This is a genomic window from Pseudomonas sivasensis, assembly GCF_021391435.1.
In the GTDB taxonomy this organism is placed as follows: Bacteria; Pseudomonadota; Gammaproteobacteria; order Pseudomonadales; family Pseudomonadaceae; genus Aquipseudomonas; species Aquipseudomonas sivasensis.
Genome location: NZ_CP090029.1, coordinates 2560068 through 2617738, shown reverse-complemented (window position 1 = coordinate 2617738; position 57671 = coordinate 2560068). Strand labels below are relative to the sequence as shown.

Below are 57671 nucleotides of genomic sequence, written 5' to 3'. Positions count from 1 at the left end.
GTACCGCACCGGCGACCTGGCCAGCTACCGCCCCGACGGCGTGATCGAATACCGTGGCCGTATCGACCACCAGGTAAAAATCCGTGGCCTGCGCATTGAACTGGGGGAAATCGAAACCCGCCTGATGGAATTGGACTGCGTGCGCGAAGCGGTGGTGATCGCGGCTGACGGGCAGTTAGTCGCCTACGCCGTGCCCACTCAAGCCCGTGACGCCGCTGAATTGCGCAGCGACATCAAACACCGCCTGAGCGAACACTTGCCCGACTACATGGTGCCGGCCCAGTTGATCTTCCTCGACCAACTGCCCCTGAGCCCCAACGGCAAACTGGACCGCAAGGCTCTGCCGAAACCCGATGCAAACCTGCTGCAAAAAGCCTACGTGGCGCCGCAGAGCCCGCTGGAACAGCAGATCGCCGCCATCTGGCAAGACGTGCTCAAGCGTGAAGCCGTCGGCCTGCACGATGACTTCTTTGAGCTGGGCGGACATTCACTGTTGGCTACCCAGGTCGTCTCCCGTGTGCGTCATGCCCTGAACACCGATGTGCCCCTGCGCAGCCTGTTCGAGTGCAGCACCTTGCAGGCGTTCGTCGCCACCTTGGCCCAAGAACCGGTCCGCCACGAGCCGCCCTTGGTCCGGGTCGCGCGCGACCAGCCGCTGCGCCTGTCTTACGCTCAGGAACGCCAGTGGTTCCTCTGGCAACTGGACCCTCAAAGCACCGCGTATCACATCCCGGCGGCCCTGCGCCTGCGCGGCCATCTGGACACCCAGGCACTGCAGCACAGCTTTGAGCACCTGATCGAGCGCCATGAAAGCCTGCGCACCTCGTTCACCCAGGACGGCGAGCGTACCGTCCAACGGATCGCCGCCCACGCTCCGCTGGCGATCACCGTCGAGTCACGGCTGGGCGCAGACGAGCAGGCGATCCAGGCGTGTGTTGAACACGAAATCCAGCAGTTGTTCGACTTGCAGCATGGCCCGCTGCTGCGGGTCAAACTGCTGAAACTGGCGGATGACGATCACGTCCTGATCCTCACCCAGCACCATATTGTCTCCGATGGCTGGTCGATCAACGTGATGATCCAGGAGCTGATTGCCCTGTACGCCGGTTTCAGCCAGCAGCAACCCGTCAGCCTGCCTGACCTGCCCGTCCAATACGCCGACTATGGCGTGTGGCAGCGCCAGTGGATGGAGGCCGGAGAGCGCGAGCGCCAACTGGCCTACTGGACCGAACAGTTGGGCGGCGAGCAGACGGTATTGGAACTGCCCGCCGACCACACCCGGCCGTCGGAGCAAAGCTACCGCGGCGCCCAATTGGAACTGGCGCTGGGCCACGAGCTGAATCAGTCGCTCAAGCAATTGGCCCAGCAGCAAGGCGTGACGTTGTTCATGCTGTTGCTGGCCTCGTTCCAAACCCTGTTGCATCGCTACAGCGGGCAAACCGACATCCGTGTCGGTGTGCCGATTGCCAACCGCAACCGCGTGGAAACCGAAGGGCTGATCGGATTTTTCGTCAACACCCAGGTGCTGCGCGCAGAGCTCAACGGCCAGGCGCGGTTTGTCGACGTGCTGCAACAGGTCAAACACCACGCCTTGCAAGCCCAGGCTCACCAGGACCTGCCCTTCGAGCAACTGGTGGAAGCCCTGCAACCGGAGCGCAGCCTCAGCCACAGCCCGCTGTTCCAGGTGATGTACAACCATGCCAGCGTGCAGCCGCAAAACAGCGTCAGCCTGCCCGGCCTGAGCCTTGAAGTCCTGGAAGGCACGCTACCCAGCACCCAGTTTGACCTCTCGCTGGACACCACCGAGTCCGCCGACGATCTGCTGGCCACCCTCACCTATGCGATCGACCTGTTTGAAGCCTCAACCGTCCAGCGCCTGGCCGGGCATTGGCAAAACCTGTTGCAGGCCATCGTCCGTAACCCGCAGCAACGCCTGGGTGAAATGGACATCCTTGGGCATGAAGAACGGCACCTGATGCTCCATGACTGGAGCAGTGCCACCCTCGATTACCCAAGTGAACAACGGGTTCATCAGCTGTTTGAAGCCCAGGTGGCGAAGCAACCATCAGCCCCGGCCTTGCTCTTCGAAGACCGCCAGTTGAGTTACGCCGAACTCAACGCCCAAGCCAATCGCCTGGCTCGCCATCTGGTGAGCCTGGGCGTCGGGCCCGACGTGCTGGTGGGGATTGCCGTGGAGCGCGGCCTGGACATGATCATCGGCTTGCTGGCGGTGCTCAAGGCCGGTGGCGCCTACGTGCCCCTGGACCCTGAATACCCGCAGGATCGGTTGCTGTGCATGATCGAAGACAGCGGCACGCAACTGATGCTGACCCAGAGCCACTTGCGCGAACGCCTGACGATTCCTGCCGAGGTGGCGCACCTGTGCCTGGACCAGAACCAAGCCTGGGTCGATCTGGACGACAGCAACCTGGTCAATCGTGCCCATGCCGATAACCTTGCGTATGTGATGTTCACCTCCGGCTCCACTGGCCGGCCAAAAGGCGTGGGCATCAACCAGTCCTCGCTGACTCGCCATGCCTACGTGTCGTTGGGGTTCTTCAATCTCAATGGCGGCGACCGCATCCTGCAGTTTTCCACCTTCAACTTCGACGGTTTCGTCGAGCAGCTTTACCCGGCCCTGATCTGCGGCGCGTCGGTGGTGCTGCGCGGCACCGAAATCTGGGACACCGAGACCTTCTACCACGCACTGATCAAGCACCAGATCAGCGTGGTCGACCTCACCACGGCCTACTGGAACCTGCTGGCCAAGGATTTTGCCGCGGCTGGCCCACGGGATTACGGGCGCCTCAAGCAAGTGCACGCCGGTGGTGAAGCCATGCCGCCAGAAGGCCTCGCCGCGTGGAGCCAGGCCGGCCTTGGTCACGTCAAATTACTCAACACCTACGGCCCGACTGAAGCCACGGTGACGGTCACGGCCCTTGATTGCACCGACTATGTAACCGGCGCACGCCCCACGCCCTTGACCATGCCCATCGGCAAGGTCCTGGCCGGACGCAGCATCTACCTGCTGGACGACAGCGGTGCCCCGGCGCCGATTGGCGTGGTGGGCGAACTGGTGATCGGCGGCGAGTTGCTGGCGCGGGGTTATTTCAATCGCCCGGACCTGACGGCCGAGCGCTTCATGCCCGACCCGTTCAGCCAAAGTGGCGGCCGCTTGTACCGCACCGGCGACCTTGCGCGCTACACCCCCGACGGGGTGATCGAGTACGTCGGCCGGATCGACCATCAGGTGAAGATTCGTGGGTTCCGTATCGAGTTGGGCGAAATCGAAGCCCGACTGCTGGAGCACGACATGGTGCGAGACGCCATCGTCCTCGCCCAACCGGCAGCCAGCGGTTTGCAGTTGGTCGGTTATGTGGTGCCCCAGGCCACGGCCGTGCCGCACGCAGAGCTGCGTCAGTCGATCAAAGCCGCGCTGGCAGCCGTGCTGCCGGACTACATGGTCCCGGGCTTCCTGATGTTCCTTGATGTATTGCCCCTGAGCCCGAACGGCAAGCTGGACCGTAAAGCGCTGCCCAAGCCGGATGCCAGCCAACAGCAAAACCACTATGTGGCGCCGCGAACGGCCCTGGAAATCCAGGTCGCCGGAATCTGGCAAAGCGTGCTCAACCTTGAGCAGGTGGGCCTCACGGATGACTTCTTCGCACTGGGCGGCCATTCGTTGCTGGCAACCCAGATCATCTCCAGGGTGCGTCAGGCCCTGGGGCTGGATGTGGCCCTGCGCAGCCTGTTCGAACGCAGCGTGCTGGGGGATTTCGTCGCCGGCCTGGACGGTCGCGCGCGGCAGCATGAGCTGCCATTGGTGCCCGTCGAACGCACTCAATCGCTGCCCCTGTCCTACGCACAGGAGCGCCAGTGGTTCCTCTGGCAATTGGACCCGCACAGCGCCGCGTACCACCTGCCGGCCGCCCTGCGCCTCAAGGGCGCGCTGGATGTCGCGGCGCTGGAGCACGCGTTCAATCAACTGATCGCGCGTCACGAAGCACTGCGCACCACCTTCGTGGTGGACAACGAACAACCCCGCCAAATCATCGCCGACCAGGCACCGCTGGCGTTGGTGGTCGAGACGCTGAACGGCACGCCGGACGACGCCACGATCAAGGCCTTTGTGGAGCACGAAACCCGGCAACTGTTCGACCTGCAAAACGGCCCGCTGCTGCGGGTCAGGCTGCTGCGCCTGGCGGACGATGAACATGTACTGGTACTGACCCAGCACCACATCGTTTCCGATGGCTGGTCGGTGCAGTTGATGGTGGAGGAACTGATCAGCCTGTACGGCGCCGCCCAGTCTGGACAGCCTCACGCACTGGCACCGTTGCCCATCCAGTACGCCGACTATGCCGCCTGGCAACGGCAATGGATGCAAGCCTGCGAGCGCGAACGTCAACTGGCGTACTGGACCGGCCAGTTGGCCGGTGAACACAGCGTATTGGAGTTGCCGACGGATCACCCGCGCCCGGCGGAACAAAGCTACCGAGGTGCCCACCTGTCAATCACCCTGGCGCCTGGCCTGGGCGATGCCGTGCACGCCTTTGCCCATCGCGTTGGCGTGACGCCGTTCATGCTGTTGCTGGCGTCTTTTCAGACCCTGTTGCACCGCTACAGCGGCCAAAACGATATCCGCGTCGGTGTGCCGATTGCTAACCGCAACCGGGTCGAAACCGAGGGGCTGATTGGCTTCTTCGTGAACACCCAAGTCATGAAAGCCGAGTTCAGCTCGCACCTGCGGGTCGAGGCTCTGCTGCAACAGGTCAAGCAACATGCACTGGATGCCCAGGCGCATCAGGACCTGCCATTCGAACAATTGGTGGAGGCCTTGCAACCGGAACGCAGCCTCAGCCACAACCCGCTCTTCCAAGTGATGTTCAACCACCAGAGTGCCGACAAACCCAGCGCCACCGAACGTCCGTCACTGCCTTCGGCGTTGCAGGTCGAGGGATTGGACTGGGAAGGCAGCACCTCGCAATTTGACCTGACCCTCAGCACCAGCGAATCGGCCGAAGGCTTGAGCGCGACCCTGACCTACGCCACCGACCTGTTCAACGCCACCACCATCGAGCGCCTTGGGCGGCATTGGCAACAGCTGCTGCACAGCCTGATTGCCGACCCACAACAGCGAGTTGCAGATTTGGCGATGCTCGACCACGCCGAGCAGCAGCACATTGTCAGCGCGTGGAACGCCACCGCCACCCACTACCCGCTGCACCACAGCGTCCAGCAACTGATCGAAGCCCAAGTGGCGGCCACACCCAATGCCACGGCGCTGGTGTTCGGCGATCAACAGCTGAGCTATCACCAGCTCAACCAGCGCGCCAACCAGCTCGCCCACAAGCTGATGGAACTGGGCGTCGGCCCCGATGCACTGGTCGGTATCGCCACCGAGCGTAGCCTGGAGATGGTCATCGGCCTGCTCGCCGTGCTCAAGGCCGGCGCCGCCTATGTGCCGCTGGACCCGGAATACCCGCAGGACCGCCTCAGCTACATGATCGAGGACAGCGGCATTGGCCTGCTGTTGACCCAGCAGCACCTGCTCACGCAGTTGCCGATTCCGGCTGCGCTGCCGGTGCTGGCCCTCGATCAACTGGACGTCAGCGCTTATGCCGACACCAACCCGGAGGTCGCCGTTGACGGTGAAAACCTGGCCTACGTCATCTACACCTCAGGTTCCACCGGCAAGCCCAAAGGCGCCGGCAACCGGCATTCGGCCCTGACCAACCGGCTGTGCTGGATGCAACAGGCCTATGGGTTGACCGCCGACGACACGGTGCTGCAAAAGACCCCGTTCAGCTTCGACGTGTCAGTGTGGGAGTTCTTCTGGCCGCTGATGACCGGCGCACGCTTGGCCGTTGCCGGGCCTGGCGATCATCGCGACCCGGCCATCCTGATCAGCCTGATTCAGCGTTACCAGGTCACGACCCTGCACTTCGTGCCGTCGATGCTGCAGGTGTTCCTGCTGGACGAACAGGTCGCCCAGTGCACCCGCCTGACACGCATCATCTGCAGCGGCGAAGCCCTGCCGGTGGACGCTCAACAACAGGTGTTCGCCAAACTGCCGAACGCCGGGTTGTTCAACCTCTACGGCCCCACCGAAGCCGCCATCGACGTAACCCACTGGACCTGCCGCGAAGAAGGCAAGGCCAGCGTGCCGATTGGCCAGCCGATCGCCAACCTCACCACCTACATCCTCGATGCCGAGCTGCAACCGGTGCCCGCCGGTGTCATCGGCGAGTTGTACCTGGGCGGCGAAGGCCTGGCGCGGGGTTACCACCGCCGCCCTGCCCTCACCGCCGAGCGCTTCATGACCAGCCCGTTCGGTGATGGCCAACGCCTGTACCGCACCGGCGACCTGGCCAGCTACCGGCCTGACGGCGTGATCGAATACCGTGGCCGCATCGACCACCAGGTAAAAATCCGTGGCCTGCGCATTGAGCTGGGGGAAATCGAAACCCGCCTGATGGAATTGGACTGCGTGCGTGAAGCGGTGGTGATCGCGGCTGACGGGCAACTGGTGGCCTACGCCGTGCCCACTCAGGCCCGTGACGAAGCTGACCTGCGCAGCGACATCAAACACCGTCTGAGCGAACACTTGCCCGACTACATGGTGCCGGCCCAGTTGATCTTCCTCGACCAACTGCCCCTGAGCCCCAACGGCAAACTGGACCGCAAGGCTCTGCCGAAACCCGATGCAAACCTGCTGCAAAAAGCCTACGTGGCGCCGCAGAGCCCGCTGGAACAGCAGATTGCCGCCATCTGGCAAGACGTGCTGAAACTGGAACGCGTCGGCCTGAACGACAATTTCTTCGAACTGGGCGGTGACTCCATCATCTCCATCCAGGTGGTCAGCCGCGCCCGCCAGCAAGGCATCGCCTTTACACCCAAGGAACTGTTCCAACACCAGACCGTGCAAGGCCTGGCCAGCGTGGCCCGTATCGGCGCAAGTGCCCAGGTGATCGATCAAGGCCCAGCCACCGGCCCGCTCACGTTGCTGCCGATTCACCAGGTGTTTTTTGAAACGGCGATCCCTGAGCGCCATCACTGGAACCAGTCGGTACTGCTCCAACCTGCGCAACCGCTGGTGGCCGAGGCACTGCAACAGGCGTTGCACGCGGTGATTGAGCACCACGACGCCCTGCGTTTGAGCTTTGCGCAACACCCCGGCGGCTGGAGCGCCCAGTACCGGCCAATGGTCGACTGGCAGTTGCAACAGATTGACGCCACCGCCGAGCAATTGTCGGACCTGTGCGATCAAGCCCAAAGCAGCCTCGACCTGCAACACGGCCCGCTGATCCGCGCCTTGTTGATCCACTTGGCTGACGGTACCCAGCGCTTGTTGTTGGTGATCCACCACCTGGCAGTGGATGGCGTGTCCTGGCGGATTCTTTTTGAAGACCTGCAAAACGCCTATCAACAGGTCAGCGACCAGCAGCCGGTGCAGCTGCCGGCCCGCACCAGTTCGGTCAAGGCCTGGGCCGAGCGCCTGCAACGCCGCGCGCAAAACCAGACGTCCCAGGACGAACTGAACTACTGGCTGGCGCAACTCGACACCAACACGCCCGACCTGCCATGCGAACGTCCCCATGGCAGCCTGGACAATCGCCACAGCCACACGCTGCATACCCACCTCGACGCCCGGCAGACAAAACAATTGCTGCAGCAGGCGCCCAAGGCCTATCGAACGCAGATTAACGACTTGCTGCTGACGGCCCTGGCACGTGTCATCAGCCGCTGGACCGGCGCCCCGCACTGCCTGATCGAGCTGGAAGGTCATGGCCGCGAAGACCTGTTCGATGACATCGACCTGACCCGCACGGTGGGTTGGTTCACCAGCCTGTTCCCGGTCAAGCTCGTGCCGGCCGCCAACCTTGGCGACTCCATCAAGCAGATCAAGGAACAGTTGCGGGCAATCCCCGACAAAGGCCTTGGCTATGGCGCCCTGCGCTACCTGGGCACGCCGCAGGCACGGGCCAGCCTCGGCGCCTTGCAGGCACCACGCATCACGTTCAACTACCTTGGCCAGTTCGACGGCAGTTTCGATGCCAGTCAGGGCTCGTTGCTGGCCCCTGCCGCCGAAGGCAGCGGCCGTGAGCAGGCGCTGAATGCGCCACTGGGCAACTGGCTGAGCCTCAATGGCCAGGTATACGGTGATGAACTGACCCTAGGCTGGCAATTCAGCCGGGAGATGTTCGACGAAGCGACCATTGCGCACCTGGCCGATGACCTCAAGCGCGAGCTGCTGGCCCTGATCGAGCATTGCTGCGACACCGCTAACGTGGGGGCCACGCCGTCCGACTTCCCGCTGGCGCGGATCAGCCAGGCACAACTGGATCGCCTGCCGGTGCCGTTGCCACAAGTCGAAGACGTCTACCCGTTGTCGGCGATGCAACAGGGCATGCTGTTCCACACACTGGAAGCACCGGAAAGCGCTCTGTACGTGAACCAGATGGCCGTCTCGGTCACCGGCCTGGACGTTGCGCGGTTCACCGCAGCCTGGAACGCCGTGATTGAGCGCCATGAAATCCTGCGTACCGGGTTCTGGGCCGACAACCAACTGGCCGAACCGCTGCAAGTGGTCTATCGCGCGGCGACGATGCCTGTCGACGTACTCGACTGGCAGCAACGGGACGTCACCGCCCAAGACCTGGAGGTACTCGCGAGCCAGGATTGCGCCCGTGGCTTCGAACTTCTGCGTGCGCCGCTCACACGCCTGACCCTGGTGCAGCTCGACCCGCAAACGCACTACCTGATCTGGACCAGCCACCACATCCTCATGGACGGCTGGTCCAACTCGCGGCTGTTGGGTGAAGTCTTCGCGATCTACAACGGCCAGGCCGCACCGGCCAAACGCGGGCATTACCGCGATTACATCCGCTGGCTGCAAGATCAATCCCAGGCGGTACTGGAGCAGTTCTGGAAAACCAAGCTCCAGGACTTGAACGGCACCTCGTCCCTCGCCAACAGCCTGTCGCCCAAACCGGCCATGGAATTGGAAGGCCACGCGGCGCTGTATCTGAATTGGGATGCGCTGCAAACCGCACACTTGCGTGAGCAGGCCCAACGTCTGCGCGTCACCCCGAACACGCTGATCCAGGCCACGTGGTTACTGCTGTTGCAGCGCTATACCGGCCAGGACACCGTGTGCTTCGGCGCGACGGTCGCGGGTCGTCCAGCCAGCCTGCCAGGCTCGGAGGACATGCTCGGGCTGTTTATCAACACCTTGCCCATTATCCAGACCCCGCAACCGCACATGCCCGTCGCCCAATGGCTGCAAGCGTTGCAGGCCTATAACCTGGAAGTGCGCGACCACGAGCACGCGTCCCTGGCGGACGTACAACGCTGGTCGGGCCAAGGTGGCCAGCCGCTGTTTGACAGCATTCTGGTGTTTGAAAACTACCCGGTGGACGAACGCCTGCAGGAAGCCGGGCAAGAACGCCTGAGCTTTGGCGACGTCAGCAGCCGCGATGTGACCAACTTTGCCATGGACCTGGCGATCAACCTCGGCGACACCCTGAAGATCGAGTTCCTGTACCTGCGCAACCGCTTTACCGAGGCCGCCACCGCACAAATCCTGCGCAGCTTTGAAACCCTGCTGCTGGAACTGCTGAACAACGCCCAGGCCAACGTCGGCAGCCTCACTATGCTGGCAGGCACCGAACAGCAACTGTTGCTGCAACGTAACGTGCTGAGCCCAGCCATGGCACCACGCGCCCACCTGGCACAGGTGATCCGTCAACACGCACTGGAGCGCCCTGACGCAGTGGCGGTGGTGTGCGACGGGATCGAGGTGAGCTACGGCGAACTGGATGCCCGGGCCAACCGCCTGGCCCACTGCCTCATGGCCCAGGGCATCGGGCCGGAGATGTTCGTTGGCGTCGCTCTGGAGCGTTCGGTGGACGTCATTGTCGCGTTCTATGGCGTCATGAAAACCGGCGCCGCCTACGTGCCGCTGGACATTGACTACCCGCAGGACCGCGTGCAGTGGATCGTCGAAGACTCTGCCATGAGCGTACTGATCAGCCAGCACTCGCTGCGGTCGCGCTTCGACGGCCTGGGCGAGGCGACGCTTATCGACCTGGATCGCCTGCCGCTGTCGGACTGGCCGGCGACGTGCCCGGCGCCGCAGGTGCACGACGATAACCTGGCTTATCTGATTTACACCTCGGGCTCCACCGGCAAGCCCAAGGGCGTCGCCGTGACCCATGGGCAAATTCGCATGCATTGCCAAGCGATTGCCGAGCGTTACGAGATGGACAGCGGCACCCGCGAATTGCTGTTCATGTCGTTCGCCTTCGACGGTGCCCAGGAGCGTTGGCTGTCGACACTGCAAAGCGGCGGGTGCCTGGTGGTGCGGGGTAACCAGTTGTGGACACCGGAAGAAACCTGGCAGGCGCTGCACGCCCACAGCATCAGCATCGCCTGCTTCCCTCCGGCGTATCTGCAACAGCTGGCCGAGTACGGCGACAGCCAAACCGATGCACCACCGCCCGTGCGCATCTACTGCTTCGGCGGTGACGCGGTGGCCGAGGCCAACTTCGAGCTGGTCAAACGCGTGCTCAAGCCGCAGTACCTGACCAACGGATACGGCCCCACCGAAACCGTGGTTACCCCGCTGCTGTGGAAAGTGAGTGCCGACGAACGCTGCAACGCGGTGTACGCGCCGATCGGCACCCGCGTCGGTGAACGTACCCTGTATGTGCTGGACGAACACCTCAACCCCGTGCCCGATGGCGTGGCGGGCGAGTTGTACATCGGCGGCGAAGGCGTTGCCCGTGGGTATCACCAGCGGCCCGGCCTGAGCGCGGAACGGTTTGTGGTTGACCCGTTCGCTGCCGACGGCACACGCCTGTATCGCACCGGGGATCTGGTACGCCAACGCCCCGACGGCGTGATCGACTACCTTGGCCGCCTGGACAACCAGGTGAAAATCCGCGGTTTCCGTATCGAACTGGGAGAAATTGAGTCACGCCTGCGCGAGATCCCCGACGTGCAAGACGCCGTGGTGGTCGCCCGCGATACGGCCGGCGGCAAGCAACTGATCGGTTACGTGGTGGCCGACGCTTCGGCCGGGCTGGGCGAACGTCTGCGTGCGGCTTTGCAGGTGGAATTGCCCGACTACATGGTGCCGGCGCAAATCCTCGCGCTCCCGGCCTTCCCGCTCAACCCCAACGGCAAGCTGGACCGCCTGGCCCTGCCTGACCCGGACTTCAAAGGCCGCGCCTTCGTTGCACCGCGCAATGCGTTGGAGGCACAACTGGCAGCGATCTGGCAGGAGGTGCTGGAGTTGGAGAGTGTAGGCGTCACCGACAACTTCTTTGAATTGGGCGGCGACTCGCTGCGCATTCTCAAGGTGCTGTCGAAGGTGCGCAGCCAGCCGGATATCGGCATCGAACTGAAACTGCGGGACATGATCGGCAAACCCACCATCGCTGAGCTGTCCGGGTTTGCCGAGGACGATGCCAGCCTGAATCCGCTGCTGCTGCTCAACAGTGAAACGACGCACAGCTCGCCGTTGTTCTGCCTGCATGCCGGTTTTGGCACGGTGTTCGACTACGAGCCCCTGGCCCGTCGCTTGGATGGACAGCGCAGCGTCTACGGCCTGCAATGTCGCATGCTGCTGGACCGCCAGTGGAACGATGATTCCCTGGCGTCCATGGCCATCGATTACAGCCAGTACATCCGCCAGCAGCAAGCCAGCGGCCCGTACCACCTGGTGGGCTGGTCGCTGGGCGGCACCCTCGCGGTGCTGGTGGCCCAGGAGCTGGAAAGCCAGGGCCAACGCGTGGAGTTTCTCGGCCTGGTGGACAGTTTTGTGCCCACTGGCGAAGACGTCTTGAGCGACGACTGGAGCGAGGACTTGCGCGGGTTCCTCGCGGTACTGTTCGGCCTGTCGGCTGAGGCCTTGCCAACCTTCGACGTCAGGGCGACGACGGACAGCGCGGTGCTGGAGCAACTGATCGCACAGGTCCAGGCAGGCGCTGCCGCGCGTTCGGTGTATGCCGCAATCAGCACCGAGGAGCTGGCTCACACGTTCCAGGTAGCGATGAAACTCAAGGCGTTGTCCACGGGACTGGACGGCTTGCCGCCCACCCGGGCGCAAGCCCATTGCTGGTGGGCCAAGGCGATTGCCGACCAGCCGGCATCGAACCTGGCCAGCGCCCGGAGCAATGAACAGATCGCCGCCGGCCACTACGACATGCTTAACCACCCGACCCTGCTTCAGGGTCTGTTGCAGCACCTGGCGCTGCAACCCGTAGCCAGTTGAAACGTCGCCGCCCCTGATGGTCAGGGGCGGCGCTTCAGCCTATTTCACAAGGAACATGCAATGCCCCTGGACCCTGATCTCGAAGGTTTTCTGGAATTGGCGCAGATGGGTCGCCTGACCGGTAAAAGCCAACCCATGCACGCACTGAGTGTTGAACAGGCACGGCGGGAGTTCGAACAGACTTCGGCCATTCTCGACCCCAGCCCGCCGGGGTCGGTGGTGGTCACCCACCTGACGGTCACCGCCCGCGATGGCCATGCACTGCCCGCCCGTCTTTACCGGGCACCGGGCACCGCGCAATTGCCGGTGATTGCGTACTTTCACGGCGGCGGTTATGTGGTGGGCAGCCTGGACTCCCACGACTCCATCTGCCGCAGGCTCGCGGCCAGCGGTCAGTACGCGGTGTTCGCGCCCAGCTACCGTCTGGCGCCACAGGCGAGCTTCCCGACCGCAGTGAATGACAGCCTCGACGCCGCCAATTGGCTGGCCGAACAGGCCGGCAACCTGCAACTGGACAACCGCCGGATTACCCTGGCGGGTGACAGTGTGGGGGCAACGCTGGCGACCGTCATGGCGATCACCGCAGTGAAGGCGCCGCAACAACTGGCGTTCAAACCCTGGGCCCAGTTGCTGTTTTACCCGGTCACTGATACCTCGCGGCAGCGTGATTCCCATCGCCACTATGCCGAGGATTACCTGCTGGAAACGGCCACGCTGGAATGGTTCTACCAACACTATTGCCCGGATGCCCAACAGCGCCTGGACTGGCGGGTCTCGCCGTTGCTGGCCGAAGGGCTGACTGCGCTGGCACCGGCCTATATCAGCCTGGCCCAGTACGATCCGCTGTATGACGAAGGGCAGGCGTACGCCCAGATGCTGGCCGCGAGCGGCACAGCGGTCAGCCTGCACGTGCAGTCGGGGCTGACCCATGACTTCCTGCGCATGAACGGCATTACCAGCGCGGTTGCAGGCATTTATGAAGGCGTGTTGAGTTGGTTGGGGGAACAGCGCTAAGCAACACTTGACCGTTCCCGCCATTAAACAACGGGGCTGATTGCCAGCCCCGTTTTACATCCCTACCCCTGCTCCTTGCTCGCCTGCAACTGCCTGGCCTTTTCCATAAGCGCCGCTTTCTCTTCAGGTGTCATTGCATCCATGCGCAAACGTGCCTGGGCGATTCTCTCCAACTGCCCAGCGACAGTTTCACGCTCGCGCAGCTCCCGCGCCAATGCCGCCACGCTTGGGTGATCAAACACCACGCCGGGATGAATCTCGCATTGCAGCAGTTTGCGGATGCCTGCCACTAGCTTGATCACCAACAAGGAATGCCCGCCTGCGGCGAAAAAGTCCTCCTCGATGCTCAGCCGTTCCAACCCGACCAATTGGGCCATGCGCGTGGACAACAGGGTTTCAAGCGCATCCCGTGGCGCGACGTACACCGCCTGGGAAACCACAGGTTGAGCGTGTTGCAGCGCCTTGCGGTCAACCTTGCCGTTTGGCAGGCGCGGCATGCGTTCAAGGCTCACAATCTGGCGCGGCACCATAGCCGCCGGGAGATGCTGGGCCAGTTGGTTTTTCAATTGAGGCCCTACGTCCTCTGCCGTCGCCGCACGCATTACCACAAACGCTTGCGGCTCCTCTTGCACCAGCACCACCACGGCCTCACTGACCTCGGGCAAACGCAGCAACTGCGCCTCTATCTCGGCCAGCTCAATGCGGAAACCACGCACCTTGACCTGATGATCGCGACGGCCATACAGCTGCACGCCCCCCTCCACCCGATAACGGGCCAGGTCTCCCGTGCGGTAAAGGCGCGCGCCGTCCACCAGCGGGCTATGGATAAACGCGTCTGCATCCGCCTCGCCCTGCAAGTAGCCTCGGCACAACTGATGGCCACCGATGAATAACTCACCGAGTTCACCCGTTGCCAGCAATTGCGCGTCGGCGCCCAGTACGAAGACTTGGTTTCCGGGAAGCACGTGGGTCAGCGGCACGCCATGGGACACGTCTTCCGCAGGCAGTAACGGATGCACCATCACGCCCACTGTCGCTTCGGTGGGGCCGTAATGGTTGAACACGCGACAGTCGGGCCGCAGCTGACGAATGCGCTGCACCAGGCTCGCGCCGATGGCTTCACCGCCCAGCACCAGCGTGTCAGGCAATACGGCGGTATCAGCCTCAAGCAAGGCGGCCAGGTGCGACGGCACGATTTTCAGGCAATCGATGCTGTTTTCCCGCAGGAACCCGGCGAAGCCCTGGGGATCTTGCAGGGTCGCATCGTCAGCTATATGCAAGGTCGCGCCGTTGTAGAGCGCGCCGAACAAGGCGGTGTTGCCCAGGTCCGCCGCTACCGTGGAACTAAAGGCAACGTGACGGCAGGCGGACAGGCCCAGTTGCTGGCTGCTGCTCGCGGTGTAGTTGAGTAACGCGCCATGCTCGATCACCACGCCTTTGGGCTGGCCGGTGGAGCCGGAGGTGAACAGCACATAGGCGACGTCACGGGCCTGCACGGACACCGCCGGGGCCATAGAGGCATCCTCGGTTGATGCGCCCGGATTGAGCAGTTTGAACGCGGTCCGCGGGTCGTCCTGGCCTGGCGCGTGAGTCACCAGGATCAAGCTCGCGGCGGCGTGCCCTGCGATTTCAGCCTGGCGCGCCACTGGCCATTGCGGGTCCAGCGGCAGATAGGCTGCGCCCGCACGCCAGGTGGCAAGAATGGCGACGACCAGTTCCGCCGAACGCGGCAGCGCCAGGCCCACGATCGACCCAGCGCCCACACCCTGGCGCAGTAATTCGGCACTCAAGCGCGCGGTGCGGGCGTCCAGTTCAGCGTAGCTAAGGGCCTGGCCCGCAGCGACCAACGCCACGGCGTCCGGCGTCTGATCAGCCCACGCAGCGATACGTTGCGGCAACAACTGCGGCGTTTGCATGATTTGCGCCGGCGGGTTCAGTGCCAGCAACCGGCTCTTTTCGTCGGCACCCAACAGGTTCAGGCGTGCAAGGGTTTCATCCGGTTTGTCGGCGATGCTGTGGAGCAACTCGCGGAGCTGGCCCAACAGCGTCTCGACGGCGGGCGCCGTATAGCGTGCGGGATTGAAGTCCAGTGACAAACCTTGAGGTTCGCCAGACGCTGCGATTTCCAACTGAAGGGCCAACTCGAATTCAGGCAGACGGGCCGGCAGGTCGCTGCCCACCCAAACCATCCCAGCGACCTCACGCGGTTCCGAAACCCACCGATTGCCAAAACCGACCGCAGGCGCGGCCTGTTGTGGGAATGACAACGGTGTCCAGTATTCCTGCCAGGTGCGGTGCTGATCCAACTGCGCGGCCATGGTGGTCACCAGCTCACGGAAGGTGCTGGCCGGATCAATGCGAATCGCCAACGGCAGGGTTTTCTCGAACAGGCCCAGGCTGTGGCTGAAAAATTCATAATCCAGGCGCGCGTCATGCCGCCATCCCGCCAGGAATGACTCCCGACCACTGATGCGCGCCAGCAGTACCCACCAGGCGGCGTGCATCAGCACGTCCAGCGGCAGCCCCGCCGTGCGCAGGCGAGTCAACAGCGTTTGATCCAGTGGCACGCTCAAGCGTTCTGCCGGCAGGACTTCTGCGCACGTCAGGCGATAGGGCAAGTCTGGCCCGCTGAGCAGCCCCTCGTGCCCTTGCAGATACTGCTGCCAGTAAGCCTTGGCGGTGTCTGCGTCTTCGTCGAAGATCACCTCGCTGCGCCATTCCAGGTACTGGGAAAACTGCCCCGGCTCGTCCTCTTCAAACCCTTGCTGCCCATAAGCGGCCAACAACTCCTGCTGGATCAGGGCCAAGGTCCCGGCGTCGGCGGCGTAACGCGAAACGCCGATCAACAGTTGCCAGTGGTCCGTTTCCAGGCGCTGCAACAACGCACCGATCAGCGGCTGTTGCTGCTGCAACCACTGCTGTTGGCGTGCAATCACCTGTTGGGGCGACGCCACGTCGAGCCACTGGGTCAAGCTCACCGCTTGAGCCGGCGCAACCCGCTGGCGCAATCCGTGATAACCACTGACGGGCGCAAACTGCGCACTCAATGCTTCGTGGCGCACCGCCAGGCTATCCAACGCGTGTTGCAGGCGCACCGGGTCCAGCTCGCCACGAATATCCAGTTTCAGGCAGTGGGTCAGATCCCCCCAGCTCGCCCCTTGTTGCCGTGCGTCCAGATGCTGTTGCTGCTCGACCAGCAACGCCAGTCCCGCGTCCACGGTTCCCTGTTGTGCAGTACTCATGCTCCGGCCTCTTCCTTTTCGGTCTCGCTATGCGCTAGGTGCAGCGCGCTGCGTTCAATCATTTCGCCCATTGCCACAACGATCTTGCGCGGTCCTTCGAAGGGATCACGTGCGTGGGCAGCCAGCATGTTGTCCAGCAGGATGACATCGCCCTTGTGCCAGTCGAATCGCACCGCGCAGGCTTCGTACAGCTCGCCCACCAAGGCCATGACTTCGTCTTCAATCGGCGAGCCATCGCCGTAGTACACGTGCCGAGGCATACGCTGCTCGCCGAACAGTGCCAGCAAGTCTTCGCGCACATCCGGGTCCAGGCAGAAGATGTGGTGCAACTGAACCTGGTTGAAGAAGGTTTTTTCCCCCGTCACCGGGTGCCGGATGATCGCCGGGCACGGGGTGCGGATTTGCAGTTCATCGTTGTCCAGCCAGGTCCACGCGATGCCCGCAGCCCGGCAACGCGCCTCGACGTCGGCACGCACGTCGGTCTTGAAGAAGTGCTGCCAGGAAACGTCGAGCTTGTCGGCAAAGGTGCGCACGTACAGCAACCCCTTGTCCTCGAAGCGCTCGCGGATCGCCGCCGGCAACTTGAGGTACATCTGCCGGCAGTCCACCACCGGTGTGGCGCCGCCGATTGGGGATGGCTGTTCGCAGAAGAACAGCTGCTTGCGCGGCCAGCGGTCCTGATGGGAGCTTTCGTTATGGAACAGGATCATTTTCTTTTCGGGGTACGGCGTGGACCGGTAGGTGTTCTTACCGCCCTCTTTTTTCGGCAAGTCGCCGTATTGACCATAGAGGCCCGGCTGCACAGCTTCAGCGAACGCTTCGAAGTCATGAATATCGCGCAGGGCAAATCCACGGAACAGAATCCCCGCATGGCGGGCCAGTTTTTCTTCCACCAGGGCGCGGTTGTCCTTGATCCAGGCCACCAGGTCCAGGCCTGGATCAGTGGGTTCCATCAGCAATGGAAAATCCTGCCCGGGTACCAGCAGCGATTCACGCATCAACGCACCGGCAGGCCTGTCGGTGCGGCTCTGGGATTTTTTCAGGAACTTGCCCAGCTTGTCGGCCTTGATGGCAGGCGGTACGGGCGTCGTGGTTTGTTCCAAGGTGTTGGTAGGCATGGTGATATCCCCTAATTGAATGTTCGGATCACACACAATCTGTTCAAGAATTCCCGTCCAGGCGTTGACGAATGACTCGATGCGTTGTTGTTCAAACAGGTCGCTGGCGTACTGCCAGGTACCATGCAGGCCGCCTGCATCCTCATCGATGAACAGGGCCATATCGAACTTGGAGTAACCGCCACGAGTGGGCAGTACCTCAACCTCGATCCCGTCCATCTGGCCACCCTGCACCGGCAGGTTGTTCATCACGAACAACACCTGCACCAGTGGGTTGAAACCCCGTTGGCGCGGGCGCGGCGAGGCCTCCACAATCATGTCGAAGGGCAGGTCCTGATGATCGAAAGCGTCCAGCGCGGTGCCTTGGGTGGTGGCCAGGAAAGCGCTGAACGGTTGCTGCGCCACGAAGGTCGAGCGCAGCGGCAGAATGTTCACGAAGAAACCGATCAGACCTTCCAGCTCAGGCTGCTGGCGCCCGGCAACGTCGGCACCGACCAGCACGTCATCGCTGCCGCTGAGGCGATGCAGCAGGATCTGGAACGCGGCCAGCATCGTGCTGTAAAGCGTCACACCGGCACGCGCCGACACCGCCTTGAGCCCTTCATGCAAGGCCACGGGCAGCGTGAAACCGAGGTCGCGACCTTCATGGGTCGGCGCCTGGGGGCGCGGTTGGTCGGTGGGCAGTTGCAACACGCCGCTGTGACCGGCCAGTGCCTGTTCCCAGTAACGCGCCTGCGCGGCGAGCACGCCGGTGCGTTGCAGGTGCTGTTGCCAGAGGGCGTAATCGGAGTACTGGATCGGCAACGGCGGCAACGGCTCAACGACCCCCGCCTTCGCCCGGCCATAGAAGCCCACCAGTTCATTGACCAGCACCGCCATCGACCAGCCATCGGAGATGATGTGGTGCATCGAATACAGCAACACATGTTCGGTGGGGCCCAGCTTGAGCACCTGTCCACGTAACAAAGGCGCCTGCAGCAGGCTGATGGATTGGCGGGTGTTCGCCTCAACGGCGACCGCGACCCGGCGCTGCTGTTCAGCGGGATCCAGGGACGACAGGTCCAGTAACGGCAAGTCGACCTCCACGTGCGCGGCAATGACGGCCAGCGGATCACCCTCCTCGTCGGTGATGTAGGCCGTGCGCAGGGTTTCGTGGCGGGCAATCACCTGTGCCAGGCTGCTGACCAGCAGCGGCACCGACAACTCGCCGCGCAAGCGCACGGCCAGCGGCATGCCATAGGCGCCACTGGCCTGCGACAGCTGCTCCACTACCCATAGCCGGCGTTGCACCAGGGACAGTGCCGCGCTGGTTTTTTCGCCGTGGGCCACTAACGGGCTGCGCGCCGGCGCGGTGTCCTGCCCGGTGCGGGTGGAGATCGCCGCGATAAAGTCTGCCAGTCGCGGCGCGCCAAACAGGTCACGCAGGGTCAGGTCGCAGGCCAACAGCGTCTTCAAGCGTGCGACCACTTGGGTGGCCAATAGCGAATGCCCACCCAACTCAAAGAAGTGATCGTCCAGCCCGACCTGTTCCAGCCCCAGCACGTTTTGCCAAACCTCGGCGACCTGAATGTCCAGGGCCGTTCGGGGTGCCACATAGTGTTTTTGCCGTTGGCTGACATCCGGCTTTGGCAAGGCTTTACGGTCCAGTTTGCCGTTGGGGCTCAGGGGCAACACGTCGATCAGCATCAGGAAACTCGGCACCATGTAGTCCGGCAACGACTGACGCAGCGCCGCCGTCAAGGCGTGCGCCTCCAGGGCATCCGACTGGGGCACGACATAGGCGACCAACTGCGCGCCGGTCGGCCCGTCCAGCGCAATCACCACCGCCTCGCGCACCTGAGGCATGGTTTGCAGACAGGCTTCGATTTCACCCATCTCGATCCGGAACCCACGGATTTTCACTTGATGGTCAATGCGGCCCACGTACTCCAGGGCCGCGTTGTCGTTGTAGCGAGCCAAGTCGCCGCTGCGGTAGAGCCGCGACCCCGGCACGCCGGAGAACGGGTCCGGCAAGAAGCGCTCGGCGGTCAGCGCCGGGCGATCGAAGTAGCCCTGGGCCAAGCCCGCCGCCGCACCGATGCACAGCTCGCCGACGCCGCAGGTCGGCAGCAATTCAAACCCGCTGTCCAGCACGTACAGCGCGCGCCCGTCGATCGCCCGCCCGATGGGCATGCCGAAGGCGTCATTGGCATCTGCAAGCTGGCAGTCATGCACGCTGGAGACCACGGTGGCTTCGGTCGGGCCATAGGTGTTCACCAGACGAACGTTGCCCAACCCAGCCTCGTACCAGGCGCGTACGCCCTCCACGGCCATGGCTTCGCCGCCGACATGCACTTGGCGCAAGTTGCCCAGGGTGCGGCCATCGACGGCGCACTCCTTGGCCAGCAAGTACCAATAGGCCGCGGGCAAGTCGGCCAGGGTCACGCCCTGCTCGACGATTTGCTGCGCCAGCAACCCGGCGTCCCACAGCTCATCGCCGCGCATGATCAGCGCCGCGCCGATGCACAGCGGCGGGTAGCATTGCTCGACAAACCCGTCGAAGCTGAACGTCGCAAATTGCAGCACGCGGTCGGCAGGCGTCAGCGCACTGTAATCGGCCGCTGTGTCGCAGAACTGGTCGAGTGCAGCATGGTCGATGGCCACCCCCTTGGGTTGGCCGGTGGAGCCTGAGGTGTAGATCACATAAGCGAGGTCGGCGGCAGTGGCGCGGTTCGGTGGATTGGTCAACGGGTAGCCCGCCAGCTCTTCACCCTGTGCGCTGAACTCCACACGTTTGAGCCCATGGGGCAGCGGCAGATCAGCCAGCAAGCCGGTCTCGCTGAGCAACAGGTTCAGACGGCTGTCTGCCAACATGTAGCTCAGGCGCTCGGCTGGGTAGTTGGGGTCCAGCGGTACGTAAGCCGCGCCACTTTTGAGGACGGCCAGCAGGCTGACGATCAACTGCGGGCCACGCCGGGAAACCAGGCCTACCCGTTGGCCCGGGCCGACACCCTGCTCCAGCAGGCGGTGAGCCAGACGGTTAGCCCGCTGATTGAGCTGGGCGTAACTCAGGCGTTCACTGCCTGCCTGAACCGCCAACGCATCAGGGGTGGCTTGGGCTTGGGTGGCGATGCGTTCATGCACACGCATTGGCCGCGGCGCAGTACCAGGGGATTGGCTGATGGCGAGCAGCGAGGCTTGCGTGCTGTTGTCCAGCAGTTGCAGGGTGCCGAGTGGCGCGTGGATATCCGCCACCCATTGCGCCAGCAGGTGCTGCAGGTTGGCGCTCAATTGCGCGACGTGTTGCTCGGTGAACCGCGCCCGGTCGTAGCTGAACTCCAGGCGCAAGCCAGTCCCCAGTTCGATGCCCAGGGTCAACGGGTAGTGAGTGCGCTCATGGTTGTGCATCTTGCCGAAGGTCAGGCCCGCTGGCGCGCCTTGCTTGAGCGCTTCGGCTACCGGGAAGTTTTCAAACACCAGCAAGGTGTCGAACAGTGCGGCACCTTGTTGTCCGGCCCAGCCCTGGATGTCGTAAAGCGGTACGTGTTCATGGTCGCGCAGGCTGAGGTTCAGCGCTTGCAGCTCCGCGAGCCAAGTGGCGGCGGACTGGGCCGGCGAGGCCGCGCTGATGATTGGCAATGTGTTGATAAACAGGCCCAGTTGCTGCTCGATACCCGGCAACGGCGCCGAACGCCCGGCAACAGTGGCACCGAAAGCCACGCAATCCTGGCCGGTGTAGCGTTGCAGCAAGAGGCTCCAGGCGCCTTGCAGCAGGGTGTTGAGGGTGACTTTGTGCTGGCGCGCGCAATCGCCGAGCGCGCGGGTGAACTGGCTGTCCAGAGTGGTGTGATGGTCGGCCATGCCCGCCCCTTCGACCGGCACGCGCAGTGCTTCAGCCAGCAGGGTTGGGGCTTGCAACGGTGCCAGGGCTTCGCGCCAGAACTTTTCGCCCGAGGCTTGCTGCTGCAGCCAACCCAAGTAATCGCGGAACTGCCCCAACGGTGCGGGCAAAACGTGGCCTGCGTAGTCGGCAATGACTTCGCCGAGCAACTGGGCATTGCTCCAGCCATCCATGAGGATGTGATGGCTGGTGAAAATCATGTGCCAGCCCGTACCGGCACCGCGCACCAACATCAGGCGAAACAGGGGCGCCGCGTTCAACTCAAAACCGCGCTGACGCTCGGCGTCGGCCAAGGCGTCGAGGTCAGCATGCGGGTCTTCGATCACGTGCAGCTGCAAATCGACCTGGCGCTGGATCACTTGATGGGCGCTGTCCAGGCCGAGCCAGTGGAAGCTGCTGCGCAAAATGTCATGCCGATCCAGCGCCGCCTGCCAGGCACGACCAAAGCTCAGCAGATCGAGGCCTTCAATGTCCAGGCGCAACTGGTTGATATAGGCCTGGGCTTCAGGCTCGTACAGGGTGTGGAACAGCATGCCTTGCTGCATGGGCGACAGCGGGTAGATATCGGCGATGGCCGGGCCGTCCACGGGCAAATCATCCAATTGCTGTTGGGTCAGGGTTGCCAGCGCAAAGTCCGACGGCGTCACCTGCCCGGCGGGTGTATCGCAGCAGTGCTGGATCAAGGCGTTGAGTTCGGCGGTGTAATCATCCGCCAGGCGCTGGATGGTCGACGCCTGGAACATCTCGCGGCTGAACCCCCATTGCAGCGCCAGTTCGCCGCCATACACCTGTCCTTCCACCGTCAGCCAGTTGGCCAATGGCGCTTCGGGGTCTTGGGCCTGGCCGCTGCCTTGGGTGGCGGGCACGAACAATGCGGACTCATCGAACTGGCGATCGAACTGGCCGAGGTAGTTGAACGTGATGCGCGGCGCGGCCAGGCCCGCAAGGGCTTCACGCACGTGAGGCGCAGCCAGGTAGCGCAGCAAGCCGTAGCCCAGCCCCTTGTCGGGCACGGCACGCAGTTGCTCCTTGACCGACTTGATCGCGGTCGACAGCTCGCCGTCCGCCTGCAGACGTACAGGGAACAGGCTGGTAAACCAGCCAACAGTGCGGGTCAGGTCGACGGCCTCGAACAGATCTTCGCGACCGTGGCCTTCCAGTTGGATCAGCGCCGCAGCCTGCCCGCTCCACCGGCTGACTACCCGCGCCAACGCCGTCAGCAACAGGTCGTTGACCTGAGTGCGATAAGCCGCTGGCGCGTCTTGCAGCAACTGGCGGGTTTGTTCGGCGTTGAGGCGGGATTCAAGCTTGCAGCCCAAGCGGTTTTGCAGCCCGCCGTGGGGGTTGTCGCACGGCAGCTCGGCGTCGACGGACTGCGCCTGCCAGTAAGGCAGTTGTTTGCTGAGGGTTTGCGCGTGGGTGTGCAGTTGGTGCGCCCAGGTTTGGTAGGCACTGGTCTTGGCCGGCAAGGATGCCTGGCGGTAAGCCTGTTGCAGGTCTTCCAGCAGGATGCGCCATGAAACCCCATCCACCACCAGGTGATGCACCACCAACAGCAAGCGCTGGGTGCCATCGGCCATGGAGACGAGGGCGGCGCGCAGCAGCGGGCCTTGCGTCAGGTCGAGGCTGCGCTGGGCTTCGTCGCATAGCGCGGCCAGTTGCGTATCGTCGGTGGCATGGGAGTGCCACAGCGCAGGCTCGTCGACGGGCGCAGCGTGGGTTTGCTGCCAGCCGTCGGGACGCTGCACAAAACGCAGGCGCAGGGCGTCGTGGTGGTTAATCAACTGCGTCAGCGCCGCTTCCAGGCGCACCGGGTCCAGGGCCTCGCGCGGGGTCAGCAACAAGGATTGGTTCCAGTGGTGACGTGCCGTGATGGCCTGGGCGAAAAAGCTGTGCTGTACCGGCGTCAGCAGCACCTCGCCGCTGACCGGGCCTTGGTCGATAACGCTGGCCTGCTCAAAGGTGGCGACGAGGGCCAGGCTGCGCACGCTCTGGTACTGGAACAGGTCGCGCGGGCTGAGGCGAATCCCCGCCTGGCGCGCACGGCTGACCACTTGAATGGAGATGATCGAATCACCACCCAGCTCGAAAAAGTTGTCTTCCAGGCCGACCTGCTCGACGCCGAGTACGTCGCTCCAAATCGTTGCCAGGGCTTGTTGCAGTGGGTTTTGCGGGGCGATGTAGGCTTGTTGCGGCGCAGCGTCCGGCAGCGGCAGCGCTTTGCGGTCGAGCTTGCCGTTGGCGGTCACCGGCAGCTTGGCCAGGTGCACCATGTGGGTGGGCACCATGTATTCCGGCAGGCTGCTGAGTAGCCAGGCCTTGAGGTCGGTCGGCGCTTCACCTTCCAGCACCAGGTAGGCCACCAATTGCTTGCCGCCCTGCACCAGCACCACCGCCTCACGCACGCCTGGGTGTTGCATCAGGCGCGTCTCGATTTCTCCCAACTCGATGCGCAGGCCGCGCAGCTTGACCTGATGGTCGAGCCGACCAAGGTAGTCGATCACGCCATCCTCACGCTGGCGCACACGGTCGCCGGTACGGTATAGACGCGCACCGTCACCGAAAGGGCTGGGCACAAAACGCTCGGCGGTGAGTGCCGGACGACGGTGGTAACTGCGGGCCAGGCCGGTGCCGCCCAGGTACAGCTCGCCGGACACGCCGGCGGGCACTGGGTTGAGCTGCGCGTCGAGCACGTAGGTGCCAAGGTTGGCGATGGGGCGGCCAATGGGCACGGCGTCACGGCCTTCGTCGACGCAGGTCCAGTGCGTCACGTCGATGGCCGCTTCGGTCGGGCCATAGAGGTTGAACAACCCTGCCTGGGGCAGCTTGGCGAAGACTTGCAGTTGCGCATCCAGTGGCAAGGCTTCGCCGCTGCACACGATGCGCTTGAGGCTGGTGCAGCCCTGTACGCCCGGCTCATGGACGAACGCCTGGAGCATGGACGGTACGAAGTGCAAGGTGGTGATGCCGTGCTGGCCGATGGTCTCGATCAGACGCGCCGGCTCGCGGTGTTCGCCAGGGGCCGCGACCACCAGGCGCGCGCCGGTCATCAGCGGCCAGAAGAATTCCCACACCGACACGTCAAAGCTGAACGGGGTTTTTTGCAGTACCGCATCGCTGGCGTCCAGGCCGTAGGCTTGCTGCATCCAGCACAAACGGTTGACCAGCGCGCGGTGGCTGTTACCGGCACCCTTGGGCTTGCCGGTGGAACCGGAGGTGTAGATCACATAGGCCAGGTTCAGCCCGTGGATGGCTACGGCGGGCGATGCGCTGCTGTATCCGTCAAGCCAGCCAGGCGCCTGGTCCAGGGTGATCACCTGGATGCCCTCGGTGGGCAGCGACGGTACCAGGCTGTGCTGGCTGAGCAGCAGTTGGATGCCGCTGTCTTCGATCATGTAGGCCAGGCGTTCCTGGGGGTATTCAGGGTCAAGCGGGACGTAAGCGCCGCCAGCCTTGAGAATGGCCAGCAGGCCAACGACCATTTCCACGGAGCGCTCGACGCAGATCCCCACAAATGCATCGGGACCAACGCCCTGTTCGCGTAAGGCGTGAGCCAACTGGTTGGCACGGGCATCGAGCTGGGCGTAGGTCAGCGTTTGGGCACCAAACACCAGTGCCGGAGCGTGGGGTGTGGCCTGGACCTGGTCTTCGATCAGTTGATGAATGCCACGCTCAGTCGGATATGCCTCTGCGGTTTGATTCCAGGCCTCAACCAGCACCTGCTCCTCCTGGGTAGCCAGCATCGGCAACTCGCCGACGCGCTGCTCGCCATCGGCAACCATGGCCTGCAACAGGCTGATCCAGTGCCGGGCCATACGCGCGATGGACGGCGCGTCAAACAGGTCGTTGGCGTACGTCAGCGCGGCGTGCAGGGTGCCGGATTTTTCATACGTGTCGAGGGTCAGGTCGAACTGGGTGGTACGGCCTTGCCACTCCACCAACGCCAGCTCCAGGCCGGAGGCGGTACTGACCGATGCAATATCGGCCACCACCGGCTGGTGGTTGTACATCACTTGGAACAGCGGCGTATGGCTGAGGCTGCGCTCGACTTTCAGGGCTTCCACCAGACGCTCGAACGGCAGTTCCTGATGGGCCTGGGCGCCGAGGGCGTGCTCTTTGATGCCTTGCAGCAGCCCAGAAACACGGGTTTGCCCGGTCAGCTCGGTACGCAACACCTGGGTGTTGACGAAAAACCCGATCAGCCCTTCGACTTCACTGCGGTTACGGTTGGCAATCGGCACGCCGACGCGGATATCGCTCTGGCCGGTGTAGCGGTGCAGCAGCACATTAAAGGCACCGAGCAACAGCATGAACAGCGTGACGTTGTGCTTTTGCGCACAGGCGCGCAGTTGCGCCGCCAGTGCCGGCTCAATCGCGAAGTTATGGCGGGTGCCCTGATAACTGGGCATGGCCGGACGCGGACGGTCCGTCGGCAGTTCCAGCACCGGGTGCTCAGCGCCCAGGCGCGCCTGCCAGTACTCCAATTGACGGGCCTGCTCCCCCGCTTCCAACCAGCGGCGTTGCCACAGGGCGTAGTCGCTGTATTGGATCGGCAGCGCCGGCAATTGCGGTGCCTCGTTGCGCTCATGGGCGTCGTAAAAGCGGATGAACTCGTCGATCAGCACGTTCATCGACCAACCGTCGGAGACGATGTGGTGCAGGGTCAGCAGCAGGACATGCTCCTGGGCGCCAAGCTTGAGCAATTGCACACGCAGCAGCGGGCCGTGCTCCAGGTCGAATGGCAGCAGCGACTGGCGGGTGGCTGCGTCATTCACTGCCTGCTCGCGTTCCGCCGGGGCCAGGTCAGTCAGGTCGAGTTGCTCAACGGCCAATGAGGGTTGAACGGCGACTTGCAACAGGCGCTCATCGGCCTGGCGCTGGAACACCGTACGCAGGGTCTCGTGACGCGCCACCAGGCTGGCGAATGCCTGCTCCATCGCGCTTAAGCTCAGCGCTCCCTTGAGTCTCACCGCCCCCGGCAGGTTGTAAGCGCCGCTGGCCGGGTCCAATTGCCACAGGAACCACATGCGCTGCTGTGCGTAAGACAGTGCCTGACGGTCCTCCACCTCCACCCCGGCTGGAATCGGAAACCGGGAGAAATCCACCCCTTCTTTCTGCAGTGCTTGCAGGAACAGCTGGCGTTTTTCCAGGGGCAACCCGATAAACCGGCGAGCAAGTTTCAAGGAGTCTTCAGCATTCATTTGTTGGAGTCCGGAGCAATAGGCAGGAAGCACAAAGGCACGTCGTCCCTATAAAACGAACCGGAGAGGGAAAAATTAGCGGCGGGTGGAGGGGTTGGAGCGAGGGGTCATCAAGGGTTACGTCAATCCCGGGAAACCCGTGCAAAAGCTAGAATGATCACGTTGCACAGGCCCGGCCCCGGCAATGCACTGAAGCACTGCATTCGGCGCCGAATCATCGAACCATTGCGTTCAGGAGAACTGATTACGTGAACAACCAACTCAAACGAAAAGCCTGCAACGGCTCCATAGAGGCCAGCCTTGAAGACAACTGCCTGTTCGGCAAGATCCTGTTCATCAAGGCGCTGAACGCATTCCTGCAACATCACAGCACAGAGGCATGCCCAGCGATGGGTTGGTTAACCCAACCGCCGGTACCCCAACACCGCCGAGCCCAACACCACCGCGCCCGCCGCCAACGCCACCCAGAACCCGCTGGCGGCGCCAAAGTGGTCGATCATCCAACCGGAACTGGCGGCACCAATGGCCACGCCGATGCTCAGGCCGGTGATCAGCCACGTCATGCCTTCGGTCAGGCGGCTGGCGGGGACGATCCGCTCCACCAGCGCCATGGACACGATCAGGGTCGGGGCAAAGAACAGGCCGGAGATAAAGATCGCCACCGCCAGGCCTGGAATGTTGGTGACCAGCAGCAACGGCAAGGTGGTCAACGCCGTGGCCACGCCGCAGAACAGAAACTGGCTCGGCAGCGGCGCCTTGAGCTTGAGAGTGCCAAAGGCGAGTCCCGCCAGGCATGAACCGATGGCGTACACCGACAGCACAATACTCGCCGCCGCCGGCTGACCCTGGTGTTGGGCAAACGCCACGCTGACCACATCCACCACACCCACGATCACCCCCATGGCCAGCAAGAGGATCATCAGGATCAATACCGACGGTGACGCGATCAGCCAGCCGGCATGGTGATCGTGGTGCTCATGCACCGGGGGTTCGGTCGCTCGTTGCAGGACGAACGTGGTGACGCCCACCGCCAGCAACAACGCGGCCACCAGCGGCCCGGCTTCGGGAAACAGCACCACGCTCAAGCCCACTGAAATCGGCGGGCCGACGATAAAGCACACCTCATCCAGCACCGACTCCAGGGCAAAGGCGGTTTGCAGCTTGGGCTGGCCTCGGTACAACTCGGTCCAACGGGCCCGCACCATCGCCGACATGTTCGGCATGCAACCGGCCAAGGCGGCAGACAGGAACAGCGTCCAGGTCGGCGCCTGCAACCGCGTGCACAGCAACAGCATCAGCAGCGCCCCGCCACCGATCAACGCGGCAATCGGCAGCACCCGGCCTTGGCTGTAGCGGTCCACCAGCCGTGATACCTGTGGCGCGCAAATCGCCGTAGCCAACGCGAATACCGCCGCCACCGAGCCTGCCAGGCCGTAGCCGCCATGCACCTGGGAAAGCATGGTGATAATGCCGATACCGGTCATGGACACCGGCATACGCGCCAGCATGCCGGCCAATACAAAAGCCCGGGCGCCAGGGACTTGGAATAACTCGGCGTAAGGGTTTGCCATGACTTAAACGCCTTCTGTCCTTAAATTGCGCATCCTTTTATCACACCAACCGCTTGATCTGTTTATGCCGCCACACCAACCGGTAATACGCGGTCTGCAACCCCAGCATCGCCAGGTAGGTCACCGGAAACGCCATCCACACACCTTCCAGGCCGAAGTGGGCGTTGAGCAGGTACGCCATCGGCAACTCCACACACAGCACGCAGAAGATCGAGATCGCCACCGGCATCAGCACCACGCCGCTGGCACGCATGATCCCGCCGATCACGGCCTGGAAGCCGAACACGAGGATGCTCCACAACATGATGTGCAGCAGGTGCTCGGCATTCACGCGTGCGGCGTCATCGGTGATGAACAGCCCGAGCAACCAGTGGGATAACAAGTAGCCCAGCACGATCAGGCCACCGGTGAGACAGGTGTTGATCAGCAACCCGGTACGCAGAATCGGCCCGATGCGTTCCAAGCGCCCGGCGCCAATCGCCTGGGCGCCGAGGATCGAGGCAGTGATGGCAATCGACAGGGCCGGAAATTGCACGTAGTTGACGATCTGCGTCACCGCCCCATAGGCCGCCGTGGCCTGGGAACCATGGCTATTGACCAACGCCAGGATGACCAGCTCCGAGAGCGACAGAACCACCATCTGCAAGCCGGTGGGCAGGCCGATACGCAGGACTTTACCGAGGATGACGCGGTCCAGGCGCAAGGCCGCGAGCAGTTCGCGATCCGGCGCCATCACGTGGTTTTTATGGCGCAGGCGCAGGACCAGAAACAGCATCGCCGAGGCATTTCCCACCAGGCCCGCGTACACCGCGCTCTGGATGCCCAAGGGCGGCAGGCCGATCCAGCCGCGAATCAGTGCAGGGGTCAGCAACAGGCCGACCAGGGTAGAGACCATCAACGCGAGCAAGGGCGAAATCGTATCGCTGACGCCCCGCAGCAATTGGGTGTAAAGGATGAACACCAGCAACAGCGGCATGATCAGCATCATCATCTGGGCATAGCCGACTGCGTCGTCGAGCACGTCAACCGGCGTGCCCAATGCCTGCAACGCCGGGCGCGCAAACAGACTGCCCAACACCGCCGCGATCAAGCCCACCAGCGCGCCAAGGGTCAGCGTCGCGCCGGTAATCGACTTGACCATCGCGGTTTCCTGGGCACCCCAGGCCTGCCCGATCAACACCGACGCACCCGCCCCCAGGCCGATCACCAGGGCAATGAAGAAAAACACGATGGGGAACATCCCCGACACCGCCGCCAGGGCCTGAGTGCCGAGCATCTGCCCGACATAAATGCCGTTGAGCGTGCCGGAAAAACTCTGCAGGAAGTTGGACAGCACCATCGGTGCCAGAAAGATCAGATAGACCTGCCAAAGCGGGCGTTGCAAAGGGCTTTGCATGAGAAACGGGGCCTCGAAGAACTAAAGCGTCCGAGGTTTATACCGCATGTGGATCCAATGTTCCTGCGGTTTATCAGGGCAACGGTTCGAACATCAGGCGGCACTCGCTTAGAATTTGGCTGCCCATTCAAGCCACTCCCCTCTGCCCCGTGGGGAAGAGAGAAGTGACAGGGATCACATCGGATCAGCCTCGAGCAGACTGGCTAGATTTCAACATTGATCATCACCATTCCCCGCTGTGTCGCCACTACTAAACGTTCGCCCCCCAAGAAAGTCAGGGCTCGAACCTGCGCAGCAACGTTCACCTGCAATAGTGCATTCAATTCGGCATCCCAAAACCTGACGACGCCATCATCCCCTCCCGACGCCAAAAGCAATTGTGGCCTTTCATCGCAAAACGCCAGGGCAGTCACATCACCCTTGAGGTGAGTGTCATGACGTACGGCGAATCTTTCCAGCGATGGCACATGCCACATCGCAATCTGACCTTCATCAGTGCCTGCCGCCAAAAACTCTCCATCCGCGCTTTGCGTAATCGATAGAACTTGGGCGATATAACTACCGGGAATACGCAGTGTCCTGAACACTTCAGGATCCAGCGCGTGATGCCTCACCGGCGGGTACTGCGCGATCATGACTTTGGAGTATTTACTGGCAAATACGATCCGCGTAGCCGCTTCCTGTGAATGACAAGCCAGACTCTGCAATGGCTTATCCTCCTCGCCTCCCGTGAGCTGATAACTCCACTTTGTACGAGTCGGATTTGTGAAGGTATTTAACTCAGTACCAGTACGCAAATTCCAGGCACGAATCGCGTTGACCTGCCCCTCCCGGACAGACGCAAAGGCTACAGGCTCGCCGTCGTGCCATACGACATCCAGCTTGATCACCTGATTCCCTGCCTCAATAATCTTGTCTGGGACAGGCTCGCCGCCGACACCCACGAGAAAGATGCTGCCCTCTGATGCCACAACCAACGTGAGCCTTCCCGCATCCACATAGCCTGATAACGAGCGGATCCGGTGCGGCACATTCAGTTTTCGCTGCCAGGTCTGCTGTCCAGTCGCAGAGTCCACGCCGACTAGAACGCCGTGCGTAGTGCCGCCGTAAATTGATGCCGCACACCGCTCATCGACGTACATGCAATTGATGTCATCCGGAGAAAAATCGAGCTCCTTGGTCCCCCCTCCGAGTTGGGGCGTGCTGCTCAGTGTCCAAATGTTCACCGAGCCTACGGATGCGCTGATCACACAAGGAGTTCCATCGATCGTGAACGTGTCAGACCAAAATTCGTCAAGGGCGCAACCGTCCATGCGAAATGCAGGCTCCAGCGATATGGCGCTTGCCGAGGCGTCTTCCAGGTCCAGGCTAAACCGTTCAAAGAACCCCGCCCGCCGGACCTGAATGGTTACCGGCATATCCTCACCCTGCAACCACGCGTCATCGACGACCTCGCTCGCGAAATAGAGCGGCGTGAGTCGTTCGCTATCGGCTCTCCATACGCTGTAAGGGCGCAAGCTATCGACTGTGACGGCGTAGGTGATTCCGGCGATCTGCCTCAAATGGATAGACTCGACAACTCCACTATCAATGGTTGCGGGCGTCTCCCATAACACATCGAGATCCATCGACCAAAGGCACAGGCTTGGCGCACATCTGGCCGCATCAAAATGCGTATCTCCACCCGACAGAATTCTCATGCCAGCGGGAGATTTGAATGCGACAAGTTGATAAATAGTTGCGAGCGAGGCGCGCGTTTTGTATCGAACCAAACTGAAGTCAGCAAGATCCCAAAGGTACAGATCGTTTTCGCAAACGGCTCTTTTCGGCCATCTTCCCGGGGACTGCTTACCTTCATTGGCACTGACACAAAAGTAGCGGCCCTCTTGCTCAATAATCGTGAGCGCGGTGATTTCCCCGGTGTGGGCTGTGGCCGGCATCAATGCAAATCGATCCTGTTGATGCCTAAGGTTAGTGGCCCCCAGTTGTTCCCCCCAACTTGCGACCAACACCTCGCCATCAGGCGTGTGGGTGAGCGCCAGGCGAGTCACTTCCTGATCGCGCAAGGGTGCCCAACTGGCCAATTTGTGGCCATCATTGAGCCTGAACACTTCAATCAGTCCATCTGCACGCCCGACTAAAGCGACCGGCGTGTCAGGGTTCCATAAACCCGTGTTCAACGCCGTCACTCTAGAGTCACGGGCGTCTATCAAGCCGCTGTTTTTTGGACGGTTCCAGGCCGCCCAGACAGGCGTCCACTGACTGCGTAACCCATTGGGAGCGCTTGGCGCCAAGCGCGGCAAAGCCCTTTGCATGAGGGCAAGAGCCAGATAGGGCCTGCGTTCTGGCTCAGGGAGTTCCCGCAAAGTGCCAAAAAGGCTCAGGTATGTCTGCTCCAGGGAGTAACTCGATGCCGAACGTAGCGTGAGGTGACTGCGCAGAATCTCGGGATCGCTGGCCAACAGAAATTCGGGATCGGTGATTAACTCATCAAGCACACCAGCCTTGGCAGCAAAGGAGGAACCATGGCGTTTGAGATAGGGATGGGCGTTGGCCCACATGCGTTTTCCACTGCTGTCGACCGGCACAGCGGCGAATAACGCGTCCCACAATAGGCGGTAAACGGACGGCTGCTTGCCGACGATCTCACGCAGTTGTTCGGCAAGCTGCTCGTGGTACAGGCGATACACCGAACGCCCGCTTTCGATGGACTCAACAACGAAGGGGGCGGCAAAGTCCCTGACCTGAATGATGTCTTCATCCGTTATGACGCGATTGCTCAATGCACTGGCAGCAGCAGGCCACAACTCGGCCCAGGGCAGGCCCTCCCCTTGAGCGAACGCCAACGCGCTCAAAACCGTGTAAACCGTGGCCGAATCCAAGCCAGCAGCGCGTTTGTCCAGCGATGCCAGGTACTGCTTGAACGCTTGCATAAGGCCCGTGGGCAGTTGAACTATCCAGTCTGGCTGCGAAGTGTCGACTGCTTCCCCAATGTTCAACAAGGCAAGCACCACCGTATGGGCTACCAGGTAGACATGCCCTGCACGTGAGGCAACCGCCAGGGCAACCTCTCTGGCCAACTCCGGCTGTTCTCGGTAAGGCGAGTAACGCTCCGGTTCCTCATCGGCCCTGAGCCGTCGCTCGACGTACAAGGCAACGTCGCCGGACTCAAGATGGCACGCCTGGTCAAGATTGATCTCAAGGGTGTTAGCGCCCAGGGCCTGAAAGCGCTGCTCGCTTGCCGTTGCGTCAGGGCGTGTGCCGACCAACAGAAATACATGCTTGAGTTTGGACAGAGGCAAGAGCAATTGGCGTATGACGTCCTGACTGTCATCGGCCTCGTCAAGCGCGTCAATAACAATGACCGTCTTTCTCTGGCGCTTAGCCAACGAGTCCAGTACTGACGCAACGTCACGCTCGGAAAGACTGAACCCAAGCGCTATCTGCTCAACGATTTCGGCCAGGACTTTGTACCGAGCATGCACCGCCACATCGACGATACCCTGAGGTACGTGAGCATAGAGATGCCCTTCTAACGCTTGCCTTTGTACATCCTGCGCGTCGCGCGGGGCAGCAGACAAGGTCACGACACGGCCCAATAAAGCGGACTTACCGGTTCCTGCGCCGCCGGTCACCACCAGGACGCGTCCTTGCTCATCCGGCAATGCCAGCCAGTCGCCTATCTGCTGCAGTGCCTTGGTTCGACCCGTGAAATAATTACCGGAAGCGCCCAGTTCTACACCGCGCGCTTTAGGCGACCAATGCAGATCGAACACCCGCTGACTGGCCAGATCAAGTCCTGTTTTGAGATTCGGTCGATGGCGGGGGTTAGGGAACAGCAGGCAGATACCGTCTGAATGTATGGAAGAAAACTGTGCCTGCTGCTTGGGAAAGTTAACCCGCAAGTACTGTTTAACCGTCTCCATCACCTCCTCCATCGCAAGGTAAGGCTGGTTGGCCCCACCCAATCGACAGTCAGGATTACTCAGCGCCAAAGCCAACGCCGCGCTTAAGGCTCCTTCATCGGCCTGCTCACTATGACGTGCCGCTGCAATCACGTACGCCGATGTCTGGACAGGAAGTGTATTTGCCAACTTCGCGGCGATTTTTAAGAAATCGCCGGCGCCGGCACCCGCGTGACACACGTCCAATATCAACAACACTTGTTCAGCATTGGCCCTGACCATGACTCGTGCGATGTCGTCAATGGCGATGGCGGTCCGATCAAACTCAGCGCATGCCAGCGCGGTGTCATGGGTCAACAGATAAAAGCGATCCGTCCGTTCACCATGGCCGGTGTAATAGATCACCAGCAAATCATTCTCGTCGCAGCTGGCACAAGCGTCGGCAACCCATGCCTCCATCTGCACCCGCGAAGGCGACACTCCGGTTTCAATCAACTGGTAATTCAGTGATGAAAAGGCGGCTTTTACCGTGTCCAACTCATCAGGCACGCGTGAAAGCTGCCCGTGGTATAGAAAGTCACTGGTGCCCGTCGCCATTAAACGTCGACGGTAGTGATCAGAAGGCGGCAGCAATGGCATGACCTACCTCCCGCGTCGTCAAGTAGCGACAAGCATCGTGTGCTTTGGCGCCGTTACTGATACTGAGATCAACGATGGTTGGCATGAACAACGGTTCAAGTGCCTTGGTCAGCGCAACGATATCGTCGCCTGAGGAAATATTCGTCCAACACTCCACACCCGCCGGCCAATGCCCCTTTCCCTCGGTTGGAGTCGGCTCCAGCGCGTCAAAGATCAGGTTTCGCACGCCCAGCGGCGACCCCAGCGTAATCAAGTGAGTAACTGGCCACTGGGGGTTGGCACACAGGGCCTCGTAGGCAACGACCGAACCGAGTGAATGGGCCACGATCACACGAGTGTCATCGGTGATCAGTTTCGCAATACTGGCCTGTGCTTTAGCCCGAACGACATGATCATGAAAATAGCGAAATACCTGTCTGAGATCGCTGAACATCAGGCTTTCCAGAATACCGCTGAAGTAGCTCGCATTCGTCAAGGCGCTCAGCGCTTTGTGTGCCCCGGCCATGACCCAGGACTTTGTCGCCTCATCGGGGGCGCGAACGTTTGGATACGTCCGCGCGGCCTCTTCCCACCACATCTGAAGTAACTGCGCCTCCCATTCACTCGCATCGGAGACGTCATGCACCGAGCCTGCCGACTTGCCCGTCGGGCGGAATAGATCGCCATAAAAGGCACAGTCAAACGAGACGTCCTCAGGCAGATGATGCCCAGCCAACGTCACTCCATCCTTCAGTGCCGGCAGCCATTTTTCACGCAGCGAATTGGCGCCACCAAATTGATGACCAATGCCATGCACCCCAATAATTTTCGTCATCTCTTTATGCGTCCAATTAAAGATTAACGGAAGCTACGTTCAAGCCGTCCGTGGATATCAATGAAACAGGGGCGCAATGATAGCCAAGTGACACTTTCCCGGTGCAGCTTTCTTGCTCCTTGCAAAAAATAACCGCGGAGGCCGACGCAACGTTGGCGTCGGTCGGCTGGATTTTGATCAAACTGGAGCAACCGGCAGCGCACGCTTGTGTGCGGTCTTGGTGTACGCCGCCTCCACAATCGCCCTCACCCGCTCACTCACCGGCTCGCCCATCAGGTACGCATCGATCTCTTCGTACGTGCAGCCATAAGCCTGTTCATCCAGCTTGCCCGGTGCCAGTTCTTCGAGGTCGGCTGTGGGCTGCTTGTGCACCAGGTTCGTCGGTGCCCCAAGGGCACTGGCCAACAGGCGCACCTGGGTTTTGGTCAGGCCGGACAATGGCGCCAGGTCGCAGGCGCCGTCACCGAACTTGGTGAAAAACCCCATCAGAGCTTCGGCGCCATGGTCGGTGCCGACCACCAGACCATTGTGCAAGTTGGCCACGGCGTACTGCGCGATCATGCGGGTGCGGGCCTTGACGTTGCCTTTGATGAAATCCACTTGTGCGGCGCTGGCGTCGGTGGCGGTGAGGCTGGCCATCAGGCCGTCGACGCTGGCGGCGATGTTCAGGGTGTCGATGTGGTCCGGAGTGATGAAATCCAGCGAGGCCTGGGCGTCGCGCTCATCGGCCTGGGTCTTGTAGGGCAGGCGCATGGCGATAAAGCGCGCGGCGTAATCCTCAGCCCGCAGTTGCTCAACCGCCAACTGGCACAGGCGGCCGGCGGTCAGGGAATCCACGCCACCGCTAATGCCCAGCACCAGGGCTTTGCAGCCCGACTGGCGCAACGTGGTCTTGATGAAATCAATGCGCGGTTGGATTTCCCTGGCCTCACCGCCCTTCACCAGTTGCCGGTTGATATTCAGTTCCTGCGCGATACGGTCTTGCATGTCACACCTCCACGTTGCCGACATTGAATACCTTCGCTGCGTACTGCAAAAACGAGGGGTCTTCGCAGACGTTCTTCACCGGGTCATCGGAGAACTTCACCACTGGTTCGCCGTGCACCCGTACCAGCTTCATGACGATGCTCAGCGGCTCGACGCCGTCCACATCGCAAGCCAGGCTGGTGCCCATGCCGAAACCGAACTTGGCCTTGCCACGGATGTGCCGCAGGATCGGCAGGCATTTTTCGAAGTTCAGGCCGTCGGAAAACATCAGGTCCTTGGTCATCGGATCGATGCCCAGTTGTTTGTAGCGAGCCAGCACCTTGTCGGCCCAGGCGATGGGGTCACCGGAGTCCTGGCGCAGGCCGTCGTAGAGCTTGGCGAAGTACAGGTCGAAGTCCTTGAGGAAAAAGTCGGTGCTGATGCAGTCGGTCAAGGCGATGCCGAGACGGCCACGGTATTCATGCACCCAGTTCTCCAGGGCGGCGTTCTGGCTTTCGCGCAAGCGCCCCAATTGCTGGTGCACCATCAGCCATTGGTGGGCCATGGTGCCGATCAGCGGCAAGTCGAATTCATACGCCAGGTGCGCGTTGCTGGTGCCAACGAACTGGCCGGGGAAGTCGCGGCGCATGATGTCCACCACTTCGCGCTGGGCCTTGAAGGACAGGCGCCGACGGGTCGAGAAGTCGGAGACGCGCAGGTCGGCCAACTCGTCGCGGCTGAGGTTTTTCTCCAGCCAGTCGAACTTCTGGTACAGCTTGCGGGTGACGTCTTCCAGGGTCACATCCGGGTATTTGTCGCGGTTGCGCAGTTCGCTGACCAACGCGAGCACCGGCTGTTCGAACATGATGCAGTGCAGCATCGGGCCGACCACGCGGATGTTCAATTGGCCATCGACTTCGCTGACGTGGATATAACGCAGGTTGAAGCGGAACAGGCCCAGGAAGCGCTCGTAGTCCGGGGTGAGGTACTCGCGAAAGCGTGGGTTGAACAGAAAGCGCAGCTCGCCTTCACGCACCTGCAGGCTGGCGAGTTTGTCCAACTCGGCGCGCAACTGCGGGATCAAGTGGCCGAGTTTTTCCTTGGAGCGGACGATGAAGTTGTATTCCACATCGACGTTGGGGTACTGGTGCAACACCGCCTGCATCATGGTGAAGGTGTAGTAGTCGGTGTCGAGCAGGCCCTGGATGACCGGGGCGTCGTAGTCGTAGGCACTTTCCATGGTAAATCTCCTTAACGCGTGGCCATCGCGGCCAGTTCTTCGCGGGTGCGGCTGATGCCGGCACCAGCCTTGAGTAACTCATTGACAGCCTGTACGCCGCCCTCCTCGCTGATAACGCGGCACGCCGGCAGGTGCAGCACGACTTCCAGGCCGGCCTTGAGCAATTGCAGTGCGGTGGTTTTGACGCAGTAGTCCAGGGCCAGGCCGCCAACGATCACACGGGTGACACCTTGAGCCTTGAGGTACTCGATGACTCCGGTGGACAGCTTGTCGTGCAGGTCGTGGTAGCAAGCACCGTAGGGGTGCAGGTCGGGCTCGACGCCTTTCCAGATGAAGTAGTCGTAGTCATAGGGCGTGGGCAGTTCGTCGAGCAACGTGAAACCTTCAGTGCCCGGTACGCAGTGGCTGACCCATGTGAGGTCGGCGTGGGTCAGGCCGGTGGGTTGCAGCATCTCGCTGGGCTGCGCGACCACCCAGGGTGCTTGCGGGGTGTGGGCGTCCTTGCTGCCGACGCGATAGCCGGCGAGGCTGGCCATGTAGTTGAGTTCGGCACCGATCTGGTCACCACCGGCCACAGGCAATTCGTTGGGGCACAGCGGCGTGAAGCTCTTCTGAGGATCGACATCGAAAGAAGCAAGGGCAGTTTTCGCAAGGGTCATGGCAGTTCTCCTGTGGCCTGGAAACAAAAGTACACGTCATGTACTTTCATTGCAAGAAACATTTATTTATCTATTCGCCCTCAAGCACATGACATATCTTTTCGATCCGTTAGACTGAGCCCTCTTCGCCGTTCAGAAGGATTTCATATGCCACTTAGCGCCTACCTCCACACCGTCGACCTCTGCGTGCTTTTTTACTGCCGCGCAACCGGGGAACTGAAACTGTTGCTGAACAAGCGCGACGCCGAGCCCTTCGCCGGGCATTGGGCGTTGCCGGGCGTGGTGGTGAATGGCGGCGTGCAAGATCTGAGCCTCCAGGATGCCGTGGAACGCTTGCGAACCAGCGACAAGGTCGGTCTGGAGCTGGCCTGGAGCGAGCAAGTGGGCACGGTGGGCGATGCGTTTCGCGACCCGCGTTGCTGGTCGTCATCAACGTACTACTTGGCGATCGTCGCGGATGAGGTGCAACTGGGGGAGCATCAAGGCTGGTTTGGGTTGAGGGCGGTGGCGGACGGCAGCATCAAGTTGCCGTTCGATCACAACAGCATCGTCGCGGCCGTGCAGGAGCGGTTGTTCTCCAAGTCGCTGTACAGCAGCTTGCCGCTGATGTTCCTGGGCAATGAGTTCAGCGCGCCGGAGGCGACCACGATCTTTTCCCTGGTGCTGGAGCGGCCGGTGCTCAAGACCAGTATTCGCCAGCGCTTGTTGAAGCTGACGGAGGCGGGATATTTGCGCGAGACGGGGCGCAAGAAGCATGGCGAGGGCGGCAGGCCCCAGGCGACGGTGGAGAACTTGAGGCCTGGGGCGGTTTACTTCTTTGATCGCAGTTTTGCCGACTAAGCACCCTTTTCAAGCGCGATGAGGTTCAAATGTGGGAGGGGGCTTGCTCCCGATAGCAGTGTGACAGTCAGCAAATAAAGTGACTGATCCTCCGCTATCGGGAGCAAGCCCCCTCCCCCAGTTTTGATTGGGGTATGGCGTTAGCTCATCCAATTGCCGCCGTCGACGTTGTAGGTCTGGGCCACCACATAATCAGCCTCCTTCGATGCCAGGAAGATTGCCATTCCGGTGAGGTCTTCAGCCGTACCCATCCGCCCAAACGGCACCTCTGCCCCCACCCGCCGCTTCTTCTCGCCAGGCGCCAGCCCTTCATGCTTGGCGAACAGTGCATCTACCCCATCCCAATGCTCACCGTCGACCACACCGGGTGCAATGGCGTTGACGTTGATCCCTTGCTTGATCAGGTTCAACCCCGCCGACTGCGTAAGGCTGATCACCGCTGCCTTGGTCGCGCAGTACACCGCCACCAACGCCTCACCGCGCCGCCCGGCCTGGCTGGCCATGTTGATGATTTTGCCGCCGTGGCCCTGGCTGATCATCTGCCGGGCCGCGGCCTGCAAGGTGAACAGCGTGCCGGCGACATTGATCGCGAACAGCCGCTCGAAGCTGTCGCGGGTGATGTCGACGATGGGCGCCAGGTCGAACAGCGCTGCGTTGTTAACCAGGATATCCAACTTCCCGACATGGGCCACCACGGCGGCAATCGCGCCATCGATGGAGGCTTGGTCAGTGACATCCATCGCGACCGCGTAGGCCTGAGGACCCAGCTCGGCGGCAGTTTGCTGGGCGCGTTGCAGGTTGATGTCGGCAATGGCAACCGTCGCGCCTTCATTGATGTAGGCCAGGGCAAACGCGCGGCCAATCCCGCGCGCCGATCCAGTGATCAGCGCGCTTTTACCTTCCAGTCGTTTCATGGGTGTTGTCCGTCAAGGTTACTTGGGATAGCCGGCGCGTTTCATTTCGCGCTCGGTGGTGGACTGCGCCTGCAACAAGGCCTGGTCAACCGTCATGCCACCGGTAAGCGCCGCTGAAAACAGCTTGCCGACCGAGGTGCCGATGGCCTGGAACTCGGGGATGGTCACGTATTGGATGCCCACGTACGGCACCGGTTTGGCTGAAGGATGGGCAGGGTCGGCGTGTTTCATCATCTCCAGCGTCACCTGGGCAAACGGCGCGGCCTTGAGGTAAGCCTCGTTGTAAGTGGATTGGCGCGTGCCCGGCGGTACGTTGGTGATGCCCTCTTTATCGGCGACCAGTTGGATGTAGTCCTTGGAAGTGGCCCAGGTGATAAAGGCCTTGGCGGCGTCCTTGTGCTTGGAAGTGGCCGGGATCGCCAGGGACCAGGCGTAGAGCCAGGATGAACCTTTGTCGGTCACCTCAGTAGGCGCGGCGGCGAAACCGACGCTGTCGGCAACCTTGCTCTGGCTGGTATCGGTGGTGAAGGAACCGGCGACGCTGGCGTCGACCCAGATCGCGCACTTACCACTGTTGAACAGCGCCAAGGTCTCGTTGAACCCGTTGCTCGACACGCCTGGCGGGCCGTATTGCTTGAGGGTATTGACGTAGAAGTTGGCGGCGGCGGTCCATTCGGGGCTGGTCAGCTCGGGCTTCCATTGTTCGTCGAACCAGCGCGCACCAAAGGCGTTGGCCATGGTACTCAACAGCGCGATGTTCTCCCCCCAGCCGGCCTTGCCCCGCAGGCACATGCCGTACTGACCCTTGTCCTTGGCGGTGAGTTTGGCGGCGAACTCGCCGAGTTGGGTCCAGGTGGGATGCGCGGGCATGCTCAGGCCGGCGCTCTTGAACAGGTCAGTGCGGTAGTAGGTGACGGTGCTTTCGCCGTAGAACGGCAAGGCGTAGAGGGTGTTATTGACCGACAAGCCCTGGCGCACTGAGGGGAAGATATCGTCGGCGTCGTAATCGGCCGGCAGCTCGGTCAACGGTTCCAGCCATTGTTTGGCGCCCCACAACGGGGTTTCGTAGGTGCCGATGGTCAGCACATCGAACTGCCCGCCCTGGGTGGCGATATCGGTGGTGAGGCGTTGGCGCAGAACGTTTTCTTCAAGCACTACCCAGTTAAGTTTGATGCCAGGGTGCTGCTCTTCGAACACCTTGGACAGGCGCTGCATGCGGATCATGTCGCTGTTGTTGACCGTGGCGATGGTCACGGTGTCGGCCGCATGACCGGGTATAGCCATAGCCAGGCCGGACAGCAGTAACAGTGCTTTGGGAAGCGTTAACATGGCGGTTTCCACCTGTTGTTTTTGTTGTTGAGCACCGATTACAGCAGCTTGGCCAAGCCCTCACAAACGCCTGGCGAATGCGCGGCTGATACTTTTTTAACCGCACACTCAGGATCAAAAAAGTATCAGTGCCGGGCGAAAGCGGGGGTAGCCTGCCCCGTGCAAACCCGCGTATTTTGGTGTAATCCAACGCACAAGAGGCAGCACCATGCCCGTCAGCCGCGCCAAACTGTTCGAGCACCGCCCCGCCGAACTCGAAGTGATCTTGCCCGAACCCGACCACTGCTTTCGGTGGTTCGAACACGATTACCCCTATGATCTGGCGCGCTGGAACCACCATCCCGAATTTGAAATCCACCTGATCCGCCAAGGCACCGGCAAGCTGGTGGCGGGCGACTATATCGGTGCATTCAGCGCCGGCCATGTCGCATTGATCGGCCCGGACCTGCCCCACGACTGGATAGGCGAACTGGCCCCCGGCGAACACTTGAGCGGGCGCGATGTGGTGCTGCAATTCGATGGCGCCGCCCTGCTCGCCCTGCGCAATACCTTGCCGGAACTCGGGGATTTGCAGCCGCTGTTCGAACAGGCCCGGCGCGGCCTGGAGTTCACCGGTGCCAGCGCCGCAAAGGCTGCGCACCTGCTGGAAGCCATCGGTAGCGCCCATGGCCTGCAACGGCTGATCCTGTTCCTGCAATTGCTCGACACCTTGAAAAACGCGCCGCCCATCCAGGTCAAGGCACTGGCCAGCCCCTGCTACGCGCCCACGCTGGATGCCCGCAGCGCTGAACGCATCAACAAGGCCTTCGACTACCTGATGCGCGAACTCACTGGCGACGTGCGCCTGTCGGTCATCGCTCAGCAACTGGAGATGAGCGAACCGGGATTCTCGCGGTTCTTCAAACGCAACACCGGCCACGGTTTTATCGACCTGATGCGCAAATTTCGCGTGCAGCGCGCGTGCCGGTTGTTGCTGCACAGTGAGCGGTCGGTGGCGGATATCTGCTTTGAAGTGGGCTACGCCAACCTGTCCAATTTCAACCGGCACTTTCGGATCGAGATGAACCAGACGCCGAGCGAATATCGCCGCGACACCGCGATGCATCTGTTCAATCCCATTGAAAAAATGACACCCAGTCATTTCTGATCAAAAGGTCGACTAATTCGCCTTTTTTCTAGGCCATTCAAGCCATTGGGCAAAGTTGGTACAGCCTGTGCAAACGTTTGCGGTACGAACTTGACCGCCAAGTTCCCCCTTACCTGAGCAATCGGGTTCAAACCGCGTACGAATAGGGACTTTCAATGCACCTCACCTCAAGGCCTCGCGCCTGCTTTGGTGTTTCCTTGCTACTGGCCGCCGTTACGGGAGTACTCAGCACACCCATTTTGGCGCAGGAAACACCTGCCAATGACTCAGCACAGGGCGAAACCCTCAGCCCTGAAGCCACACAATCGAATAAAGGCCCTTACCTGTCGCAATGGTTCAACCAGGACCTGACGCTGATCGGCAGCAAAGACATCAGCTTCGGCCCCAAGCCGTCCGATGACATTTACCTGGAATACGAGTACTTCGGCCGCAAAGGGCCCTTCGAGCTGTATGGCTACATCGACGTGCCGAAGATCCTCGGCATTGGTAACAGCAACGACAAAGGCGCATGGGACCACGGCTCGCCGGTGTTCATGGAGCATGAGCCGCGCATCTCCATCGACTACCTGGCCGGTCGCAGCCTGGCCATCGGGCCGTTCAAGGAATGGTACGTGGCGTTCGACTGGATCTACGACCACGGCAGCAACAAGGAAAACCGCGCCAACACCCTGTACAGCGGCCTGGGCACCGACATCGACACCCACTCGCGGGTCAACCTGTCGGCTAACTTCTATGGGCGCTACCAGTGGGAAAACTACGGTGCCAGCAATGAGTATTCCTGGGACGGCTATCGCGCCCAGATGAAGTACATCGTGCCCATCGGCAAGTTCGACAACGGCGCTTCGCTGACCTACATCGGCTTCACCAACTACGATTTCGGCTCCAACCTGCACAAGGACAACCCGGCGCGCACCGCCAATTCCATGGTGGCGACCAACGTGCTGCTGTACTCGTTCACCCACCTGCGCTTCACGCTGGTCGGGCGCTACTTCCATAACGGCGGCAACTGGGAAGATGGCAGCGAGTTGAATTTCGGCGAAGGCAACTTCCGCGCCCGCTCCGATGGCTGGGGCTACTACGCCGGTGTCGGCTACCAATTCTGATCAAGGAGCATGAGATGAACACGTTTACCCGTCTATCGATGGCCATCGGCATGGCCCTGTTGCCGCACCTGGTGCTGGCAGATACCCCGCCACCGATCAAACCCAAAGTGATGCTGATCACCATGTTCGCGCCCGAGGCACAAACCTGGATCGACCGCCTGCAACTCAAGCAAGAAGTGCGCGTGCCGGGCCTGTCCGCCGAATACCCGGTGATCCGCTGCAACACCCAGGACGTTTGCCTGCTCGTCACCGGCATGGGCCAGACCAACGCTGCCGCCTCCACCCTGGCCCTGGCGTTGTCGCCCAGGTTCGACCTGCGCCAGAGCTACTTTCTGATTGCCGGGATCGCCGGCATCAGCCCCAAGCACGGCACCATCGGCACCGCTGCCTGGGCGCATTACCTGGTGGAGTTTGGTACGCAGTGGGAACTGGATTCGCGCGATGCGCCCAAGGACTGGCCGACCGGCTACATCGGCATCAACACCAAAGGCCCCAACGAAAAACCGCCGCTGGACTACAAGACCGAAGTGTTTGAGCTCAACCCCAAGCTGCAAGCCAAGGCGTTTGCCCTGTCGCAGAAAGTCGAGCTGACGGAAAGCAAAGAGTCGACGGCCTGGCGCAAGCACTACCCCGCCGCCCCGGCCAACCAGCCGCCGCAAGTCACCCGCTGCGACACCCTGGCGGGCAACACGTGGTTCTCCGGCACGCGCCTGAGCGAACGCGCCGAGGTCTGGACCAAACTGCTCACGGATAACAAAGGCGAATACTGCACCACCCAGCAGGAAGACAACTCCACCTATGAGGCCCTGCTGCGCGCCAGTCGCGAGGGCTTGGTGGATATTCAGCGCCTGGCCGTGGTGCGAGCAGGTTCCGACTTCGACCGGCCTTACCCTGGCTACAGCGAGGTGGATAACCTGCTCAACTATGCGGACCAGGGCGGGTTCGTGCCGGCGCTGGAAAACCTGTACCGCACGGGCAATCCGCTGGTGCAGGCAATCCTCAACAACTGGTCAGCCTGGGAAAAAGGTGTTCCCGACGCGTGACGATCCCTGTGCCGGCGATGGCGTGCTTAGGGCCAATCGCCGGTAAGCCGGCGCCTACGGGACCGTATCAGGGCAGGAAGATAATTTTGTCTGCACTGCCCTGGTTCACGTCTTCGTAGCACTGCGTCCCTTCGGCCAGCGCCACTTCGCGCAGGCCAACCGGCAGCGGCAGCAGCCCCTCATCAAAAAAGCGCCCGAACTGCTCCAGCATCACCGCGCACTGCTCGCAGCTGTAGAGCAATGAATTGATCCCCACCACCGAACCTCCCTTGCGGTACAGCGCCAGAGCCGGCAATTGCACATGACCGTCCACGGGCGCAGCAATGATGGCGATACGGCCAAAAGCCGCCAGACCCGCCACGGCGGCAGGCAGCCAGAAACCGGTGGTGTCGAAGATTACGTCGGCGCCGCCTGCGAACACGGCATTTACTTGCGAACCCAAGTCTTGCGGTTTAGCGAGGCTAATCGCCTCGAAACCTTGCGCCTGCAAAACCTCGACCTGCTCAACCCTGCGCACCGCCGCCAGCACCCGGGCGCCACGGATTTTCGCCAGGGCCAACGCCGCACTCCCCACGGCACCGTTGGCGCCGATCACCATCAACCGCGTGCCTTTGCCCACACCGCTGCGCTCCAGCGCATCCCAAGCGGTGGTGTACGGCACACCCAGGCTCGCCGCCTGGGCAAAGCTCAAATGCGTAGGCTTATGGGCCACGCCCTTGGCAGACACCGTGAGGTATTGAGCGTGGGAGCCATCGGCAAAAAAACCAAGATCGCGGCCGGTGCCCCAGACTTCCCGGCCCACCAATGCCTGCGGGCCTTCAACCACCACGCCAGCAAAATCGCGACCAGGAATGCGTGGCAGCGTGGTGTAAGGAAAGCGACCGAGCACGTTCTTTACATCGCTGGGGTTGAGGCCCGCAGCCTGGATTTTTACCAACACTTCATCAGCGCCCGGCACCGGAGTGGGAACGTCGATAAAGCTGAGGGCATTGAGATCGCCAGTGGCGGAAAATTGCAGGGCTTTCATGGGCAGTACATCCATCGAAAAGAAAAAGACTTCAGGACAACCAGGCACTGACCAACTGTCGCCCCATGGGCCACAGTTTTTCGCCGATCAACATGCCCATTAGGCCGACAAGCGCGATGGCCGGCGGCGCGGGTGAGCGAAAATCCAGCGCACCATAAATCACGCCGACAAACAGGCCAATGGCGAGGGAAATCAAGTAATTCATGGGGGCAGCGCCGTGTGGGTTGGTGGGCTCAGTGTAGGGAGCCCCTCCCGCTGGCATCGGCCAACTGCTTCAGGATTTCGGCCAAACCTCAGCCGGTGTAGTGCGAAGGGGCAACACCGAGTTCGCGGCGGAACATGTCGCTGAAGCTGCTCGGCGAATAACCCAGGGACCGCGCAATCCCGCTGACCGACTGGCCCTGGATCAACTCCGCCACCGCCGTGGCGAGTTGCACTTGCCGGCGCCATTCGGCGAACCCCATGCCCAGGTGGTTCTGGAACAGCCGCGCCAGGGTACGCACGCTGGCACCGGCCACCTCGGCATGCTGCTCGAAGGGGATCACCAGGGAAGGCGCAGCCATGACCGCCTGGCACGCGCTGATCAGTCGACGGTCGGCTTCAACCGGCATGGCGATGCGGATCCGGGAGCGACGCGCCCGCTGCAACTCCAGCAGGGCCAGGCCGACCACCGCGTCGTAATACGCACCGTCGCCGCTATCGCCCTCCTCCACCAGCGTGACGATCAACTCGCGCAGCAACCCACCGACCTCAATCACCTGCACCTGGCTGTCCAGCGTCGCCGCCAAGGCAGGACGCAGGTAGATATTGCGCATCTGCAAATCCGACACTACGCGAATCCCGTGCTCGACACCCGGCGGCAGCCATACCGCGCGCTGTGGCGGCACCACCAGGGCTTCGCGTGGGGTCTCGACCCACATCACGCCGCTCATGGCGTAAAGCAATTGGCCCCACTCGTGCCTGTGGGGTTCCACATACCACCCACGCGGGTAAGTACGCGCCAGAGGTTGCACGGGGACAGCGTGATCACTGAGGTCAGGTGGCGCGGCCAGGGCCATGGGACGTACGTCAGTCTAAGATGAGCCACCATGGTAATGACCACCGCCCGACAATCCGAGTGAATTTTTGGCGCTCGTGGCGATCACTTGCTTACACCACCAGGGTTGATGGGCCGATGAATAACGCAAAACTGTTTGTGATCGATTACACCCTCCATGGCGAGGCCAAGTCATTCATTATCCGCCTGGAAAAACTCGATGCCGCCGAAGCTTGGCATTGGGCAAGCTGCGATGCCGGCGTCGGTCGTATTGGCCGTTTCGCCCGGGAGCAGGTCAAGAAGACCAGCCAGGTTCAGGCCGAGAAATTCGGCATCACCAACGTGCAATGGCGCCGCTCGGACGCGCGCGCCCAGGCTTGATCAAGGAGAGATACCCATGAATGTATGTGGCCAGGTCAATGGCAAGGCTCGGATTGATTACACCCAGGACACCCTGTTTGGCCCACTGGCCAGGCATGTGGAATGCCAAGTGAGCGTGCAGCGCAAACCCGACAGACTCGTACTGAAGGTGTTTCAGCCGCTCCCGGATGATCTGCATGCAGCGAAAACGGTGGTGTTTGCCCTGGAGGGACGGCGGACCAGCGGGGTGGTCAGAGGTCGGCAGCGCCTGTCGGACCATAGCCTCCGGCTGGAGTTGGAAACCCAATAGCAGCTAACAGATAGATCAAATGTGGGAACGGTTTTGACCGCTCCCACCGCATTCAACCGTTGGCCGACTTGGCACACTCGCAGCCCGTAGCCGCAGCACAGGGTTCACCATGGGCATGGTGCTCGGCACAGCCCTGGCAGCAATAGCCCTTTCCGTCTTTCATCACCGCTTCGACACCCAATACACATTTGCAGTGTGGGCAGGCACAGGTTTGATCTGGCATGGTCAGACTCCTTCATCATGGTCGTCTCGGTACGGCGAGCGCCGGCACCTTAAGCAATGACTGCCGGCTCACGCAGATCGTTCAAACCATCAGTCGGTGCGCGTATTGCTGCGATACATGAACACCAGCGCCAGCGCCAAGCACACCATCGCCAGCATGCGACCGCCCGACAATTCGATGGCAGGGTTGCCCAGCCAGCCGAAGTTATCGATCAGCATGCCCATGCCCAACTGCCCGGTGATCACCGCCACAGTGGCCACCGCCGTGCCGACCACCGGCACCGCACCGACCATCACCATCATGTACACCACGCCGAACAGCGCGCCGGTCAGCTGCCATTTAGGCACGTCCAAGAGGCTCAACGCCTGTGCCGGTTCAAAGAAGAAAATCAACAGCGCGGTGGTGAGCGCGCCTACGGCAAAGGTCAGCAAACTGCTGCGCAACACACCCACCGTCTGGCCCAGGCGACCGTTGATCGCCGCCTGCACACTCAATACCGCACCGGCCGCGATGACCAGTACCAACAACAGAATCAGATTCATCGTCTTACCCTCGTGCGATCAGAACAAGTGCCACCACAATCAACGCCAGCGCGATCCAGCGCTCTCCATTGACTCGCTTGCGCGTCGTGCCGAACCAACCGAAATGGTCGATCAGAACGCTCTTGCCCACCTGTCCTGACAGAATCGCGATCATGGTCATCGCAATACCGATGTGCGGCGTGGCCAGGGTCAGTACCACCACGTACATCGGCCCCAGAAAACCGCCGATCAGCTGCCAGCGCGGCAAGTCCGTGAGCGCCGGGCCTTTTTGCGGACCGCTGAACAGCAGCAGCAAATACAGAATCGCCGAGCCCACGCCGAAGATGCTCAACGTCGCCCACAGGTGCCCCACCTGCACGCCCAACGGGCCGAGTAAACCGGCCTCCACCGACAAGCCCATACCGGCGAGGATCACCAGCGGCAACAACAGCAACCGCAGAAGGTTTTTTTTCGGCGTGGCGTTCGCCACACCCTCGATAGAACTGGCCTGCATACATCACCTGCGCATCAACAAATGGATTAATGGCGCGCATTATCCAGTGGCCGTCCTGTGCGATAAATGGGAGCATGCCAACAACACCTTTGCGCAAAACGCACAGCCTGGAGCCATGATGCAGGGTTTGAACGAGTTGAGTTTCAAGGCGCTGCGCCTGTTCGTCGCAGTGCTGGACCACGGCAGCTTCTCCGAAGTGGCGCGCCGCGAAAGCCTGGCGCCCTCCTCGATCTCGCGGCAGATCCAATTAATGGAGCAGGCCCTGGGGCAACAGTTGTTGTATCGACACACCCGCGCCGTCAGCCCCACCGAGGCTGGGCGCCTGCTAGGGCGGCACGCGCGCCTGATGCTCGAACAACTGGAAGCCGCCGGCCAGGCCCTGCAGGAACAGGAAAGCGAGCCCAGCGGCCTGGTGCGTATCAATGCGCCGATGGTGTTCGGCCAGCGTCACCTCTCACCCTGGCTGGGCGAGTTGTGCCGCCGCTACCCCAAGCTGCAACTGGATATCCAGCAAACCGACACCTACGTCGACCCTCTGCAAGATGGCACCGACCTGCTATTTCGCATCGGCGTGCTCAACGACTCCGGCATGCAGGCCCGTATCTTTGCGCCCCAGCGCTTTCGCATCGCCGCCAGCCCTGCTTACCTGGCGAAGCACGGCACGCCCTCGCACCCCGATGAACTGATCAACCATCAATGCCTGGCGTACAAGGGCATCACCGGCCAACAACGCTGGTTTTTCCGCCGCGACCAAGGCGACTGGACGCCCTACAGCGTCAAAGGCCCGATCACTGGCAACCACGCCGACACCCTCACCCACGCCGCCGAACAAGGCCTGGGGCTGGTGGTGTTTCCATCCTGGTTGATCGGCGAAAGCTTGCGCGCCGGCACGTTGCACGCGGTGCTGACGGAGTACGAAGTGGCGACCACGCTGGAGCCGCAGCAAATTGCGGCGTTGTGGCCAGGGAGCCGGCGCTTGTCGCTGAAGGTGAGGACCGTGATTGATTACTTTGTGGAGTGTTTTGGGGCGGTGCCTTATTGGGATCGCTGACTCAAAACACCCATTGCCCAATCAACCATGCATTCGCCCCACTGATCACCACAAATAGAAACCACACCAACACCCTGGTGGGCAGGCTATTCACAAACGGTCCCATCAGTTGCTTGTCGCCAGTCATGCGAATCAGCGGATACAGCGCAAACGGCAGCTGCAGGCTCAGCACCACCTGGCTCAGGATCAGCAATTTGCCGATGGCATCGTCACCCATCAGCCACACCCCGAGAAACGCCGGGATCAGCGCCAGCCCCCGGGTAATCAGGCGCCGCTGCCAGCAGGGAATGCGCAGGTTCAGGTAGCCTTCCATGATCACTTGTCCGGCGATGGTGCCGGTAAACGTCGAGCTTTGCCCGGAAGCCAGCAAGGCAACGCCGAACAGGATGCTGGCAAAGGCGCCACCCACCAACGGATCGAGCAGGTGGTAAGCATCCTGGATTTCCACCACGTCGGTGTGGCCGGTCTTGTGGAATGCGGCGGCGGCGAGTACCAGGATGGCGGCATTGACCAGCAGGGCCAGAGCCAGGGAGCCGATGGTGTCGATGCGCGCCAGCTTGACCGCGTCCTGTTTGCTGGCCAGGTCTTTACCGATCAGGCGGGTCTGCACGATTGAGCTGTGCAGGTAGAGATTATGGGGCATCACCGTAGCGCCCAGAATGCCGATGGCCAGGTACAGCGGCGCGGCATCGCTGATGGCCGACAGTGACGGCGTGAAGCCGCTGAAGACGTCCGGCCAATACGGTTTGATCAACACCAGCTCGATAAAGAAACACACCCCGATGGTCGCCACCAACGCCAGCATGATCGCTTCCAAGCGGCGAAAGCCTCGGTTTTGCAGGGCAAGGATCAGCAGCGTGTCAAAGGCCGTGATCACAATACCGGTCGTCAGGGAAACGCCTAGCAGGAGGTGAAACGCCAAGGCGCAGCCGAGCACTTCGGCCAGGTCGGTGGCAATGATGGAGATTTCCGCCAACGCCCATTGGGTGCGGGCGGAGCGCTTGCTGTAGCGCTCGCGGCATAACTGCGCCAGGTCTTTGCCGGTGGCGATGCCGAGTCGCGAGCACAGGCACTGCACCGCCATGCCCGCCAGGCTGGCCAGCAGCACCACAAACAGCAGGCTGTAGCCGTAGCGCGAACCGGCCTCGATGGCCGTAGCCCAGTTGCCCGGGTCCATGTAGCCAATGGAGATCAGCAGGCCGGGGCCGGCAAACATGAGGGCACGTTTGAAGAACGACGCCTTGGGATCAACGGCGACAGAGCCCGCCACTTCCGGCGGGCAGAACGGGGCGGTAGCAATTTTCGGCAGGCTGAATTTCACGCGGTATCCCAGGCAAACACACTCGACACCGCGCAGCTTATCAGTCGGACGCGACCGTGCGCATCACCGTGTCCCGTGGCAGGTCAAACGCTTCCACCACCTGCACCACGAGGTCCATCTCCTGGTTCAGCGCCTCACGCTCCATGCGCTGGCGAATCACACCGATCACCAACACCGCCAGTGTCGTAATCGAATACGCCGGACCGGAAAACGCCCGAACACCACTCACCAGCAGCATCGCGGCCGCCAGTGCCTGCCCCACCACCGGAATCGCTGAGGCCGCCCCACGACGCAGGATAAACCCGGTCAGCCCCGCCAGCGCCGTGCCGCTCAAAGCCGTAGTGGCCGAGCGCCCAACATCGAAACGCTTGAACAGGCCCTGCTCTTTTTGCGCGGCCGCCTTGAGCTCGGCGTCGAATACCTGCCGGTCGGCATTACTGAGCTTGTCCTTGTACTGCTCGATCAGCTTTTGCGCCACCTGGGTTTCAATGTCTGCCAGCGCAACCGTTTCAAGCGACTCGTCAAACTTGATCCCCAGGCGCTGCGCCACGTCTTCGGCGATCTGGCGATAACTTACGCCATGCCCACGAGCCAGGTTCATAAAGCTATCGCCGCCCATGCGCTGTAACTCGATGGCCAGTTTGAGCGGCTCGCGCACCTTGGCATCAATCGATGCACTGCGCTTTTGCGCCATCAGTTCGGCGAGGAATTTCAACTCCTCCGGCCGCGCCTGCACCAAGGCTGGGAACAGTTCCACATCCTCCTCGGCAAAGCGCACCTCGCTGCTTCGCAGGTCGGAGCGAATCATGCCGCGTCGCTCGTGCAACAGGTCGGTGTACTGCACCACCGTCTGCAATTGCGGCCAATAGGCGGCGTGATCGAAGGTAGCCAAGTGCACATTGGTGATCTTGGCCTTGAGTGCCGGCGTCACCTCAATTGCATAACGACCAATGCAGCGCTCGGTGTCCGGCTTAATGGCCAACGCCCAATCCTTGCTGGAGTGGCAGTTGATCAGCCGGCCCTTGAGTGGCGCCGACACCTCATCCCACGGGCTCGACGTGCAGATCGCCCCGCCCATCAGCAGTAGATTGTCCAACGGCAGTTCCCGCGCAGTTTCAGGGCTGGCCAGGAGGCTCTTGACCAGAATCCGCGCGCCCAGGGAATGGCCGATCAGGTTGATACGCCGCACGTTCAGCGACTCACCGTGCAGGTAACCCGCCAGCTCCGGCAGCAAACTCTTGGCCACTTCGTCCACCCGCGCCTCGACGCTTTTGTAGTGGTCGAGGAAATAGGCAATCGCCTTGCCCACGCCGACGGTCGCTGCGCCGACACTGCCGCCGCCGAGCATCGCGCCGATCACGTCCTTGAAAGGCGCAAACAGGTTTTCCAGGAAGTGCCCCGCGGGCCAGAACAGCATCAGGTTGGTGGAGCCTTCGATGCCCGCCAACTGCGCCTTGAAATTGCCCAGTTGTTGCCGGTTGAAAAACGCCGAATAACCGTGAACATAGAGATTGAGCACGTCCCCCTGAGGCTCGCCACACAGTAGGAATGTGGGCTTGCGGGTGCGGTGCATTTCATCCCACTGGTGTTGCATTGGGCGGTGACTCCGGGTGACAAGGGTGGGCGATAGTAACAAAGGCAAGGCCCAAGGGAGGTGAATCCTGACCGACGTGGCAGCAGCAAAGGCCTCAGAACTGCGCGCCAGCCTTTGAGTTCGCCAGGTAGCGCGCCGGAGAATCCCCCAGGTTGCGCCGGAACACCGACGTGAACGCACTGGAGCTGCTGAAACCCAACCCGAGCGCCACCTCGGTGATGGAAGCGCCATGGCTTAGGCGTGCAGTGGCTTCCAGCAGGCACACCTGCTGGCGCCAGGACACAAACGTCATCCCCGTGCTTTCCTGGAAATGGCGGGTGAACGTGCGTCGACTCATGTTCGACCACTCAGCCATCTCGTCGAGGGTGATTTTTTGCGTGGGCGCCTCCAGGAAACGCTGACAGGCCCGCGCCAGCCGTGGTTCGCCAGGCAATGGCGCGCTGAGGGGCACCTCAGGCATGGCGCCGATTTCATCAATCAACAGCGTCAACACGCAGCGATGCCTCACATTGAGTGGCATTGAGGGATCGATAGCCAGCGCCGCCTCCAGCAAATGCCTGAGCAAGGGCGACACTTCAAACACCTGACAGCGCGCTTGCAACCCCGCGCGCAGGACGGCATCGGCGTTCAGGTAGGTATTGAGCATCACCACCTCCCCGCGCATCTGCATTTCATGGGGCACACCACCGGGCACCCAAATCGCCCGCTGCGGCGGCACCACCCAATTGCCGAGGTCGGTGAACATTTTCAACGCACCGGTGGAGGCATAGGCGAACTGCCCACGCGCATGCGTGTGCCGCTCGAAAACAGTGCCATTGGGGTATTCGCGTAGCGTCACCACGGCGTCAGGGCTGGAAAAATCAAAGGCTGGAATCATGGCCCGATCTTGTCAAAAGTTGACCTGACATAGCAAGCGGGCCAATCGAACTGCCCCTAACATCAACGCCCTTAAAGAAGCGTCATGACCTAGGGAACACTCCATGCTGAAAAAACACTTGGCGCTAGCCGTGCTCGTCACCCTGGTGTGGGGAGTGAATTTCCCCATCACCCAATTGGGCCTGCGCTCGGTCGACCCCTTTGTGCTCACCGGCATCCGCTTTGCCTTGGCAGCCCTGCCCCTGGTGTTCTTCATCAAGCGCCCCGCCGTCAAGTTCAGCTACGTAGCCGCCTACGGTTTTATCTTCGGGCTGGGCATGTGGGGCGTAATCAACTACGGGATCCAGATCGGTGTGAGCCCTGGTATTGCTTCATTGATCATCCAACTCAGCGTGTTCTTCACCATGGGTTGGGGTTTTTTACTGTTCAAGGAGAACATCCGCAAGGCGCAGATCGTCGGCGCCTTGCTGGCGCTCAGCGGACTGGCGGGCATCATTTCCACTCAGGAAGGCAACCACGCCGTCCTTGGGGTGATGTTGATCGTATTGAGTGCGCTGGCCTGGAGCGTGGGCAACGTCATCATCAAGAAGTCCGGGGTCAAGGAGATCTTCTCGTTCATGGTATGGGCCAGCCTGTTTCCGCCGATTCCACTGTTCCTCATGGCCTGGTGGATGCATGGCAGTAGCCCGTTCGAAGGCTTGAACGCCAGCCTCGACCTGGCAGCGATACTGTCCATCCTGTTCCAGGTGTACCTGGCCACGCACTTTGCCTACTGGGGCTGGAACTCGCTGCTAAAACTGTACCCCGTGTCCACAGTGGCGCCGCTGTCGTTGCTGATTCCCGTATTCGGGATCAGCAGTTCGATGTTGATCATCGGTGAGCACGTTTCCACGCCGAACCTGATTTCGATTGCAATCATCATCGTCGGGTTGGCGGTGGGGTTAGTTCCCCGCTACGGACCGCGCTTGAGCGAAAACACAAAATAGTCTTCGACCCAAAAGCCGTCCATCAACGATCAACTTTCGTAGGAATATGCTCAGCAACGTAATCTACTAGCTGTTTAAGGCTTTGCTCGAACGTCTGGTTAGCCGTATCAATGATCAAATCAGGGTTCAAGGGCGGCTGGTAAGGCGCATCTATACCCGTGAAGTCGAGAATTTCTCTGGCTCGGGCCTTGCGGTACAAACCCTTGGGGTCACGTATCTCACACGTTGCAAGGTCTGCCGCAATATAGATTTCATGGAAAGACGTGTTGCCGGCTGCGGCACGAGCGCGCGCACGCCCTTCGCGATAGGGGGAGATAAACGCAGTGATACAAATCATGCCCGCATCTGCAAATAGTGCGGCTACTTCACCGACCCGCCGTATGTTCTCTGTCCTGTCGTCTTCTGAAAATCCCAGGTTGGCATTAAGTCCTTTGCGAATATTGTCTCCATCCAGTGTGTAGCACGCGCAGCCAGACCTCAGTAGATGCGCCTCCAAGGCCATCGCCAAACTCGACTTTCCGGACGCAGAAAGGCCCGTAAACCAAATCACAGCGCCTTTTGTCCCCATGTAATGGGCGCGCTCAGCCTGGGTCACATGGTGACTGACAGACGTCAGGTTAGAGGTATTGACAGGCGATTTCATAAGCGTGATCCCGCGTATCCCAACGCATGAATTAGAACTCGCCGAGCTTTCAGCTCAGCACCGTCTGATTGTAGAAAATAGTCTTGGGCGCATCAGTCGTGAGGAACTTGTGAGGCGATCACTCACCAACGTCTGCCAGGTAACTGGATAAATACTCACTCGGAAAAGAGTGCCCTCTCAATCCGTCCAAGCCACTAATAATTCCCTCACGCCATTTCTCAAGAAGTACTGTTGAGACATGGCGTTTATCTACGCTGACCCCAGCCGCGCTTAGTAAGCGTCGGCTTCGTCGCATGGAGTTGGGGTCATTTTCAACGTAATACGATAGAAAGCTGCGCTTTATCGAATTCAAATGAGGTAGCAGGAACGGTTCGGGCTTTCCTTGTTGATCTGCTGAAAGTACTTTTACAATTCGATTCAGCACTCGCATGGCCTGAAGTTCATGCCCGGTCAGTGAGCGGTTATGTTGAATACTCTCTGGGGAACGAGGCCTCAAGGTAAAGCCTGCGTGCCCCTCAATCATGTCGTAGAAACGACCGGGGTCGTCACGCAGCAACTCTACGGGAATAACCAGTACGTTTGATGCGCCAAACAGGGAAGCGTAAAGATCATACAACTTCGCGTAATTCAATAACCCGAGCAACATGGCATGCCAGCGTTCGGTAAACACACGAGGGTTTTCAGAAGCGCCCTCTTTCACCGCCTGATTGTAGTAGCTGTCCACAAACGACAACGGGCTTCTTGTCACAATCAGCACTTTAGCGTCGGGTAACTCATGCTTCAGCGCCGCCGCGACCAGGCGTTGGTACGTTTGAATTTCAAGTGCCGTTACCGGTCTCGGCGCCCAGCCGCAGAGTTCTTCACAGCTCACGAAAACAGGGGCATCTGCCCGTGGTTGGTGTGGCGCTATATTCGACTCCCCCGGACCGTCTAGATAAGCTTCCAGCGAAGCCGCGTGAACAATATTCTGGGCGTAATTGTGCCATTGAAGCACCTGTACGTCGCCCCGCTGCTGTGCCGCGGCTTGTATGTAAGTTGACGCTGACTTGGGGAGGCCAATGTGAATAAGCTTCATTAAATATCCTGTCGAGGGTACCCCGATAACGATCGGCGCCACCCCATGAGTAAATTTAGCGCCCCGCGGCAGTCTGCCGGCGTTAGCCTAGGTCGGTTTCGTCACCTACCCTATAACCAGCGCTTCCTTAGGAGTGATCAACTTTCTTTTCAGCCAGACACGTAATGTGATGTGTTTATTCTCCAGCAACCACGCGCACATTGCAGCAAACATAATGCATATAAATACTGACAGCCAGGCATTAGACACGCGCGATGGATCTATATATTGCGCCACCAGAACACGAATCGGCTCATGTGTCAGATACAACGCATAGGACACATATGCACCCTTTGCAGTCACCCACCTGACGGGGGAAGGAATACGAAGATCCTTGCTTGCCAATACGACCAGCATCAGCCCTACACCCGAAAGAATTAGAAGCTGTAAGTCATACATATTTATCTGACTGGCAAGCGAGAGTTTTTGAAATTTCCAGAGAATCCCAGCCACAACAGCCATGAGGGGGACAACAACCTGCCGCCACCCCATCTGAGGCGCATAGACAAATATAGCTGCGCAGGCGGCACCCAGAAACCACTCCCATGCTACCGATTCCCAGACTGTGAAATACCCCACCACCAGTGTCGCGGGGCATGACAGCAGTACCGCAAGCGATTTCTCAATCTTTCCCATCGACCTCCAAAAAAAGGCAATACCGAAAAAGACATAGAGCCACCACTCAATAGCTATCGTCCAAAGAACACTGTTTCCCCCATAGATATTTATAGGCGGGACGCCTCCGATCATCCTGGCGAAAGGCGTGTGCTGAAGCTGAAAAAGGTGCCCAACAGAATCCCAAGCCGTTGGCGGAGCACGGCCCAAAACAACAACACAAACCAAAAATGTAATCATCAGCCCCGGAATATATAAAACATATATCCTGCTAAAGCGATCTATCATGTACTCGCCAAAACTGTACTTTTTCTTACTCAAGCATTGGTAGACGATAAGAAATCCTGAAAGCCAAAAAAACACAACTACCGCCAAGCTTTGAAATGGCATCACCTTACCAAACCAACTATCAGGAACTACTAATGAAAACGTATGCCCTACTAAAACTACAAAAGCAGCCAACGCTCGTATTGCATCGAGCATGGTTGACTGACCAGCGGTTAATCTATTAATCACAAAAAGCTACCTTCTTTATTATTAGTCAAAATACCATTCAGACATTTGTGACTTTATTGGAATAAAGAGATAAACGCTTTTTGGCCATATTATTATGCGCCCACTGCGGGCTGCACCTGCAAATAACCAGAATGCCCAGCACACACACAAAAAAAACCGCCATTCAAATGAGAATGACGGCTTTTAAAACTTAATCGTTTCTTGGCGTAAGGCCATATATCGCAGCCTGTTCCAGCATGCGTACCGCAATGTCCCAATCCTCGAGAGTATCAATATCGAGCGACTCGCGACTGTCCGTCATTACTAACGGCACGGTCCCGGGGCCTAAAAAACGCTTCTGCTCACGAAGAACATCTGGCGCCAGCAGGTAAATGGCCCCGTCCAATGTGTAGGCCGGTTCCAGGTCCTGCGATCGCTTCGACAGGCTCTCCCAACCAAGGAAAGGCGTCATGGTGTCCCCTTCCAGCCTGAAACACCAAGCGGGATGAGAGCTGGCTGCTGCAACACTGACAACGGAGCGGGAAACATCCTGCTGATACTGCAATACCGCACGCCGAATGGATTCTGCCGAACGAAAGGGCGAGGTGGGCTGAAGCAACATGACACCATCCACGGCGCCGTGAGCGGTTTCATATTCATCCAGCACCTGCACCACTACGTCAA

Annotated in this window: 34 protein-coding genes and 1 pseudogene (2 of these 35 cut by a window edge); 11 read left to right on the top strand and 24 right to left on the bottom strand. The window is 61.0% G+C overall.

Going from position 1 to position 57671, the window contains the following annotated elements; translation table 11 throughout:
* Both LRO94_RS11825 and LRO94_RS11820 read left to right on the top strand, forming a co-directional pair.
* Positions 1-12280, top strand: partial view of a non-ribosomal peptide synthase/polyketide synthase gene (locus tag LRO94_RS11825; protein ID WP_179179174.1) — the 3' portion only. Its footprint begins 2612 nt before the window's first position; the window shows 12280 of its 14892 coding nt (coding positions 2613-14892); the start codon falls outside the window, past its left edge; its stop codon occupies positions 12278-12280.
* Between the two features lie 60 nt (positions 12281-12340).
* Positions 12341-13294 carry an alpha/beta hydrolase gene (locus LRO94_RS11820; protein WP_179179175.1) on the top strand — a complete coding sequence of 318 codons (954 nt, stop codon included), beginning with the start codon at positions 12341-12343 and terminating at the stop codon, positions 13292-13294.
* A gap of 62 nt (positions 13295-13356) precedes the next feature.
* On the opposite strand, the gene LRO94_RS11815 is transcribed toward LRO94_RS11820, so the two are convergent.
* Together LRO94_RS11815 and LRO94_RS11810 are read right to left on the bottom strand one after the other, a co-directional pair.
* Positions 13357-16536: a non-ribosomal peptide synthetase gene (locus LRO94_RS11815; protein ID WP_179179176.1), complete on the bottom strand. Its 3180-nt coding sequence runs from the start codon at positions 16534-16536 to the stop codon at positions 13357-13359.
* Positions 16533-26735 (bottom strand): non-ribosomal peptide synthetase, encoded by a 10203-nt coding sequence (locus LRO94_RS11810; protein ID WP_179179177.1) that lies wholly within the window; start codon positions 26733-26735, stop codon positions 16533-16535. Before LRO94_RS11810 ends, LRO94_RS11815 begins: the two co-directional genes overlap by 4 nt.
* Positions 26736-26983: 248 nt before the next feature.
* On the opposite strand from LRO94_RS11810, the pseudogene LRO94_RS11800 reads away from it, so the two are divergent.
* Positions 26984-27091 (top strand): annotated as a pseudogene (locus tag LRO94_RS11800) (type II toxin-antitoxin system HicB family antitoxin); the annotation flags it as partial.
* A 42-nt stretch (positions 27092-27133) separates the two neighbouring features.
* On the opposite strand, the gene LRO94_RS11795 reads toward LRO94_RS11800, so the two are convergent.
* The 7 genes from LRO94_RS11795 to LRO94_RS11765 all read right to left on the bottom strand — a co-directional run bounded on the left by LRO94_RS11795 (position 27134) and on the right by LRO94_RS11765 (position 37925).
* Positions 27134-28306, bottom strand: a complete 1173-nt coding sequence (locus LRO94_RS11795) for an MFS transporter (RefSeq protein ID WP_179179178.1) — start codon at positions 28304-28306, stop codon at positions 27134-27136.
* Positions 28307-28346: 40 nt separating this feature from the next.
* Positions 28347-29702 (bottom strand): MATE family efflux transporter, encoded by a 1356-nt coding sequence (locus LRO94_RS11790; RefSeq protein ID WP_032885342.1) that lies wholly within the window; start codon positions 29700-29702, stop codon positions 28347-28349.
* A gap of 203 nt (positions 29703-29905) precedes the next feature.
* Positions 29906-34246, bottom strand: coding sequence for an AAA family ATPase (locus LRO94_RS11785; protein ID WP_233897017.1), 4341 nt, complete (start codon positions 34244-34246; stop codon positions 29906-29908).
* Entirely contained in the window at positions 34224-35060 is an 837-nt protein-coding gene (locus LRO94_RS11780; RefSeq protein WP_032885344.1) for a hypothetical protein, read from the bottom strand. The genes LRO94_RS11785 and LRO94_RS11780 overlap by 23 nt, the downstream gene beginning before the upstream one ends.
* 177 nt (positions 35061-35237) lie before the next feature.
* Positions 35238-36047: an ammonia-dependent NAD(+) synthetase gene (gene nadE / locus LRO94_RS11775; RefSeq protein WP_179179180.1), complete on the bottom strand. Its 810-nt coding sequence runs from the start codon at positions 36045-36047 to the stop codon at positions 35238-35240.
* A gap of 1 nt (position 36048) precedes the next feature.
* On the bottom strand, positions 36049-37266 hold the full coding sequence (gene pncB, locus LRO94_RS11770; protein WP_032885346.1) for a nicotinate phosphoribosyltransferase: 1218 nt from the start codon (positions 37264-37266) through the stop codon (positions 36049-36051).
* A gap of 11 nt (positions 37267-37277) precedes the next feature.
* On the bottom strand, positions 37278-37925 hold the full coding sequence (locus LRO94_RS11765; protein WP_179179181.1) for a nicotinamidase: 648 nt from the start codon (positions 37923-37925) through the stop codon (positions 37278-37280).
* Between the two features lie 147 nt (positions 37926-38072).
* On the opposite strand from LRO94_RS11765, the gene LRO94_RS11760 reads away from it, so the two are divergent.
* Positions 38073-38765: an NUDIX hydrolase gene (locus tag LRO94_RS11760; RefSeq protein WP_095185974.1), complete on the top strand. Its 693-nt coding sequence runs from the start codon at positions 38073-38075 to the stop codon at positions 38763-38765.
* Between the two features lie 140 nt (positions 38766-38905).
* Here the strand turns inward: LRO94_RS11760 and LRO94_RS11755 are convergent, their stop codons facing one another.
* Both LRO94_RS11755 and LRO94_RS11750 read right to left on the bottom strand, forming a co-directional pair.
* Entirely contained in the window at positions 38906-39679 is a 774-nt protein-coding gene (locus LRO94_RS11755; RefSeq protein ID WP_095185975.1) for an L-iditol 2-dehydrogenase, read from the bottom strand.
* Positions 39680-39697: 18 nt separating this feature from the next.
* Positions 39698-40963 (bottom strand): ABC transporter substrate-binding protein, encoded by a 1266-nt coding sequence (locus tag LRO94_RS11750; protein ID WP_371854025.1) that lies wholly within the window; start codon positions 40961-40963, stop codon positions 39698-39700.
* A 253-nt stretch (positions 40964-41216) separates the two neighbouring features.
* Here LRO94_RS11750 and LRO94_RS11745 point away from each other — a divergent pair, with 253 nt between their 5' ends.
* The 3 genes from LRO94_RS11745 to LRO94_RS11735 all read left to right on the top strand — a co-directional run bounded on the left by LRO94_RS11745 (position 41217) and on the right by LRO94_RS11735 (position 44301).
* Positions 41217-42155: an AraC family transcriptional regulator gene (locus LRO94_RS11745; protein WP_179179182.1), complete on the top strand. Its 939-nt coding sequence runs from the start codon at positions 41217-41219 to the stop codon at positions 42153-42155.
* A 155-nt stretch (positions 42156-42310) separates the two neighbouring features.
* Positions 42311-43258 carry a nucleoside-specific channel-forming protein Tsx gene (locus tag LRO94_RS11740; protein ID WP_032885352.1) on the top strand — a complete coding sequence of 316 codons (948 nt, stop codon included), beginning with the start codon at positions 42311-42313 and terminating at the stop codon, positions 43256-43258.
* A gap of 14 nt (positions 43259-43272) precedes the next feature.
* Complete coding sequence (locus tag LRO94_RS11735) at positions 43273-44301, top strand: purine-nucleoside phosphorylase (RefSeq protein WP_179179183.1); 1029 nt, start codon at positions 43273-43275, stop codon at positions 44299-44301.
* Positions 44302-44368: 67 nt separating this feature from the next.
* Here LRO94_RS11735 and LRO94_RS11730 read toward each other — a convergent pair whose 3' ends face one another.
* The 3 genes from LRO94_RS11730 to LRO94_RS11720 all read right to left on the bottom strand — a co-directional run bounded on the left by LRO94_RS11730 (position 44369) and on the right by LRO94_RS11720 (position 46386).
* Positions 44369-45328 carry a quinone oxidoreductase family protein gene (locus LRO94_RS11730; protein ID WP_122681445.1) on the bottom strand — a complete coding sequence of 320 codons (960 nt, stop codon included), beginning with the start codon at positions 45326-45328 and terminating at the stop codon, positions 44369-44371.
* A gap of 31 nt (positions 45329-45359) precedes the next feature.
* Entirely contained in the window at positions 45360-45533 is a 174-nt protein-coding gene (locus LRO94_RS11725; RefSeq protein WP_081797626.1) for a DUF1427 family protein, read from the bottom strand.
* Positions 45534-45621: 88 nt separating this feature from the next.
* Positions 45622-46386, bottom strand: a complete 765-nt coding sequence (locus tag LRO94_RS11720; protein WP_095185980.1) for an AraC family transcriptional regulator — start codon at positions 46384-46386, stop codon at positions 45622-45624.
* 116 nt (positions 46387-46502) lie between these two features.
* On the opposite strand from LRO94_RS11720, the gene LRO94_RS11715 reads away from it, so the two are divergent.
* The gene (locus LRO94_RS11715; RefSeq protein ID WP_032885356.1) at positions 46503-46745 is read left to right on the top strand and encodes a DUF6555 family protein; all 243 of its coding nucleotides are present in this window, start codon (positions 46503-46505) and stop codon (positions 46743-46745) included.
* A 16-nt stretch (positions 46746-46761) separates the two neighbouring features.
* A complete protein-coding gene (locus LRO94_RS11710) occupies positions 46762-47034 on the top strand; it encodes a hypothetical protein (protein ID WP_032885357.1) in 273 nt (90 codons plus the stop codon).
* A 52-nt stretch (positions 47035-47086) separates the two neighbouring features.
* Here the strand turns inward: LRO94_RS11710 and LRO94_RS11705 are convergent, their stop codons facing one another.
* The 3 genes from LRO94_RS11705 to LRO94_RS11695 all read right to left on the bottom strand — a co-directional run bounded on the left by LRO94_RS11705 (position 47087) and on the right by LRO94_RS11695 (position 48292).
* Positions 47087-47257, bottom strand: a complete 171-nt coding sequence (locus LRO94_RS11705; RefSeq protein WP_095185981.1) for a metallothionein — start codon at positions 47255-47257, stop codon at positions 47087-47089.
* Positions 47258-47346: 89 nt separating this feature from the next.
* Positions 47347-47799: a DMT family transporter gene (locus LRO94_RS11700; RefSeq protein WP_032885358.1), complete on the bottom strand. Its 453-nt coding sequence runs from the start codon at positions 47797-47799 to the stop codon at positions 47347-47349.
* Positions 47800-47803: 4 nt separating this feature from the next.
* A complete protein-coding gene (locus LRO94_RS11695; protein WP_032885359.1) occupies positions 47804-48292 on the bottom strand; it encodes a DMT family transporter in 489 nt (162 codons plus the stop codon).
* A 118-nt stretch (positions 48293-48410) separates the two neighbouring features.
* Between LRO94_RS11695 and LRO94_RS11690 the strand changes: the two genes are divergently transcribed.
* A complete protein-coding gene (locus LRO94_RS11690; RefSeq protein ID WP_095186030.1) occupies positions 48411-49343 on the top strand; it encodes a LysR family transcriptional regulator in 933 nt (310 codons plus the stop codon).
* 1 nt (position 49344) lies between these two features.
* On the opposite strand, the gene LRO94_RS11685 is transcribed toward LRO94_RS11690, so the two are convergent.
* The 3 genes from LRO94_RS11685 to LRO94_RS11675 form a co-directional block, all read right to left on the bottom strand.
* Positions 49345-50664, bottom strand: a complete 1320-nt coding sequence (locus LRO94_RS11685) for an Nramp family divalent metal transporter (protein ID WP_032885360.1) — start codon at positions 50662-50664, stop codon at positions 49345-49347.
* Between the two features lie 40 nt (positions 50665-50704).
* A complete protein-coding gene (locus LRO94_RS11680) occupies positions 50705-52258 on the bottom strand; it encodes a DUF726 domain-containing protein (RefSeq protein ID WP_179179185.1) in 1554 nt (517 codons plus the stop codon).
* A 94-nt stretch (positions 52259-52352) separates the two neighbouring features.
* Positions 52353-53135 (bottom strand): AraC family transcriptional regulator, encoded by a 783-nt coding sequence (locus LRO94_RS11675; RefSeq protein WP_032885362.1) that lies wholly within the window; start codon positions 53133-53135, stop codon positions 52353-52355.
* Between the two features lie 103 nt (positions 53136-53238).
* Between LRO94_RS11675 and LRO94_RS11670 the strand changes: the two genes are divergently transcribed.
* Positions 53239-54120 carry an EamA family transporter gene (locus tag LRO94_RS11670; RefSeq protein WP_032885363.1) on the top strand — a complete coding sequence of 294 codons (882 nt, stop codon included), beginning with the start codon at positions 53239-53241 and terminating at the stop codon, positions 54118-54120.
* A gap of 22 nt (positions 54121-54142) precedes the next feature.
* Here the strand turns inward: LRO94_RS11670 and cysC are convergent, their stop codons facing one another.
* The 4 genes from cysC to LRO94_RS11650 all read right to left on the bottom strand — a co-directional run.
* Positions 54143-54763 carry an adenylyl-sulfate kinase gene (cysC, locus tag LRO94_RS11665; RefSeq protein ID WP_032885364.1) on the bottom strand — a complete coding sequence of 207 codons (621 nt, stop codon included), beginning with the start codon at positions 54761-54763 and terminating at the stop codon, positions 54143-54145.
* A 118-nt stretch (positions 54764-54881) separates the two neighbouring features.
* Entirely contained in the window at positions 54882-55838 is a 957-nt protein-coding gene (locus LRO94_RS11660; RefSeq protein WP_032885365.1) for a sulfotransferase, read from the bottom strand.
* A 105-nt stretch (positions 55839-55943) separates the two neighbouring features.
* Positions 55944-56975, bottom strand: a complete 1032-nt coding sequence (locus LRO94_RS11655; RefSeq protein ID WP_081797632.1) for an acyltransferase family protein — start codon at positions 56973-56975, stop codon at positions 55944-55946.
* A 223-nt stretch (positions 56976-57198) separates the two neighbouring features.
* Positions 57199-57671, bottom strand: the 3' portion of a protein-coding gene (locus tag LRO94_RS11650) for an acylneuraminate cytidylyltransferase family protein (RefSeq protein WP_032885367.1). It continues 244 nt past the right edge of the window; 473 of the gene's 717 nt are visible here — the last part of the coding sequence; its start codon lies beyond the right edge, outside the window; its stop codon occupies positions 57199-57201.

What these genes read in the sequence shown, in the direction of transcription:
- LRO94_RS11720 (WP_095185980.1), bottom strand. Translation starts at nt 46,386, where the DNA reads ATGGCCCTGGCCGCGCCACCTGACCTCAGTGATCACGCTGTCCCCGTG.
- LRO94_RS11730 (WP_122681445.1), bottom strand. Translation starts at nt 45,328, where the DNA reads ATGAAAGCCCTGCAATTTTCCGCCACTGGCGATCTCAATGCCCTCAGC.
- LRO94_RS11755 (WP_095185975.1), bottom strand. Translation starts at nt 39,679, where the DNA reads ATGAAACGACTGGAAGGTAAAAGCGCGCTGATCACTGGATCGGCGCGC.
- LRO94_RS11715 (WP_032885356.1), top strand. Translation starts at nt 46,503, where the DNA reads ATGAATAACGCAAAACTGTTTGTGATCGATTACACCCTCCATGGCGAG.
- LRO94_RS11785 (WP_233897017.1), bottom strand. Translation starts at nt 34,246, where the DNA reads ATGCCATTGCTGCCGCCTTCTGATCACTACCGTCGACGTTTAATGGCG.
- LRO94_RS11735 (WP_179179183.1), top strand. Translation starts at nt 43,273, where the DNA reads ATGAACACGTTTACCCGTCTATCGATGGCCATCGGCATGGCCCTGTTG.
- LRO94_RS11680 (WP_179179185.1), bottom strand. Translation starts at nt 52,258, where the DNA reads ATGCAACACCAGTGGGATGAAATGCACCGCACCCGCAAGCCCACATTC.
- LRO94_RS11765 (WP_179179181.1), bottom strand. Translation starts at nt 37,925, where the DNA reads ATGACCCTTGCGAAAACTGCCCTTGCTTCTTTCGATGTCGATCCTCAG.
- LRO94_RS11655 (WP_081797632.1), bottom strand. Translation starts at nt 56,975, where the DNA reads ATGCTCGATGCAATACGAGCGTTGGCTGCTTTTGTAGTTTTAGTAGGG.
- LRO94_RS11700 (WP_032885358.1), bottom strand. Translation starts at nt 47,799, where the DNA reads ATGAATCTGATTCTGTTGTTGGTACTGGTCATCGCGGCCGGTGCGGTA.
- pncB (WP_032885346.1), bottom strand. Translation starts at nt 37,266, where the DNA reads ATGGAAAGTGCCTACGACTACGACGCCCCGGTCATCCAGGGCCTGCTC.
- LRO94_RS11710 (WP_032885357.1), top strand. Translation starts at nt 46,762, where the DNA reads ATGAATGTATGTGGCCAGGTCAATGGCAAGGCTCGGATTGATTACACC.
- LRO94_RS11690 (WP_095186030.1), top strand. Translation starts at nt 48,411, where the DNA reads ATGCAGGGTTTGAACGAGTTGAGTTTCAAGGCGCTGCGCCTGTTCGTC.
- LRO94_RS11670 (WP_032885363.1), top strand. Translation starts at nt 53,239, where the DNA reads ATGCTGAAAAAACACTTGGCGCTAGCCGTGCTCGTCACCCTGGTGTGG.
- LRO94_RS11660 (WP_032885365.1), bottom strand. Translation starts at nt 55,838, where the DNA reads ATGAAGCTTATTCACATTGGCCTCCCCAAGTCAGCGTCAACTTACATA.
- LRO94_RS11760 (WP_095185974.1), top strand. Translation starts at nt 38,073, where the DNA reads ATGCCACTTAGCGCCTACCTCCACACCGTCGACCTCTGCGTGCTTTTT.
- LRO94_RS11675 (WP_032885362.1), bottom strand. Translation starts at nt 53,135, where the DNA reads ATGATTCCAGCCTTTGATTTTTCCAGCCCTGACGCCGTGGTGACGCTA.
- cysC (WP_032885364.1), bottom strand. Translation starts at nt 54,763, where the DNA reads ATGAAATCGCCTGTCAATACCTCTAACCTGACGTCTGTCAGTCACCAT.
- LRO94_RS11820 (WP_179179175.1), top strand. Translation starts at nt 12,341, where the DNA reads ATGCCCCTGGACCCTGATCTCGAAGGTTTTCTGGAATTGGCGCAGATG.
- LRO94_RS11815 (WP_179179176.1), bottom strand. Translation starts at nt 16,536, where the DNA reads ATGAGTACTGCACAACAGGGAACCGTGGACGCGGGACTGGCGTTGCTG.
- LRO94_RS11740 (WP_032885352.1), top strand. Translation starts at nt 42,311, where the DNA reads ATGCACCTCACCTCAAGGCCTCGCGCCTGCTTTGGTGTTTCCTTGCTA.
- LRO94_RS11695 (WP_032885359.1), bottom strand. Translation starts at nt 48,292, where the DNA reads ATGCAGGCCAGTTCTATCGAGGGTGTGGCGAACGCCACGCCGAAAAAA.
- LRO94_RS11750 (WP_371854025.1), bottom strand. Translation starts at nt 40,963, where the DNA reads ATGGCTATACCCGGTCATGCGGCCGACACCGTGACCATCGCCACGGTC.
- LRO94_RS11790 (WP_032885342.1), bottom strand. Translation starts at nt 29,702, where the DNA reads ATGCAAAGCCCTTTGCAACGCCCGCTTTGGCAGGTCTATCTGATCTTT.
- LRO94_RS11780 (WP_032885344.1), bottom strand. Translation starts at nt 35,060, where the DNA reads ATGACGAAAATTATTGGGGTGCATGGCATTGGTCATCAATTTGGTGGC.
- LRO94_RS11795 (WP_179179178.1), bottom strand. Translation starts at nt 28,306, where the DNA reads ATGGCAAACCCTTACGCCGAGTTATTCCAAGTCCCTGGCGCCCGGGCT.
- LRO94_RS11705 (WP_095185981.1), bottom strand. Translation starts at nt 47,257, where the DNA reads ATGCCAGATCAAACCTGTGCCTGCCCACACTGCAAATGTGTATTGGGT.
- LRO94_RS11810 (WP_179179177.1), bottom strand. Translation starts at nt 26,735, where the DNA reads ATGAATGCTGAAGACTCCTTGAAACTTGCTCGCCGGTTTATCGGGTTG.
- LRO94_RS11725 (WP_081797626.1), bottom strand. Translation starts at nt 45,533, where the DNA reads ATGAATTACTTGATTTCCCTCGCCATTGGCCTGTTTGTCGGCGTGATT.
- LRO94_RS11745 (WP_179179182.1), top strand. Translation starts at nt 41,217, where the DNA reads ATGCCCGTCAGCCGCGCCAAACTGTTCGAGCACCGCCCCGCCGAACTC.
- nadE (WP_179179180.1), bottom strand. Translation starts at nt 36,047, where the DNA reads ATGCAAGACCGTATCGCGCAGGAACTGAATATCAACCGGCAACTGGTG.